Source organism: Thermus composti, from assembly GCF_014647535.1.
Lineage (GTDB): Bacteria > Deinococcota > Deinococci > Deinococcales > Thermaceae > Thermus > Thermus composti.
In genome coordinates, this window is the sequence record NZ_BMPJ01000016.1 from 1 (window position 1) to 45,008 (window position 45,008).

Sequence of the window (45,008 nt, forward strand, 5' to 3'; positions counted from 1 at the left end):
CGGGGGGCATGGGTCTACGGGCTTTCCCTGGTGGTGCTGGCCTGGACGGATGGGAAGCGGCGGATCCCCCCTTCCTGCCCTACTTCGGGGAGGAGGAGAGCAAGCTGGACCTGGCCCTGGCCCTGTTGGCGTGGGCCGAGGAGGAGGGGTTTAAGCCGGAGGGGGTGCTTTTTGACGCCTGGTACGCGGCGAAGGAGGTCCTGATGTGGCTCCATGACCGCGGCTGGCCTTTCGTCACGAGGCTCAGATCTAACCGTGTGCTGGACGGTGTCCAGCTCAGGAGGCATGCGGGTACCCGTTGGGTGAAGACGGGGAGGCTGAGGGGCCTGCAGCAGGAGCTGGGGTGGGTGGTGTACGGGCTGACAGGGCAACGGGAGGGGTTGGGGTTGAGCTTCTACCAATGCCGAAGGAAGCTCATCTCCGGCAGGTTGAGGTTGGATTTGAGCCCTTTGCTATCAGGAAACGCGGGGGCCGCATAAGTCCAGCACGTAGGCCTCGTCCAGGGCCCGGGGGTTCCCCGCCAAGGGGGGGATGGCCTCGGGGATCCCCTGGGCCTCGAGCCCGTGGCAGCTGGCGCAGTTCTTCCCGTAAAGGGCCTGGCCGTCCTGAGCCAGGGCCAGGCCCAGGAGGAGGGCCAGGGCTAGGGGATAGAGCCTTCGCTTCATCCTCACCTCCAGGCCCCAGTGTGGAAGAAGGGGCTTGCGCCCACTGGCCGGGGCCGGGACATCTGTCCTAGGGGAAGGGGCCTACCCTAAGGGCGATGCGGCCCCTAGCCCGGCTCCGGCTTTCCCCCCAAGGGCAGGTGGTGGGCCTCGAGGCCGACCCCTCCTTGGGCCTTCAGGGCTACCCGGGGATCGTGGCCCTAAGGCTGGAGCCCCTCTTCCAAGAAGCCGAGGCCCGGCTCCAGGCCCTCGAGGAGTGAGGCATGGACCTGGCCAAGATCCCCCTCTTCCGCGACCTCCCGCCGGAGGACCTCCAGGCCCTCCAAGGGGAAGCGAGGTCCCTAAAGCTTTCCAAGGGGGAGGTGCTCTTCTTGGAGGGGGAGCCGGTCCGGGCCCTTTTCGTGGTGCAAAAGGGCCTCCTCAAGGTCTACAAGCTGGACCCCCAGGGCCGGAAGCAGGTGGTTTTGCACGTGGAGGGCCCGGGGAAGGTCTTGGCCGAGGTGGCCCTTTTCCTGGACCACCCCACCTACCCGGCCAGCGCCGAGGCCCTGGAGGAAAGCGAGGTCCTTTGCGTCCCCAAAGAGGCCTTCTTCCGCCTGGTGGAGGAAAGGCCTCCTTTGGCGCGGGCCCTCCTCCGCTACCTGGCGCGAAGGCAGGGGCAGCTTCTGCACCTCCTGGACCGCCTGGTCTTTCACGAGGTAAGGGAACGGCTTGCCGAGTTCCTCCTGGAAAGGCTTAAGGAAGAAGGGCAGGGCTTCCGCCTGCCCACCAACCCCGAGCTGGCCGCCCTTCTCGGCACCGTGCCCGAGGCGGTCTCCCGGAACCTGGGAGAGCTTTACCGCAGGAAGCTTATCCGGCTTTCGGGCCGGAAGGTGGAGATCCCCGACCCCAAGGCCCTGGAGGAGATCGTCCAACGATAATGCGAATGGGTATCGCTTCTATATCACAAAATCTGAGCGGAAAACTTTACATTACCCCCCATCCGCCCTTAGGCTCGGACCTAGGAGGTGGCCCCATGCGTCCCCTTGCCCAGCTTTCCCCCGGAAGCCGCGCCCGGGTCCTGCGCGTTCCCCCCGAACGCCGCCGCCTTATGGCCCTGGGGCTTAGGCCAGGTACCTTAGTGGAAGTCCTCCTTCACGCTCCCCTAGGGGACCCTCTGGAGGTCCGGGTAGGCGAGGCCTTCCTGCTCCTGCGCCGGGAAGAGGCCCAGGCCATCTGGGTGGAGGCTCTGGAGGAGGCATGAGCTGCCCCCGGTGCGCCCCCTCCCTTGCCCTGCCGTTAAAGGCGGAGGAACGCTGGGCACTGGTGGGGAACCCCAACACGGGCAAGTCTTCCCTGGTGAACGCTCTGGCCGGGGCGGGCCTCGAGGTGGGCAACTGGCCCGGCACCATCCTAGAACGCCTCGCCGCCCACCTGGCGGTGGGGGCCACCCGGGTGGAGCTGGTGGACCTGCCGGGCACCTACAGCCTCCTGCCCACCTCCCCGGAGGAGGACCTGGTCCTTAAGGAGCTCCTCCAAACCCCCCTGACCGCATCCTGAACGTCCTGGACGCCGGCAACCGAAGGGGCAGAACTCCTCCTGCGCCAGCTTTCCCGGCGGGGCTACGCCAAGCCCCTCGCCTGCGGCACCGCCTGCGGAGCCTGCAGCTTCCGAGGCGTATGCTCAGGCCCGCAAGCGACCCTTTGGGTGGCCCATGACCCAGGTCATGGCCCGCCCTCCACGGAAAAGGCAGGGTAATTCCCTGGGCAGGTCTTAAGGGAAGGTGAAAAACGATGGTGGAACCCTTCACAGGAAAAGCCCTGGCGCGCCCCGGGGGAAGCGTCCAGCTCCTAGAGCTTGCCCCTGGGGAGGAGAGGCCTTTGCGGGTGGAACGGAGTGAAAGCGCCCTTCTCGCCGCCCTCCAAGGAAGCCTTCTCCTCCGCTTCTGGGGGAGGACCGCCAGCCTAGCCCCAGGCCAGGTGGTCCGGGTCCGGCCCGGGCACCTCACCCTCCTGGCCCCGGCTGGGGGGCGGGCCCTCCTCGTGGTCCTCGGGGTCTCCCCTGGGCGGCTTAGCCAGGAGCACGAGGAGATCCTAGGCCTTTTGGAAAACCCCCCTACCCCCCAGGCCGCCGAGGCCCTAGCCCAGAAGCTCGAGGCCCACATCTCCCTGGAGGAGGCCCTCTACTACCCCACCCTAAGCCCGGGAAAACGTAGGGAGCGCAAGCTGGAACACCGGCTCCTCCAGGAGCTTGCGAGGGAACTTCTCACCGCCACCCGGGAGGGGCGGCCCACGGAAGGGGTGGTGGACCGGCTAAGGACCGCCTTCCTGGCCCACGCGGAGGCCGAGCTTCGGGGCTAGGGCCTCCCCCAAAGCACCCGCACCCCGGGCTCGCGGAAAAAGTAGGCCAAGGCCCAGCTCAAAAGCACGAGGAGGCGGTTGCGGAAGCCGATGAGCTCCCGCACGTGGACCAAGGCCCAAAGGAGCCAGGCGGGAAACCCGGCGAAGGCGAGCCGGCCCAGCTCAGCCACCGCCTTGTTCCGGCCGATCACCGCAAGCTGGCCCCGGTCGCGGTAGCGGAAGGGAAGGGGGGCTTCCCCCTTTAGGGTCCTAAGGAGGTTGTGGGCGGCCCAGGCCCCCTGCTGCAGGGCCACCGGGGCCACCCCGGGAAGGCCCAAGCCGTTCACATCCCCCACCACGTACACCTCCGGATGGTCGGGAAGCCGGAGGTAGGGGTCCGTGGGCACCCGGCCCCGGGGGTCCTGAGGGAGGCCGGGAAGGGGGTTCCCCCTCACCCCCACGGCCCAAAGGACGAGGTCGGCGGGGAAAAAGGTCCCGTCCTTCAGAACCACGCCCCCTTTCTCCACCCGGTCCACCTGGGCCTGGAGGGCCACCCGCACCCCCAAGCCCGAAAGGGCCTTTAAGGCGTAGGCGGAAAGCCCCGGGCGGAAAGCGGGAAGAAGCCTAGGCCCCGCCTCCAGAAGGTGCACCTCGGTGCCAGGAATCTCGGGGAAGTCCCGGGGAAGGACATAGCGCAGAAACTCGGCCAAGGCCCCGGAAAGCTCCACCCCCGTGGGCCCCCCGCCCACCACCACAAAGCGAAGGGACTTTTGTCCCCAAGCCGCCTCCTCCAGAACCTTAAGAAGCCGGTTCCGGATCTTCAGGGCGTCCTCCAGGGTCTTCAGGAAGAGGGCGTGTTCCCCCACGCCCAAAACCCCAAGGTCGTGGGGGCGGCTTCCCGTGGCCACGATGAGGTGGCGGTAAGGGAGCGCCTCCCCGCCTTCCAAAAGGAGCCGCCGCCCCTTAAGGTCCACCCCCTCCACCCGGGCGAGGAGGAAACGCCCCTTCCGAAGGAGGGGCCGCAAGGGGTAGGCGATGGCCGGGGCCTCGAGGAACCCCGTGGCCACCTGGTAGAGGAGGGGCTGGAAGAGGTGGTGGTTGCGGGCGTCCAGAAGGAGGTAGGGCACCCCCGCCCGGTCCAAGGCCTTGGCCGCCGCCAGGCCGCCGAAACCGCCGCCCACGATGACGATCCCCTCTTCCACCTTTCCACCTCCGCGGGACCTCGAGGGTCCTTGTGATGATTTTCCCTTAATGAGCTCGTGAAGAAAGGAACAAAAAGCACATTCTAAAAGGCCGCCTCCATGATCCAGCGCTTTACCTCAGTGATAAGTCGGTTCACGTCAATCCCCCGAGGGCAAGCCTCGGTGCAGTTGTGGGCATTGCGGCACCGCCAAACCCCGCTGCGCCCCCCAAGCCACCCGGCAAGCCGCTCCTCCGCCCCCAGGTCCCGGGAATCAAAGAGGAAGCGGTGCGCCTGGACGATGGCCGCCGGGCCGATGTAGCGCCCGTTCACCCAGTAGACGGGGCAGCTCGAGGTGCAGGCGCCGCAGAGGATGCACCGGGTGGCTTCCTCGTAGCGCGCCCGCTCCTCGGGACTTTGCAGCCTCTCCCGCCCGGGCGGAGGCTCAGGGTTGATGAGGTAAGGCTTCACCGCCCGATAAGCGGCGAAGAAGGGCTCCATGTCCACAATGAGGTCCTTAAGCGGCCGGAAGGCCTTCAGGGGCTCCACGCGGATCCGGGGGCCCACGTCCTTCACCAGCGTCTTGCAAGCCAGCCGGTTGCGGCCGTTGATGGTGAGGGCGTCGGAACCGCACACCCCTTGACCGCAGGAGTAGCGGAAGGCCAGGCTTCCGTCCACCTCGGCCTTCACCTGCAAGAGAAGGTCCAAGACCCGCTCCCTAGGGGAGGCCTCCAGAACGTAGCGCGCCCAGCGGAAAGGCGCACCAGGCGCCTCCTGCCGCCGAATCTCCAAAACCACTTTCATGGCTTCTCCACCAGGAACCGGTGGTACCGGAAGGGAAAGACCCCCCTCCGCTCGTGTTTGAGGATCCGGTAGCCGTACTTGCCCGCCCAGGTGGGAACCTCGTAGGGGGCGTAGACATCCTTGGAAAAAATCTCTAAAACTGCCCCGCGAGGCAAGGCCTCCATTGCCTCGGAAGCCCGGATAAGGCCAAGGGCGCAAGGCGTACCACGGTTATCCAAGCGGTGAAGAGGCCTCACCCGGAGGTCCTCCAGGTTACACACCCCTTTGACCGGGGAGCACTACCGGTAGAGGGGGCAGGTGATGAAGATGACCACGAGGCCGAAAAGCAGGAAGAGCTTCAAGGGAATGAGGGCAAAGGGAAAGGCAAGGAAGGCGGGGAGGGGAAGCCGGTAGGCCAGGGCCATCCCCAGACCGGTGAGGAGCACCGTGGGCAGGGCGAAACCCACCACCCAGCGGAAGCGCTCCAGCTGCCTGGCCCCCACCACCGCAGGCACCTGGGGATGACGCATACTCACGGGCACGTTGACCCCGAGGTTGAAAAGCGCCCCACCAAGCCAGAGGCCGAAGGCGAGAAAATGAAGCGCCCGTAGGAGGAACCCTCCCGGGGTGAGGGTGTCGGCCCAGGCCCAGAGGAGGAAGAGCCCCAGGGCCGAGGCAAAGGCCGCCCGGGGCCATCCCGCCCCCAGAGCCGCCGCAAGAAGCAGGATGCCAAGGAAGAGGGGGCCTTTCAGCCCGCCCAGGTAGGACAGGAAGAGGGAAAAGGGCGCCGTGAGGGCCAAGGGCCAAGCAAGCCCCCGAGCCAAGCGGGCCCAAACCCGCTCTTCCTCCTTCAAAAACTCCGAGGCCTCCGGTAGATCCGGCTCCTTGCGGAGGTAGAAGGCCCGCCAAGCGGCAAACCCAAGGGCCAAGGCGCAAAGCCAAAGGAGAAGCCAGCGCAAAAGAAGCCACGCCGGGGAAAGACCCAGGTGCAGGCCGGTAAAGATCGCCCCCAGCAAGGAGGCCAGGCTGATGAGGGTAAAGGCCACCTTGGGCAGAAAGGGCACCTCTTGGCGAACCTCCACCACCAGGCCCGAGGGCAAGGCCATCCTACTCCTCCAACACGTGGACGTTGGGCAGGGTCTGGGCCCAGGTGCGGTTCTTCTCTATGTAGATCCGCCACTGCTCGGGCACGTCCTCCTCAGGGTAGATGGCGTTCACCGGGCAAGCGGGCACGCAGGCCCCGCAGTCAATGCACTCGTCGGGGTGGATGTAGAGCTGCTCCCCGGCGTCGTAGATGCACTCCACGGGGCAGACCTCCTGGCACGACCGGTCCTTCACGCCAATGCAGGGCTCGCAGATCACGTGGGGCATGGCTCACCTCCAAGGCCCAGAGTGCCGCCAAAGGCCGACGCGCTTCCATGACCCGGGTCAAGGGCCTTAGCCCGAACGCCTTGCGCCGAAGGGGGAAGGCAGCCTACCCTAGGGTATGGTCCAGCTGCGTAAGCCCCTTCCCCCCTACCTCCTCCGCACCCCAGGGGGAGGCAAGGTCTATCTCCCTGACCTCAAAGGCAGGATTCCGATCCTCCTCCGGGACCCCTCCCTGGCCCGGGGCGTGGCAGAGGGGCTAAAAGGGCTGGAGGCCCAGGCCTTCCTCCTGACCGAAGCCCCTCAGGAAAGCCCCCTCCCCCTCCTCCTGGACCCCCAAGGCCTTTTGCTCCACGCCATCCCCCCGGGGGGCGCCCTGGTGGCCGACCCCTACCTGGAGGTCTACCACCTAGGGCCGGTGCAGGAGCCGGAAGAGGTCCTGGAGTGGGTGCGCTTCGTGGAGGCCCAGTGCCCGGAGTGCGTCCTGCCGGAGGCGGACTGGCTTTGAAGAGGTGGGCATGCCCTTCCGCACCAAGCGGGTCTACGACCCCCCTTCCCCCGAGGACGGTCTCAGGGTCCTGGTGGACCGGATCTGGCCCCGCGGGCTCTCCAAGGAGAAGGCCCGGGTGGACTGGTGGGCCAAGGAACTCCCCCCCTCGAACGCCCTAAGGCGCTGGTTCGCCCACGACCCCGGGAAGTACCTGGAGTTCCTCCGCCGCTACCGGGAAGAGCTCAAGGGAAACCCGGCCCTAGCGCGGCTCCAGGCCCTAGGGAAAGAGGGCACGGTGACCCTCCTCTTCGGCGCCAAGGAAACGCGCTACAACAACGCCCAGGCCCTCCTGGCCATCCTGAAGGAAGAAAGCCTCACGGGCGGAGGAGAGGCTTGAACGCCTTCGTCGCCTTCTCCAGCTTAGGAACGATAACCAGGCGGCAGTAGGAGGCCTCAGGGTGGCGGGCGAAGTAGTCCCGATGGTACTCCTCGGCGGGGTAAAAGGTGGTGAAGGGGAGGAGTTTGGTGGCGATGGGCTTCGGGTAAAGGGGGGCGAGCTCCCGCATCACCGCCTCCGCCACCTGCTTTTGCGCTTCCGAGTAGTAGAAGATGGCGGGGCTGTACTGGGGTCCCACATCGGGCCCCTGCCGGTCCTCGCTCGCGGGGTCGTGTACGGCGAAAAAGTAGCGGAGTAGATCGGCATAGGGGAAGACCTCGGGGTCAAAGCGCACCTGCACCGTCTCGCGGTGCCCCGTGGCCCCCGTGCAGACCTCCTCGTAGGTGGGGTAGGGCACGTGCCCCCCGGCGTAGCCCGGCACCACCTCCAAGACGCCCCGAAGGAGCTTGAAGGTCGCCTCCGTGCACCAGAAGCACCCGCCCGCCAAGGTGGCGATCTCCTCAGCCATGGCCTCAGGTTACCTGACGGAGAGCGCCAGGAGGCCAGCCTCTGCCTCACCTGCCGCTACCTCAGGCAGGAAGAGGACTTTTTCTGCGCCCTCCTCCAGATCCCCCTGGCCCCCCCAGACCTCCGCCTCGCTTGCCCGGACCGCGCCCCGGCCTAAGGCCGGCTCTTGGCCACGTCCTGGGGCTTTAGGGGCTTGGCCCGGACCTTCTTGACCTCCTCGGGCGTGATCGGCTTCGGGTTCTTGTTGCCGAAGGAGGAGAGAACGTGGTTGAGAAGGGCGGCCACCTGGGCGTCGGAAAGCTGCTGGCCAAACCCCGGCATGAAGCCGGTGTACGTGGCGTTCCCCACCTTCAAAGGCCCCTGCAGGCCGAAAAGCACCGCCCGGATCAGGTAAACCCGCCCCTCGTCCTTCTGGGCCAGCTGGTCCAGGCCCTTGAGGCTGGGGAAAGCGCCCGGGACCCCCAACCCCGTGGCCTGATGGCAGCTCTGGCAGTACTGCCCGTAGAGCTTGGCCCCGTCTTGGGCCAAAGCCCCCCCTAAAAAGCCCAAAGCCATAAGCGCACCCACCGCAAGCTTCCTCACCATACCCTTCACCTCCCAACGGCGTGTTTTCCCACCTTCTCCAGCCAGGCCGGGGGAACGTAGGCGCACCGGGGCTCGCTGACGAGGTAATCCCCGGTCTCCGCCCAGGCCCTGGCCCGGCTTCCCCCGCACACATACCGGTACTCGCAGACCCCGCACTTCCCCTTGAGGAGGTCCTTATTGCGAAGCTCCCGGAAGAGGGAGCTATTCCGGTAGATCTCCAAAAGGGGCTTTTCCCGGACGTTTCCCGCGTAGATGGGCAAAAACCCCGAGGGAGCCACCTCCCCCCGGGCCGAGACGAAGACGAAGCCGTTCCCATCCGTCACCCCAAGCCGGGAGTGCTCCATGCCGTCTTGGAAGTACTCCCGGTGGAGGCTCTCCCCTGCGGCCAGGGCCCTGTCCTTTCCGCCCTCGGCCCGGCGCCTTTGCAGGACCACCCGGCGGAAGTGGTGGGCTTCCGTAGTCTTCACGTGGAAGGGATACGCCTTGGAAACCTCGTAAAGCCAGTAGAGGACCTCCTCAAACTCCTTAGAGGAAAGCTGCTTAAGAAGCGCCCCCCGCCCCACGGGAACCAGGAAGAAGAGGCTCCAAAGCACCACGCCCTTTTCCGCCAAAAGGTCGGGGAGGGCCTGGATCTCCGGCCAGTTGTCCCGGGTCACCGTGGTGTTCACCTGGGTGGGAAGCCCGGCCTCCCGGGCCCAGTCCAAGGCGGCCAGGGTGCGGGCGAAGGTGCCCGCTTCTCCCCGGAAGGCATCGTGGCTTTCCGGGCTCGCCCCGTCCAGGGAGAGGGCGAGCCGGGTCACCCCGGCCTCCTTCAGGCGGAAGATCCGCTCCCGGGTGAGGAGGGGGGTGGCGGCGGGCGTCAAGCCCACCTTCAGGCCCAGGTCCCGGGCGCGCTCAATGAGGAGGGAAAGGTCCTGCCGGGCCAGGGGGTCCCCGCCCGTGAGGAGGAGGAGGGGCTTAGGGGAGTAGGTGGCCACCTCCTCTATGAGGCGCAAGCCCTCCTCCGTGGAAAGCTCCTCCGGCAAGGGGTGAGGCATAGCCGAGGCCCGGCAGTGGCGGCAGGCCAGAAAGCAGGCGTTGGTCACCTCCCAGGCGACCAGGTAGGGGTATTGGGCGAAATCGGGGCGCTCCATGTTCTTAACCTTTCCGAAGGGCTTCCTAAGGTCCATGACCGGGGTCATGGGGGGCAAACAGTAGATCCGCAAGGCCCGTTCCCGCCCTTCCGGGCCCGGGGCCTTGCCCAGGTCCCCACCCGCACCATCCCCAACAAGCTGAACCACCGGTTCATGGCCACCACCGCCAAAACCAAGATAAAAAAGTCCTGCTAGGACAGATGTCCTAAGCCAGACGTCCCTGGCCAGTTTCAAAGGCCCAAGGGGTTTTCCTCCCCAGCAAAACTCGGGGCGGGGATCGCCTCCCCGCCCCTTAGCCTCGCCTAAGTTAGTGGTGGTGCTTGACCGCCTCCTGCGGGGCTGGCTCGTAAACCCGGATGATCCCCCTCATGTAGGGGTGGATGCTGCAAATGTAGACGTACTCCCCGGGCTGGGTGAAGGTGATGCGGTACCGCTCGCCGTGGCCCAGCTTGGAGGTCACGAAGGGCTCGGGGCCATTCACCTGGATCACCACGGCGTCGTGCCGCCCGGTGCGCTCCCCGTCCAGGAGGTCAAAGACGTCCTCGTTGACGAACTCCACCGTGGTGCCCACGGGGACCTCCAAGATCTTGGGGTAGAAGGAGTTCCCCACCATCTGGACCCGGACGGGAAGGGGCTCCAAGGCCTTGGAGCCTACGGCCACAGGCTGGGCCAAAGCCGGGTCCAGGGGAACACGCACGGTGTGCTCGTGGTCCGGCGTTCCCAGGCCGTAGGGGTCCAGGACCCGCTTGGCGTCGGCAGGGATAGCGGCCAGGGCCTTAGGCCCCTCGGCCCGGACCTCCCCGATCCTGGGGGCATCCTTCTTGGCCCGGAGAATCCCCACCGCTCCCTTGATGGCCGTGTTGAAGACGTGGGTCACCAGGGTGTAATCCCCTTCCACAGGGGGCACCCGCCACTCAATCACCCAGGAGTCGGAGGGCCCGGCCAGAACGGTCTGGCTCCCCTTCATGACGTTGTCGGGGTTCCCCTGGTAGTAGATGTACTCCCACACGCCTCCCACTACGTGGAAGGTGCTGGTGAGGCTCGGACCCGCGTTCAGGAAGTAGATGCGCACGTAGTCCCCGGGCCGCACGGGGATGGGCTCGTTGACGTAGCGGAAGTTGTACCCGTTGAAGACCACGTAGGTGGCCTTGCCGTCAAAGAAGTCCCGGCCCGAGGCGTACCACTCGCTTTGGACGATGTAGAGCCTGAGGTCGGGCGGGCGTTTTAGCTCGGCCTCGAGGCGGTACTTCTTCTTGGGCTCCACCACGATCATCCCGTGCTGGCCGCCCATGGTGTGGGCCATGATCCCGTGGCCGCCGGGGGCGCAGTGGTACATGAAGACCCCGGGGAAGTCGGCGGTGAAGCGGAAAACCCGCTCCTCCCCGGGCTGGACGTTCCCCAGGAACTTGGAGGTCTGGGTGTTGGCCGCGTGGATGGAGAGGCCGTGGGCCACGGTGTCCACGTTCTTGAGGACGATCTCCACCGTGTCCCCCTCCTCCACCACAAGCATCGGCCCCGGGCTCATGCCGTTAAAGGAGAACCCCTTGACGTAGACCCCCTCGTCCACGGGGAAGACGCTGCTTTGGGCCACCAGCTCAAACCGCTTCACCGCGGCCAGGGCGGGGACCCCCAGGGCCACCGCCGCCATCAGTAGGAACCTTGCTCCTTTCATTCCCTTCACCTCCTCGGGCCCTAACTCGGACCCTCGCATCCTCGTTTTAGCACCCACCCCCAAGGACAAGTGTCCTTGTGACAAAAGTCCCTAGCGGAAAAACCGCCTCACGGAAGCCTTCCCTCGCCCTATCCTGGGGAAGATGAAGCCTCTCTTCCTGGTCCTTGGCTTCTTCTTCACCGGCCTGGGGTTCCTGGGGAGCGTGCTTCCTATCCTCCCTGCCACCCCCTTCTTCCTGGTGGCCGCCTACCTTTTCGCCCAAAGCCACCCGCGCCTGGAAGGGTGGCTTCTCTCCTTGCCCCAGGTGGGCCCCCTCCTTCGGAGCTACCGGTCGGGGCGGGGCATCCCCCTGCGCACCAAGGTCTTGGCCACCCTCCTCGCCACGGTGGCCGCCCTTCTTAGCGCCTATAGCCTCCCCCACCCCTTGGCCAAGGGGCTTACGCTCCTCCTCGTGGCTTACGGGATCCACTTTCTCTGGCGGCGGGTGCCCACGCTAACGCCGGGAGAAAGCCCAGTAAACGAGGATCTCCCATAAGGCCAGGAACACCCCAAGGGCGTCCCAGTCCGCCCGGCCACCCCAAAGAAACCCGTAGGGGCTCGGCAGGGGAAGGCCGGTGAGCCTCGAGGCCAGGTAGAAGAGGGCAAGCCCCAGGGCAAGGAGCCTCGAGGCCCCGGTAAGAAGGCCCCCAAGCCACCCCTCTAGGACCTCTGGGGCCACCCAAAGGAGGAAAACCAGGGTGTAGCCCAGCCCCCCTTGGAGGATGAGGCCGCCCAGGAGCACCCCTTCGTAGAACCAGGCCTCCGCCTCCCCCCCGTAGGCCCTTCGGCCCAGGCTTGCCAAAAGGGTCCCGCAAAAACCCTGGTAGCCAAGCCCCGCCGCCAGGCCCTGGAGGTGGGCGGGAAGGAGGGCGAGGAGGGGAGGGAGCCAGGAGGGCATGGGGTGAGTTTAAGGCCCCCTCCCAGGGACATTCGTACTTGACAGGGCCTCGAGGGGCACAAAACTAAGACGTGTATATCCTAGTTTTGGAGGTGGACCATGCCCGAGAAGGAACACCGGCTCTTGGACAACCCCTGGCTTCTCCTCATCCTGCACACGGTCCTCTTCGTGGGGCTCTACCTGATCTGGGGATGGCTGGACATCGCCCGCATCCCTAGGCCCTAAAGGAGGTGACCATGGCCCTTTACCCTCCTAAGGATTGGCGCAAGGAACGGATCGCCCCCGAGGAGCGGGTCTGGTTGGTCCTCGCCACCCTCTTCGCCATCGTTTTCCTCTCCGCCTTCATGGGGCTTTGGCACCTCACGGGCCGCCAGACCACCCACGGCGAGGCCTACCGGGTGGACCCCGGAGCCTACCGGGAAAAGGTCATGGCCTTCGCCGAGCGGTACCAGGTGGGCGAGCTAAACGGCATTCCCATCGTGGCCCCGCCCCCAGGGGACGTGTACCTGATGGCCCAGGCTTTTAGCTGGTACCCCGTCTTAAAGCTCAAGAAGGGGGAAACCTACAGGCTCCACGTGGCCTCCGTGGACTTTCCCCACGGCTTCAGCCTTTATCCCCACGAGTGGAGCCTTCAGCTCCACCCCGGGTACGAGTGGGTGTACACCTTCACGCCCACCCAGGCGGGGGAATACGCCCTGGTCTGCAACGATTACTGCGGCCTAGGGCACCACACCATGGTGGGCCGGATCCTGGTGGAGGAGTAAGGAGGTGAAGCATGGCCCTTCCCTTGGAACGCACCTGCCCAGCAACCGGCCTCAAGCTCTTTAGCGCCGCGGAAACCCTGGTCCGGTGGAACGCCGTGGCGGCGGTGGTCTTTCTCCTTCTGGGGTTCCTTTGGGTCATCCCCACCACGCTCAACCGGGTCCTGGGGCCCGAGGTGGTCTCCCCTACCCTCTACTACCAGGCCACCTTCCTCCACGGCTGGAACATGCTCATCTTCTGGATCCTCTTCTTTGAGGTGGCCCTCCTCTACTTCGCCGCCTCCGCCATCCTTAAGACGCCCCTCGCCTTCCCCGGCCTGGCCTGGGGGGGATTCTGGCTCATGCTCCTAGGGGCCGCCCTCGTCAACTACCTGGGCATGACCAACCCCCTTTCCTTCCTGCCCTTCACCCCCTACGTGCCCCTGAAAGCCCCGCCCCTTTTCTACCTGGCGATCATTCTCTTCGCAGTAGGGGCGATCCTAGCGGTCTTCGTCTTCTTCGCCACCCTCTACCGGGCCTGGAAGGAAAGGACCTACGGCCGCTCCCTGCCCCTCGCCGCCTTCGGCGCCCTCACCGCCGCCATCCTGGCCACCACCACCCTGCTTTCCGGGGCCATCGCCTTCATCCCCGCCTTCCTCTGGTCCCTGGGCCTCCTTCCCCACTTGGACCCCTTGTGGTGGCGGCACACCTACTGGGGCTTCGGCCACGGGGCCCAGCAGGTGAACCTGGCGGCCATGGTCACCGCCTGGTACCTCCTCGCCCTCTTCACCGTGGGGGGAACGACCCCCAGCGAGCGCCTTTCCCGCATCGCCTTCTTCCTCTATCTCCTGGGCATTAACCTGGGCTCGGCCCACCACCTCCTCACCGAGCCCACGGGAGCCCTCTCCAGCGCCTGGACCTGGGTCAACACCGGGTACCTGATCCACGTGGCAGTGCTGGGGAGCCTCATCCACGCCTTCTCCGTGCCTGCGGCTATAGAACGGGGTCTCCGCGCCAAAGGCTACACCCAGGGACTTTTCGGCTGGCTCCTTCGGGCCCCTTGGGGCAACCCCGGGTTCTCCTCCCTGGTCCTTTCGGTGGTCCTCTTTGGCCTCCTGGGCGGGATTAGCGGCGTAACCATGGGTTCCTACGACATGAACCTCAAGTGGCACAACACCCTGGCGGTGGTGGGCCACTTCAAGGGCACGGTGGTGGTAGGGACCAGCCTGGCCTTCATGGGGCTTACCTACTACCTGCTACCCCTCCTCTTCCGCAGGAAGGTGATCTGGCCCCGCCTCGCCGCCTGGCAACCCTGGCTCTTCGGGATCGGCATGGCCATGCTCTCCCTAGCCATGATGCGGCTTGGCGTGGTCTACGGTCTCCCTCGGCGCTTCGGGGACACCTTCCAGTTCGGCGGTAGCCCCTTCAGCTTCTCTTACCCAGAGGAAGTGTCCTCCCTCCTCGCCGTCATGGGTATCGGAGGAACCCTCTCCTTGGTGGGCGGCCTCCTTTTTGTCCTCCTCACCGTAGGCACGCTGCTTGGGGGGAAGCGCCTGGAGGAAGAGGAGATCCGTCAAGCCTACGGCGTGAAGCCCGAGGAGAAAGAAATCTCCCCCAAGGGGGTGTACCTCCTCGCCCTCCTCTTTCTGGCCTTCTTCTTCTTTTATTACCTCTACAACCACTGGTTCCTTTCCCAGGCCTGGCCCATCGGTATCCGGTAAGGCCCTCCTCCAGGTCCCCGGGGCATAGCCCCCGGAGGTTTACCATAAAGGCATGCCGGTGCGAAGCCTCCTCAGGCGAGAAGAGTCCTACGCCCTCCACGCCCTTCTCCTTTTGGCGGAAGAACCCGGGCTTTCCGCCCAGGAGATCGCCGAGAAGCTCAAAGCCCCGCCCGCCTTCATGGCCAAGGTGCTCCAGAAGCTGGCCAAGGCGGGCCTCGTGGAAAGCCGCGTGGGGCGGAACGGGGGGGTGTGGCTGAAGCTTCCTCCGGAGGAGACCACCCTCCTCAAGGTCATGGAAGCCCTCTCCGGCCCCGTGGCCCTGGACCTCTGCGCCACCCTCAAGCGCTGCCCCACGGAGGAAAGGCGGGGGTTTTGCTACCTTAAGCCCGGCCTGGTGCAGATGAACCTGGAGATCCGCAAGACCCTGGCGGGCCTCACCCTCAAGGACCTGCTCCCGGAAAGCCCCAAGGCCCCTTGACCCAGGTCATGGCGCCCCACCCCCTGAAGGCCGAGGCTAATGGGGGTATGGAAGGCATCTCCTTAAAGACCACGGTCAACGAGGTCCTAAGGCGCTACCCGGAAGCGGTGGAATGCCTCACCGGGCTTGGCCTGGACACCTGCTGCGGCGGGGCCGAGCCCTTGGAGGCGGCGGCCCGGCAGGCGGGGCGGGACCCGGAGGAGGTCCTAAAGGCTCTCCAGGCCTTTTTAGCGAGGGAGGCACCCCGGTGAACCTTCTAGAAAGGGCCCGCTACGGGGAGGTGCGGGGCCTAGAGATCCTGGCCGACCACCCCGAGGTGCGCCTCGTCCTCTTCAGCCTCCAGGAAGGCCAGGAGGTGCGGGGTAAAGGGGAGCCGAGGGTGCACCTCCTTTGCCTCGAGGGGGAAGGCCTCCTTTGGGCAGGGAACAAGGAGGTGGCCGCCACCCCTGGCACCCTTCTCGCCTGCGAGCCCGGGGAGCCTCACGGGGCCAAGGCCGGGGAAGGGCGGTTTTTGGTCCTCGGCATCGTCACTCCCAGGCCATGATTCCCGCAAGCCGCCTCGCCCTCACCACCGGGCTTCTTTGGTTCGTGGCGGCCAACCTTTTGGGCTTAGCCATGGGCCTAGGCCTCCTCCCCTACACCTGGCGCCCTGCCCACGCCCACATGGAGCTTCTGGGCTTCGTGGGCCTCATGATCTACGGGGTGGCCTACCACGCCCTGCCCCGCTTCCGGGGCGTGGTTTTCCGGAGGCCCGGGCTTGCCCTCTTCCAGGTGATCCTCGCCAACCTGGGGCTTTTGGGCATGGCCCTGGCCTGGGGTCTGGGTTGGGACAAGCCCATCTTCGGCCTCTTCGCCGGGGTTTCCGCCCTGGCGGGCTTCCTCTTCGCCCTCCTCATGCTGGAGGTGCTCTGGGCCTAAGGGACCTTTGCCCCTAGGCCTCTCCCCTACCCTTAAGGACAGGTATGCGCGCGGCAAGCGTTCCCCTAAAGGCGGTGGCCCTGCCCACGGAGCACGGGGGCTTTGGGTTCACCCTGGAACCCGTGCTTCTCGGCCTTCTCCTCTCCCCCGGGGTCCACACCCTGGGCCTCTTCCTTCTGGGGCTTTTCGGCTTCCTGGCCCGCCACCCCTTAAAGCTCGCCTACCAGGACCTCAAGCGGGGCAAGCGCTACCCCAGGACGGACCTGGCCCTGAAGGTGGCGGGGGTCTACCTGGCCCTGGCCCTCTTCGGGCTCCTCCTCGCCGCCCTCACCGCCCGGGGGCCTTTCCTCCTCCCCTTGCTCCTCGCCCTGCCCTTGGGAGCCTACATGGCCTGGGCCGATGCCCAAAACCGGGCCCGGGAGCTTTTCCCCGAGATGGGGGCCGCCCTCTTCATGGCCTCCTTGGCCCCGGCGGGGGTGCTGGCCGGGGGGCTTCCCCCGGAGGTGGCCCTGGGGAGCTTCCTGACCCTGGCCCTAAGGGACGTGGCCGCCCTCTACTACGCCCGCACCCAGGTCCTTAGGGCACGGGGCCTTAAGCCCAAGCGCCACCCCGCCCTTTTTGCCCTCTGGGGAAGCGCCCTTTTGGCCTTCCTTCTCGTCCAAAGCCGCCTCCTCCCCTACCCCGTCTTCCTCGCCCTTCTTCTCCTCGCCCTTTACGGAAGCCTCACCCTTTCCCGGCCTCCGGTGCCGGCCCGGGTCATCGGCTGGACCCAGATGGGCTTTGGCCTTCTCCTGGTCCTCCTGGCCGCCTTGGGCTACACCCTCCAGGGTCTCCCCACGGCCCTCCTCGGGGTGCCCGCCCTGCACCGGGCCCTGGGGTTCGCCCTCGTGGCCCTCGCCTTCCTGGCGGGCGCCTACCTCCTCGGGAAGCGGGAGGTGCCCCGCTTCGCCCGGGTCCTCCTCGGCCTCTACGACCTCAACGCCCTCCTCGGCCTCCTTTACCTGGCCTTCGCGGGGAAGATCCTTCCCCACCCCGTCCTCGCCCTCCTCGGCGTGGCCCTCCTCCACGCCCTGATCAAGCGGCCCCACCCCTGGCCCGGGATCGGCTTCCTGATCCTGGGCTTCCTTCTCCTCTGGCACTAAGCCACCCCTTGAGCCGAGCCCCTGCCCCAGGCCATGGGCACACCCTTTTGGGGTACTTAAAGGTGGGCGGGGCCACCCCGGGGCGCCGGGGAAGGGGAAGAATAGGGGTATGCGCAAGGCCTGGGGGGTCCTGATCTTCTTGCCCCTGGTCCTGGCCCTCGCCCTCCTCCTAAGGCCCCCTAGGACCTGGGCGGTCCCCATCCAGGCCCCGCCCGAGGCCCTGGAAAGGGTCTACCTCCAGGCCCACCCCGCCGTCCTGCGGGTGGAGGGCCCCGAGGGAAGCCGGGGCACGGGCTTTTTCTACGCCCAGGGCCTGGTCCTCACCGCCTACCACGTGGTGGCGGAAGGGGGGCCCTACACCCTGGCCCTGGCGGACGGCACCCGGGCCAGGGCCGAGCTTTTGGGCTTCGCTGAGCCCCTGGACCTGGCCCTCCTCGCTACCCCCGCCAAGGCCCCCAAGACCCTTCCCCTGGAGACCGCAAGGCCGCCCCAACCAGGGGAGGCCTTGGTCCACATCGGCAACGGGCGGAACCAGTTCCTCGCCCCCCGGTACGGGCGGGTGACCCGCCTTGGGGTGAGCCCCTCCGCCTTCCTCCCCCAGGACCTGGTGGAGACCTCCCTGCCCCTCGCCCCGGGGGACTCGGGGGGGCCGGTGTTGGACGCCCAGGGCAAGGTCCTGGGGGTGGCGGTAGCCATCGGCCAGACGGAGGAGGGCTTTAGGAGCTTCTTCGCGCCCCTTCTTGGGCGGGCGAGCGTCCTCGCCGCCCTGGAAAGGGGGGAAAGGCGCTACTGGCCCTACCTGGGCCTAAGGGGCCCCAGGGCCCTCACCCCGGAGCTCGCCCGGGAGCTCGGGCTTCCCCCAGGGGGGGTCCTGGTGGGGGAGGTGGTGCCGGGCGGGGCGGCACACCGGGTGGGGCTTAGGGGGCTGGAATCCCCAGGGGTTCCCGACGTGATCCTCGAGGTGGACGGCACCCCCGTGAACTCCTTTGAGGACCTCCTAAGGGAGGTACGCAAGCGCCAGGTGGGGGAAAGCGTGCGCCTCACCGTGCGCCGGGGGGAAAGGGTCTTCCAGGTGGAGGCGGTCCTCGCCCCCTTCCCGGGGCGCTAGTCCCCCACGTGCTCCCTATAGGCCGGCACCCCGGGAAACCCCTCCGCCAAGAGCACCCCCCGGGCGATGGCCCGGGCAAGGGCGTCGGCGGCGTAGGCCCCAAGGCGGAGGAGGCCCATGGGCTCCACCCCCCGCCCGTCCCCCAGGGCCAGGGCGAAGACCGCATCCCCGTCCAAGGGGGTGTGGGCGGGGCGGAGGGCCCGGGCGAGGCCATCGTGGGCCATGATGGCGAGCCTTTTGGCCTGGGCCTTGGTGAGGGGGGCGTCCGTGGCCACCACCGCCAGGGTGGTGTTCTGGCCCGGGAGGAAGGGGAAGCGGTAGTCCTCCGGGCTTCCCCGGTAGCGGGAAAGGTCCGGGAGAAGACGCCTTTCCTCCGGGGCGAGGAAAGCCTCGGCGTAGAGCCTGCCCGTGAGGGGGTCAAAGGGGCGGCCGAGGCTATTCACCGCGGCGAGGGCCATGACCCTGTAGCCCTCTTCCAAAAGGTAGCCCGCAAGGCCCACGCCCCCCTTCACCCCGCCCGCCACGGCCCCCGTCCCCGCCCCCACGCTCCCCTCGGCCACCTCCTCGCTTGCGGCCAGGCAGGCCCCATACCCGGCCTCGGCCCCCGGGGGGCTAAAGACCTCCCCCCGGCCCAGGTCGTAGAGCACGGCGGCGGGCACGATGGGCACCACACCTCCCGGGGTGGGGAAACCCTTTCCCCTTTCTCGGAGGTAGCGCACCACCCCGTCCGCGGCCGCAAGGCCGAAGGCGCTTCCCCCGGTGAGGAGGACCGCCTGGACCCTTTCCACGGTGTTTTCCGGCTGGAGGAGGTCCGTCTCCCGGGTGCCCGGGGCCGCCCCCCGTACGTCCGCCGCCGCCACCGCCCCCTCTTCCACCAGGACCACGGTGCACCCGGTGCGGGCCTTCCGGTCCGTGAAGTGGCCCACCCGAAGCCCCGAAGGCAGGGCCTTCCCTCCCCAAAGCGCTTCCGCCATGGCCCCAGTATGGGGTAGGCTAGGAGCCAGGACAAGGAGGGAAGCATGTGGGAATACCTCATCCACGGCGAACCCACGCCCGGGCTTAGGCCCTTTTTGGAAGGGGTTGGCAAGGCCCTGGAGGCCCAAGGCTTCCGCTATAACCCCCACTCCGAAGCCCCCAATCTGGTGCTAAACGCCATCACCCCGGAAAACCCCAGGCCCTACCGCAGGAAGGCCCAGGCCACCTTCGTGGCCTCGGTCCTGGAGCTTCCCGAGTTCCCCAAAGACCCCTTGCGGGAGCTTTACCCCTACCTGGTGCGGGCCCTTTCCAACGTCCTCCTGGCCTACGTGCCGGACCAGGGGGTCAAGTTCCTCACCCTGGAGCTCGGCCACTACGGGGAGCCCGAGGGCGAGGGGTTCTACGAGCGGGTGGCAGAGCGCCTAAGGCCCATCGCCTGCAGCCGCCTGGTCATCAACAACGTCTTTGAGCCGGACCTCGAGCCCGAGCTCTGGCAGGGGGACGAGCTCACGGAAAGCATGTACCGGGCGGGCAAAAAGCTAAAAGAGTGGGACCTCCTCCCCGCCCCCTTCCCCATTGAGGAGATCCTCCCCCCCGAGGACCTAAGGCACGTGAAAAGGCTTTATGGCATCGGGGGGCTTTCCTACGGGAACCTCTCCGTGCGCAAGGACGAAAAGCGCTTCTGGATGTCGGCAAGCGGCGTGGACAAGGCAAACCTCCGGGAGATCGGCCGGGACATCCTCATGGTGAAGGACTACGACCCCGAGAAAAACGCCATCATCCTTTCCGTCCCCCCCCACGTGGAGCCCCGGAGGGTGAGCGTGGACGCCATTGAGCACTGGATGATCTACCGGGAGCACCCCGAGGTAGGGGCCATCCTCCACGTCCACGCCTGGATGGAGGGGGTGCCCGCCACCCAGTTCAACTACCCTTGCGGCACCTACGAGCTCGCCCAGGCGGTGGCGGAGAAGGTGCGCCAAGCGCCCGACCCCGCCCGGGCGGTGGTGGGGCTCAAGAACCACGGCCTCACCATCACCGGAAGGAGCCTGGACGAGATCCTGGAGCGGATAGAGGGCAAGCTCATCCGCACCGTGCCCATGGCATGAAGGCCCTGGTCTACACCCCCTCCCTCCCCCGCTTCTTCGGGGCGAGGCTTCTCGGCAAGCGCTTCCCCAAGGGGCTTTTGCCCCTCGCCCTAAAGGAAGTGCCCCTCCCCGAGCGGGAAGGGTTCGTGCGGGTTAGGGTGCGGCAAAGCGGGGTCTGCGGCTCGGACCTCGCCCTCCTCTACGGGAAAAGCCCCCCTTCCATCGCCCCCTTCTTCTCCTTCCCCGCCGTGCTGGGCCACGAGATCCTGGGAGAATACGAGGGGAGCCTGGTGGCGGTGAACCCCCTCCTCGCTTGCGCCGACCGGGGGCTTCCCCCCTGCCCCCAGTGCCAAAGGGGGGAGGAAGGGCTTTGCCAGAACGTGGCGGAAGGGAGCCTGGCCCCGGGGATGCTGGGCTACAACCGGGACCTCCCCGGGGGGTGGGGGGAGTGGGTTCTGGCCCGGCCCGAGCGCCTCTACCCCATCCCCCAAGGGGTCCCCGAGGACCGGGCGGTCTTCGCCGAGCCTCTGGCCGTGGTCCTGAGGGGCCTGAAGAAACTCAGGCCCTGGCCCGAGGAGGTCCTGGTCCTGGGGATGGGCACCATCGGCCTCCTGGCGGTCAGGCTCCTAAGGGCCCTGGGCTACGGGGGGAGGCTTTTCGCCGTGGCCAAGTACCCTCATCAGGCGGAAAGGGCCAAGGCCTTCGGGGCGGACGAGGTCTTCCCGAGCGCCCAAGAAGCCCTTTTGGCGCGGGCCCGGCGCTACCGCTACCTTCTCTTTGAGGGCTTTCGGGGTGGGTACGAGGCGGTGGTGGAGGCCTCGGGAAGCGGCAGGGGCTTTCGCCAGGCCCTCGCCCTCGCCCGGGAAGGGGGGAAGGTCCTCCTTTTGGGGGCGCCGGGGCTTGCGCTTGTGGACCTCTCCCCCTTCTGGTTCAAGGAGGTGGGCCTCGAGGGGAGCTACACCTACACCCGCGAGGACTTCCGGGAAGCGGTGGGGCTTCTTTCGGAGCTAGGGGGCCTCGAGGCCCTCGTCGGGGGGAGGTACCCCCTTGTGGCCTGGCGGGAAGCCCTCGCCGCCAAGGGGAAGGCCCTCTTCGCCCCAAATGGGCCTTAGGCGGGGTTTTCGCCCCCAGGCCTTGCTAGCCCCCCCACGTCTGGCAAAGCCGCCCCCAGGAGCTGGCCCAGGACCTGGTGGCGGAGGTGGCCTGCGCCTTCCTCCAGGAGGCCCCGAGGGGCTTAAGGATCGGCCTCGTGGCCTTCAGCGGCTACGCCCAGACCGTCCACGGGTTTTACAGCCGGGACACCTTCCTCCTCAACCCCGAGGGCCGGGTGGAGCGGATCTGGCGCCGGGTCAACCCCTTGCGGGACGCCGACCGGGTGCTGGCCTACCTGCGGGAAAGCCTGGGGCTAAAGGGTTAAAACCTCACCCTCATGGAAAGGGCGTAAGATGTAGGGCGTGTACGTCGTCCGCGAGGGCTTAAGGCAGATCCTCCGCCACCCCACCGCAAGCCTCGCCACCTTCTTCACCGCCTTGGTCTCCTTCGCCCTCCTCTACTTCCTGGGGCTTCTCCTTTGGAACCTGGAACGGGTGGTGGACGCCCTGGGCCAAGAGCTGGAGGTGGCCGCCTTTCTGGCCCGGGAGGCGGACGTGGAAAGGGTCCTTTCCACCATCCAGGACTGGCCCGAGGTGGCCTCGGTGCGGCTCCAGACCAAGGAAGAGGCCCTAGCCCAGCTGGTCCTGGACTACCCCTACCTGGCCGAGGCCAAGGACCTGGTGGAAAACCCCCTCCCCGACACCCTGCGCTTAAAGCTCAAGGACCCGGAGGCGGTGCGCCAGGTGGCCGAGCGCCTCCGGCACCTTCCGGGGGTGGAGGGGGTGGAGTACGGGGGGGAGCTCACGGAAAGGCTCGTGCAGGTCCTGGCCGGAAGCCGCCTCGCCATGGGGGTCCTGGTGGGCCTCCTCCTCCTCAACACCTTCTTCAGCGTGATGGGGTCCATCCGCCTCTCGGTGGAAAGCCGCAAGGAGGCCCTGGGGATCATGCTCCTGGTGGGGGCCACCCGGCGCTTCATTCAGGGGCCCTTCGTGGCGGAAGGGATCCTCCTCACCCTAAGCGCCGGGGTCTTGGCGGTGGCGGCGGGGGTGGGCCTCTACCGCACCCTGGCCCGGGCGGCCCAAAGCCTTTTGCCCTTCCTTCCCGTTCTGAACGCCCAGGACCTGGCCCGGACCGGCCTTCTGGTCCTCCTCCTGGCCCTCCTCCTTGGGGCTGGGGGAGCGTATATGGCCAGCCGGGCCCACCTCCGGGAGGAATAGATGCGCCTCCTTTGGCTTTGCCTTCTCCTTAGCCTAAGCCCCGCCCTGGCCCAGAGCGTGGCCGCCCAGGAACGGGTGGTGCGGGACCTCGAGGCCCAGCTCACCCAGGCCCGGCGCCTAGACCAGGAGGCCCAGGCCCGGCTCCAGGCCTTAAACCAGGAACTCCGCCGCCTCTCCCAGCGGGTGGCCAACCTCCTCCGGGAGAAAAACCGTCTGGAGGGCGAGATCACCCGCCTCGAGGGGGAAAGGGCGGCCCTTCGGCAGGCCATCGCCCGCCTAAGGGAGGAGATCCAGGCCCGGGAAGCCCGGATCGCCAAGCTGGAAGAGGACCTGGAGGAACTCCGGGAGCGCCTCAAGGCCCTCCTGCAAAGCCTCCACCGGGAGCGAGCCGCCCGCTACCTGCCCCTCCTCAGGGCCCAGTCCTTCACCGACCTGGCGGTGCGGGCCCAGTGGGTGGGGTACATCTCCCAAAGGGACGCCGAGCTGGTGCGGGCCCTCCAGGCCACGCTAAAGGCCCTAAGGGAGGAGCGGGAAAGGCTCGCCTTAAGCCTCAAGGACCTCTCGGACAAGGAAGCCGCCCTGGCCGAGACCCAAAGGAAGCTGGAGGCGGAGAAAAGGTCCTTGGAGGCCACCCTGGCCGAGCTCCGCCAGGAAGAGGAGGGCAAGCGGGCCCTGCTGCGGGAGGCCCTCCAAGAAAGGCAGGCCCTTCAGGCCAGGCTCGCCGAGCTCCAAAGCCGGATCCTCGCCGAACGGCGCCGCCTCGAGGCCCTCAGGGAGGAGGCCCGCAGGCGCGAGGAGGAAAGGCGCCGCCAGGAAGCGGCCCGGCGCCAGGCCGCCCTGGTGGTCCCCACCCCCCCTCCCCTCCCCGCCACCCTGGGCCGCCTGGCCTTCCCCGTCCCCGGGGGCAGGGTGGCCGTGCCCTACGGGCAGGAGGGGCCCTTCCAGCTCATCCAGGGCCCTGCCCCGGGAAGCCCAGTCCAGGCCGCCGCCGACGGGTATGTGGCGGGGGTCCTCTACCTCCCCAACCTGGGCTACACGGTGATGCTGGTCCACACGGAAACCCTGGCCACCGTCTACACCAACCTCCAGGCCCCCCTGGTCCAAGAGGGGCAGCGGGTGCGCCAGGGGCAGCTTCTTGGCTACACGGGCGGGGGCCTCCTCATCCCGCCCGAGGCCCTGGAGTTCCGGGTGGCCGTGCGGGTGGGGGAGGAGACCCGGTTCGTGGACCCCGCCGCCTACTACTAAGCGGGCTCAATGAGGCCGTAGTTGCCGTCCTTGCGCCGGTAAAGGACGTTGATCTCGTCGGTCTTGGCGTTGCGGAAGACGAAGAAGGTGTGGCCCAAGGCCTCCATCTGGAAGGCGGCCTCCTCGGGGTCCATGGGCTTCATCTCAAAGCGCTTGACCCGGACGATCCTGGGGCCTTCCTCCTCCTCGGGCTTGCGCAGGGCCTCGAGGTCCCGCACCTCCGGGGGCGGAGGGCCCTGATAGGAGTGGCGCCTCCCCTGGAAACGGCGCTCCCGGTAGCGCTTGATCTGGGTCTGCAAGCGGTCCACCGCCCGGTCAATAGCGGCGTAGAGGTCCTCGTCCTCCTCCTCCACCCGGACGAGCCCCCCGGGCACCTCCACCTGGATCTCCGCCCTGGCCCGCCTCTCCACGTGAGGGCTTCCCGCAAGGGAGAGGACCACCTTGGCCATGGCCTCGCCCTCCTGCAGGCGGTCCAGGCGGGCGAGCTTCTTTCCCACGTAGTCGCGAATGGCGTCGGTGATCTCCAGGTTGCGGCCGATGAGCTTGTAGACGTTCATAGATCCCCCTTTCCGCCCTTAAGGGCGCTCCTTCACCCTTATGCTACCACCCCCCTCGGGACCCTCGTCCCGCACCACCTGCCCCGCCTTGAGGACCACCGTCCGGGCGGGGTAGGCCTCTAGAAGCTCCCGGCTGTGGGTGGCCACCACCACCGTGGCCCCCCGGCTGTGGGCCCCCTTGAGGATCTCCAGGACGGCCATGGCGTTAGCGGGATCCAGGTTCCCCGTGGGCTCGTCCGCCAGGATCACCGGGGGGTCTAGAAGGAGGGCCCGGGCGATGGCCACCCGCTGGGCCTCCCCCACGGAAAGCTCCTCGGGGAAGGCCCGCTTCTTGTGGGTAAGCCCCACCCGGCGCAAGGCTAAGGCGATGCGCTCGGGCCACTCCTTGCGGGGCACCCCCTGGACCTGAAGGACGAAGGCCAGGTTTTCCTCCACGGTCATGTCGGAAAGGAGGCGGTGGTCCTGGAAGACCATGCCGATCTTGCGGCGGTGGTAGGCCACTTGATCGCCCCGGAGGTTTTTCAGGTTCTGCCCGGCGAAGTACACCGCCCCCTGGGTGGGCACAAGCCGCCTGAGGATGAGGGAAAGGAGGGTGGACTTCCCCGCCCCCGAGTGGCCCACCACGTAGACGAACTCCCCCTTCTTGATCTCCAGGCTCACGTTGTAAAGGGCCTTGGTGCGGGTGCGGGGGTACTCCAAGCTCACCCGGTGGAAGGCGATCATGCCCCCACTCTACGGCAAGGCGGGCCACGGTTGCTTCTCACGGAAAGCCGCTATAGTGAAGCTTAGTGAGGGCGAAGATGAAAAAGCGCGCGTGGTTCATGGTGGGACTCGGGGTGCTCTTGGCCCTGGTCTACGCCCAGCTCCCCAGGCCCCAGGCGGAAACCTTCCTGCAAAACCCCAACGGCCAGGCCCTTTTGGAGGTTTACCAGAGGATCCAGCAGGACTACCTGGAACCCCTGCCCAAGGAGAAGCTGGACAAGCTCCTGGAAGGGGCCATCGGGGGGATGGTCCAGGCCCTCGAGGACCCCTTCACCAGTTACTCGCCCCCGCAGCGGGCAACCCTCCGCCAGGAGGACCTAAGGGGCGAGTTCTTCGGCATCGGGGCCACCCTCTCCCCCGCCAACCCCGACGGCACCGGGGCCAAGATAGAGGGGGTGATGAAGGGGCTTCCCGCCCAGCGGGCGGGCCTCAGGGCCGGGGACGTGGTCCTCGAGGTGGACGGGGAGGACGTGACCAAACTCCCCCTCCAGGAGGTGGTGGCCCGGATCCGCGGCCGGGAAGGGACCAAGGTCACCCTCAAGGTGCGCCGGGAGGGGGTGCCCGCCCCCCTGGTCTTTGAGCTCGTGCGGGAGCGGGTGGAGATCGTCTCCGTCTCCTCCGCCCGGATCGGGGACGTGGGCTACGTGGCCCTGGAGACCTTCGCCAACTTCAAGGTGGAGGACCAGCTCAAGAAGGCCATTGAGGAGCTCAAGGCCCAAGGGGTGAAGAAGCTCATCTTTGACCTGAGGGACAACGGGGGCGGCCTCCTGGACCAGGGGTGCGCCGTGGCCAGCGCCTTCCTCAAGGAGGGCCCCATCGTCTACACCCGCACCAAGAACCTCACCCGGGTCTGGTGCGAGGCCACGGGAAGGCCCCTTTGGGATGGGCCCATGGTGGTCCTGGTGAACGGGAACTCCGCCTCGGCGAGCGAGATCGTGGCCGGGGCCTTGCAGGACTACGGCCGGGCCAAGGTCATCGGGGAGAAGACCTTCGGCAAGGGGGTGGGCCAGACCCCCTACACCCTGGCCAACGGCGGCGAGCTCACCCTGGTCACCTTTGAGTGGCTCACCCCCAAGCGCCGGGCCATCAACAAGGAAGGCATCACCCCCGACATCGTGGTGAAGGACACCCGCTTCCCCACCCCCTTCTCCTTCCAGGGGGCGGGGGCCCCGCCGGGGGCGGAGCTCACCGTGAGCCTGAACGGCAAGACCGTGAAGGTGAAGGCGGACGGGGAAGGCAAGTTCTCCTACGCCGAGCCCCAGCAGCAAAGGCCTCTCCCCGAGGAGCGGGGCCAGGCCGCCCTTGACCTGGAAAACGACGCCATCCTCAAGCGGGCCCTGGAAGAACTCAACCGCTAATCGCCCAAAAGACAAGGCCGGGGGCTTGCCCCGGCCTTTTGCCCCACCGCGGCTAAAGCCGCGGTGGGAGCCCTAAGCGGCCTCTTAGCGCACCGCTGCCCCCGGCGGGATTTCCCCTTCCACCGTGACCAGGGCCAGCCTGTCCCCCTCCTGGGCCGCCAGGATCATGCCCTGGCTTTCTATACCCCGGAGCTTGGTGGGCTTCAGGTTGGCCACCAGGACCACCTTCTTGCCCACCAGCTCCTCCGGGCGGTACCACTGGGCGATGCCCGAGACCACGGTGCGCTCCTCGTCCCCCAGGGAAAGCCTAAGGACGAGAAGCCGATCGGCGTTCGGGTGCTTCTCCGCCGCCAATACCTCCGCCACCCGGAGCTCCACCTTGGCGAAGTCCTCAATGCCGATCCAGGTTTCCTCCTTGGGCTTGGCCTCCACCTTGGCCTCCTTTTCCTTGGGGAAGAGAACGGGGGCCTCCTCGGGAATGGGCTTGGGCTCGGCCAGGCCCCAGCGCTCGGCCTCTTCCAGGCTCACCTCCTCCTTGAGCCCCAAAGCCCGCCTGAGCTCCACCATCTTGTCGGGCATGGCGGGGGTAAGGAGGATGGAGGCGATCCTCAGGCCCTCCACCACCCGGTAGAGGACGGCCCGGGCCTCCTGGGGATCCTTTTTGAAAAGCTCCCAGGGCTTCTTCTCGTTGATGTAGCGGTTTAGGGCCTTGACGTAGGCCATGGCCTCCTCGAGGGCCACGTGGGACTTAAGCTCCCGCACCAAAGGCCTTAGCCTGGCGGCGAGCTTCGTCCCCTCGGCAAGCTCCTCCCCCGCCACGGGCTCGGGGATGCGGCCCTCGGCGAAGCGGAAGAGCATGGCCCTCGTCCTCTGCACCAGGTTCCCCAGGTCGTCGGCCAGGTCGGCCTCGTACCGGACCCGCAAGGCCTCCTCGCTCACGGAGGTGTCCTGGCCGTAGGGGATCTCCCTAAGGAGGTAGTAGCGCACGGCGTCCCGGCCGTACTTTTCCAAAAGGGCGAAGGGGTCCACCACGTTCCCCAGGGTCTTGGACATCTTCCGCCCGTCCGGCCCCAGCAAGAACCCCCCCACGTTCAGGTGGCGGTACATGGGAAGCCCCGCCGCCTTCAGCATGGTGGGCCAGAAGACGGCGTGGGGCTTGAGGATGTCCTTGCCGATGAGGTGCCAGGCGTGGGGCCAGAAGACCCGGTAGGCCTCCCCCTCGGGGTAGCCCAGGGCGGAGACGTAGTTTAAAAGGGCGTCAAACCAGACGTAGGTCACGTGGTCCTCGTCCCAGGGGAGGGGGATGCCCCAGGGCACCCGGGCGCGGGGCCGGGAGATGGAGAGGTCCCCGATGGGCTCGGCGAGCATGGCCAGGACCTCGTTCCGGTACCCCTCGGGGCGGATCAGGTCGGGATGTTCCTGGAGATAATCCAGAAGCCAGGGGCGGTACTTCTCCATGCGGAAGAAGTAGTTCCCCTCCTTCCGCCTCTCCACGGGCCGCCCGTGGATGGGGCAAAGGCCCTCGGTGAGCTCCTTTTCCGTGTAAAAGCGCTCGCAAGAGACGCAGTAGAGCCCCTCGTACTCCCCGTAGTAGATGTCCCCCGCCTCGTAGACCCGCCTTAGGACCTCCTGGACCACCCGCTTGTGCCTTTCCTCCGTGGTGCGGATGAAGTCGTCGTAGGCGATGCCCAAAAGCTCCCAGGCCCGCTTGAAGCGCCCGGAGACCCGGTCCACGAAGGCCTGGGGGTCCTCCCCCGCCGCCAAGGCCGCCCGGTAGACGGTCTCCCCGTGCTCGTCGGTGCCGGTGAGGAAAAAGGTCCGGTAGCCGTCCAGGCGGTGCCAGCGGGCCAGGAAGTCGGCCACCACCGTGGTGTAGGCGTGGCCCAGGTGGGGCTCGGCGTTCACGTAGTAGATGGGGGTCGTCACGTAAAAGACCTTCTCCATGCGCCCTCCTCTCAAAAAAAAGCGGGGCATGCGCCCCGGGCGGGAAGGTCTTCCCGCCCTAGCGCCGGGGCATACCCTTCATAGGGAAAAGTTTACGGCAAAAGCTCCTCCACGCCCAAGGGCCCCGCCACCAAGGCCCGGGTGGCGAGGCCCACGAAGAGGCCGGTCTCCACCACCCCGGGGATCTCCAGAAGGGCCCGGTGGAGGCCCAAGGGGTCCCCGATGGGGCCGAAGCGGCAGTCGGCGATGAGGTGCCCCCCGTCGGTGAAGTAGAACTCGTCCCCGTCCGTGCGGAGCACGGGCTCCCCCCCGAGGTGGGCGATGGCCCTGAGGGTGGCCCGGTAGCCGAAGGGAACGATCTCCACCGGCACCGGCCCCCGGCCCAAGACGGGCACCTTCTTGGTGTGGTCGGCGATGACGATGAACTCCTTGGCCACCCGCTCCACGATCTTTTCCCGAAGAAGCGCCCCGCCCATCCCCTTGATGAGGGCAAGCCCGGGGGCGATCTCGTCGGCCCCGTCAATGGCCAGGTCCACCCCCTCCGGGGGAAGGTCTATGAGGGGGATCCCCTCCTTGCGGGCCAGCTCCTCGGTGGCCCTCGAGGTGGGCACCCCCTTCACGTCCCGAAGCTCCCCCTCCCTAAGGCGCCGGGCGAGCTCCAGGATGGCGTAGCGGGCCGTGGAGCCCGTGCCCAGGCCCACCACCATCCCGTCCTGCACGTAGGCGATGGCGGCGTGGGCCGCTTCCTTCTTGTAGCTCTCTAAAGGGCGCTCCATCAGGCCCCCCTAAGCGCCTTTAGGGCCTCGGCCACCTCGAGGGCGTGCCCCTCGGGGGAGACCTTGCGCCACACCTTGGCGATGCGCCCCTCGGGGTCAATGAGGAAGGTCTGGCGCAAGACCCCCTCCACCTCCTTGCCGTAGAGGTTCTTCTTGCCCCAGGCCCCGTAGGCGGCGATGGCCTCCTTGTTGGGGTCGGCGAGGAGGGGAAAGTTCAGGCCGTACTTCTCGGCGAAGCGCCTGTGGCTTTCCACGTCGTCAGCGGAAACCCCGAGGACCACCGCCCCCAGGGCCACAAGGCTTCCCATATGGTCGCGGAAGCCGCAGGCCTCCTTGGTGCAGCCCGGGGTGTCGTCCTTGGGGTAGAAGTAGAGGACCACCCACCGCCCCCGGTAGTCCGAGAGGCGGTGGACCTTCCCTTCCTGGTCGGGAAGGGCGAAATCGGGTGCCGGTTCGCCCACGGCCAACATGCCTAGAGTTTATACCCAAAGCGCCGGAGGAGGTCCTTGCGCCAAGCCACCTCGGCCTCGTCCTCCACGCCCAAGGGGGTGAAGCCGTCCATGACCCCCAGGATGGCCCGCTGCTCCCCCTCCTCGGCCACCACCACCTTGAGGGGGTTGGCGGTGGCAGCGTAGATCCTGACCACCTCGGGGCAGGCCTTCACCGCGTGGAGGACGTTGATGGGGTAAAACCCCTCTCCCAAGACGATGAGGAAGGCGTGGCCCGAGGCCAGGTTCAGGAGGTTCCTCACCGCAAGCTCGGTAAGCTCCGGGTCCGTCCCCGAGCGGCGGATGAGGCGCTTGCCGCTGGCCTCGGAGAAGGCGAGGCCGAACTTGATCCCGGGCACGGCGGTGACCAAAGCCTCGTGCAGGTCCTCCACCGTCTTGATGAAGTGGGCCTGGCCCAGGATGACGTTGAGGTTCTCGGGCTTCTCTATGGGGATGAGCTTGAGCTCCATGCCCCATGTATACTCCTCCCCGTGGGTCCTTGGGAAGTCTTCCAGGCCTTCTTGGCCCTGGGGCTTTCCTCTTTTGGCGGTCCTTTGGCCCACCTGGGCTATTTCCGCAAGGCCTTCGTGGAAAGGCGGCGGTGGCTCAGCGAGGAGGCCTACGCCGCCCTGGTGGCCCTGGCCCAGGCCCTCCCCGGCCCCACCAGCTCCCAGGTGGGGATGGCCATCGGCTATCTGCGGGGCGGGCCTTGGGGGGCCTTGTTGGCCTGGCTCGCCTTCACCTTCCCCTCGGCCCTCCTCCTCTTCCTGGCCGCCTTGGCCCTCGAGGCCCTCCCCCCTCCCCCAGGCCTCCTTCAGGGGCTTAGGCTTCTCGCTCTGGTGGTGGTGGCCCAGGCGGTGGGGGAGATGATGGGGCGGCTCGCCCCCAAGGGGGCCCCTCTGGCCATCGCCCTTGGCGTGGCCATCCTCGTCACCCTAAACCCCGCCTGGCAGATCCCCGCCCTTTTGGGGGCGGCCCTTCTTGGCCTCCTCCTCCCTGGGCCCGAGGGCGCACCCTCCCTGGCGGGGCTCAAAGCCCCCCCTAAGGCCTTGGGGCTTGGCGCCTTGGGGCTTTTCCTGGGGCTTTTCCTCGTCCTCCACCTCCTTGCCCCCCACCACCCCCTCTTCGCCTTCCTCTACGCCCTCTACCGGGCGGGAAGCCTCATCCTGGGCGGGGGGCACGTGGTCCTTCCCCTCCTTGAAAGGGCCCTCGTCCCCCGGTTCTTGGACCCGGGAAGCTTCCTTGCGGGCTACGGCCTCGCCCAGGCCGTCCCCGGGCCCCTCTTTAGCCTGGCCGCCTACCTGGGGGCCAAGGCCCCTTTGGGCCTTCCCGCCTGGGCCGGGGCCTTCCTCGGGCTTTTGGCCCTCTTCCTCCCCGGGGCCCTCCTCCTCTTCGCCGCCCTCCCCTTCGCCCTCCTCACCCAAAGCCCCCCCTTCCGCCGGGCCCTGGCGGGGGCGGGGGCCGGGGTGGTGGGGCTCCTCCTGGCCGCCCTCTACGACCCCCTCTTCCGCCACGGGGTGGATGGCCACCAGGCCTTCGCCCTGGCCCTCGGCCTCTACGGCCTTTTGCGCCTAGGGCTTCCCCCGTGGGCCCTGGCGGTTCTCGGGGCCACCCTGGGCGGAGCCTTCCTCTGATAGCATGGGGGGCATGGACGTCCTGGAAAAGGCCGTGGCCGGGGAGAGGCTTTCCGAGACCGAGGTCCTAAGCCTCTTTGACCTTCCCCTTCCCGAGCTTGCCGCCGCCGCCCACGAGGTGCGCCTCAGGAAGACCGACCCAGAGGTGGTCACCTTCCTCATAGACCGCAACATCAACTACACCAACGTCTGCACCGTGGCCTGCGCCTTCTGCGCCTTCTACCGCACCAAGAGACAGAAGGACGCCTACACCCTAAGCTTTGAGGAGATCGCCCACAAGGTGGAGGAGCTTTACCAGGTGGGGGGCAGACGCATCCTCATGCAAGGGGGCGTGAACCCCGACCTTCCCCTGGACTGGTACCTGGACCTCCTCCGCTACCTGAAGGGGCGCTTCCCCGACCTCCGCATAGACGCCTTCAGCCCCGAGGAGATTTTGGGCCTAGAGCGCCTCACGGGGCTTAGGGCGGAGGCCATCCTGGAGAAGCTAAAGGAAGCGGGCCTGGACGGCCTCCCGGGGGCGGGAGCGGAGATCCTGGTGGACGAGGTGCGCCAAAAAGCGGCCCCCGCCCGCATCAAGACGGCGGACTGGTACCGCATTATGGACGCCGCCCAGGCCCTCGGGCTTTACACCCTGGCCACCATGGTGATCGGTTTCGGGGAAGGCCCGAAGGAGCGCGCCGCCCACCTCCTGGGCCTCCGCGCCCAGCAGGATAGGGCCTTAGAGCGCTACGGAAACGGCTTCGCCGCCTTCGCCCTCTGGACCCTTCAGGTGGAGCACACCCGCCTAAAGGGCAAGGCCCCGGGGGCCACGGCCCACGAGTACCTGAAGACCCTCGCCATCGCCCGGCTTACCCTGGACAACCTCGCCCACTTCCAGGCCTCCTGGCCCACCCTGGGCTTCAAGGTGGCCCAGGCCGCCCTCTACTACGGGGCCGACGACTTCGGGAGCACCATGCTGGAGGAGAACGTGGTCTCGGCGGCCGGGGGGCATGGCCGCACCCACGCCACGGTGCGCCAGATCGTCCGCCACATCGTGGACGCCGGGTTTAGGCCGGCGGAGCGGGACCCCCTCTACCGCATCCTCCGCTACCCCGACCCCGAGGCCATCCTGAAGGAGCCCGAGCCCTTGGAGCTCCCCCTGGCCTAAGTGGCCCCACGGTGGTTTCGCAACATGGGGTGCCCGAAATGGGCCTTGGGGAGCCCCTTTGGGGTACTTAGGGGCACTGGCCGGAGCGGTAAAGGTCGTAGTCGCTGTAGACCGAGGCCTGGTAGGGGTCGCCCCCTTCCCGGGCATCGTACCCGTTCCAGCCGTGCTTCACCTTGAGCTGCTTCAGGCTTCCCACCCAGTAGAACTTGGCACCGGAGCCGTTGGCGTAGAGGAGGTACTTGCTGCAGGTGTGGCCCAAGACCGTGTCCCCGGAGCTATAGCGGCCGTTGTTGTCCTCGTCCCGGTAGGCCACCACCCGGTAGCTCCCTTCCGTGGCCTCCGGGGGGAGCTCCATCAGGTACCCCTTGGCGAGGCTTGGGTCTTTGATCTCCAGCTGGTTGCTGTAGTCCACCTGCCCCTCTGTGGTAAGGCCCACCAGGGCCAGGCGCAGGCCCTGGGCCACGTCGGACCAGTTGCCCTGAAACTGCCCGGAAACCTTAGGCCCCCCAAAACCTGGAATAAGCCCACAGGCTCCGAGGAGAAGGCCGCCTGCCAAAACTAAAGGCCACTGCCGCATGGGTTTGCCCTCCAGGGCTCAGGGTAGCGGCTTTTTATTAAAACGAAGTTAACCTTCTCTCAAGCCGGGGTTGGCCTCGAGGCGCTGGAGGCCCTGGCGGATCTCCTGGAGAAGGGGCGCAAGGGGCCTCTCCTCTTCCAGGGCCCGGATCAGGGCGCTTCCCACCACCACCCCGTCCGCCACCGCCGCCTGGGCGGCGGTCTCCCTGCTGGAGACCCCAAACCCCACGGCCACGGGCAAGGTGGTCTTGGCCTTGATGCGGCGCACCAGGTCCTTCACCTCTTCAGGAAGCCTTTCCCGCATCCCCGTGACCCCGGTGACGGAGACGGCGTAGACGAAGCCCGTGGCGTGGCGAACCACGGTGGCGATGCGGGCGTCGGTGGAGGTGGGGGCGAGGAGGAAGACCGTCTCCAGGCCGATCTCCTGGGCGAGGCGCACCAGGCTCGGGTCCTCATCGGGGGGGAGATCGGGAAGGATCACCCCCGTGGCCCCCGCTTCCCTGAAGAGGCCGAAGAAGCGCTCGGGGCCCCAGGCCAGGACGGGGTTCAGGTAGGTCATGAGGAAGAGGGGCTTAGGGGTGAGGGCACGCACCTCGCGGACGAGCTCCAAAACGCCCTGCACGCTCATCCCTTTCCTCAGGGCCACCTCGCTCGCCCGCTGGATCACGGGGCCGTCCCCCAAGGGGTCGGAGTAGGGAAGGCCGATCTCCAGAAGGTCGGCGAAGGGCAGGACCTCCTCCACCGCCTGCAAAAAGCCCTCCCGGCTGGGGAAGCCCGCGGTGAGGTAGGGGATGAGGGCGGCCCGGCCCTCGGAGCGGGCCTTGGCGAAGGCCTCGAGGGTGGTCATAGCTCCCCTCCCAGAAGGCGCATGGCCTCGGTCACGTCCTTGTCCCCCCGGCCCGAGAGGTTGATCACCACCACCTGGTCCTTGTCCATCTCCGGCACCACCTTGGCGGCGTAGGCGATGGCGTGGGCGGACTCCAGGGCGGGGAGGATGCCCTCAAGCCGCGCCAAGAGCTTAAACCCTTCCAGGGCCTCCTCGTCGGTGACGCTGGCGTACTCGGCGATGCCCATGTCGGCGTAGTAGCTGTGTTCCGGCCCCACCCCGGGGTAGTCCAGCCCGGCGGAGACGGAGTGGGCCGGGGTGATCTGGCCGTCGTGGTCGTAGAGGAGGTACATGTAGCTCCCGTGCAAAACCCCCCGCTTCCCCGCCCCGATGCTAGCGGCGTGCCTGCCCGTGGAAAGCCCTTCCCCGGCGGCCTCCACCCCGATGAGCTTGGGCCGCTCCTTCTCGGGCAGGTAGGCGAAGGGGGCGAAGAGGCCGATGGCGTTGGACCCCCCGCCCACGCAGGCGATGAGGGCGTCGGGGTAGCGGCCGAAAAGCTCCTGGCTTTGCCGCTTCACCTCCTCCCCGATGACGCTCTGAAAGTCTCGGACCATCATGGGGTAGGGGTGGGGGCCCACCACCGAGCCCAGGATGTAGAAGGTGGTGCGCACGTTCGTGATCCAGTCCCGGATGGCCTCGTTGGTGGCGTCCTTTAAGGTGCGGCTCCCCACGGCCACGGGCCGCACCTCGGCCCCCAAGAGCTTCATGCGAAAGACGTTCAGGGCCTGACGCCTCACGTCCTCCTCCCCCATGTAGACCACGCACTCCATGCCGAAGAGGGCGGCCACCGTGGCCACGGAAACCCCGTGCTGCCCCGCCCCCGTCTCGGCGATGACCCGGCGCTTGCCCATGCGCTTGGCGAGAAGGGCCTGGCCCAGGGTGTTGTTGATCTTGTGGGCCCCGGTGTGAAGGAGGTCCTCCCGCTTGAGGTAGACCTGGGCCCCGCCCCAGTACTGGGAAAGCCGCTTGGCGTGGTAGAGGGGGGTGGGCCGCCCGGCGAAGTTCCTTAGGTAGTAATCCAGCTCCTCCAAGAAGACGGGGTCCTTCTTGGCCTCCCGGTAGGCGGCCTCCAGCTCCTCCAGGGCGGGGATCAAGGTCTCGGGCACGTACCGCCCTCCGTAGGGGCCGAACCGCCCCCGGGCATCGGGTAGGGGAAACTCCGGTAGCGTTAGCATCTCCACTCCCAAAGGCGCCTCAAGCGCCAAAGACTTCCCCCATCCTAACCCCAGGGGCTCGGACCGGTAAACTTGGGGGGATGGAAGCCGCCCCCGCCATTCCCGTCCTGGATAAGGGCTTCGTGCGCCTGGTGGACCAGATGGGGGACGACCGGGCCATCGTCCAGGCCGCCCGGGTCTCCTACGGAGAGGGGACGAAGACGGTGCGGGAGGACGCCGCCCTCATTGACTACCTCATGCGCCACCGCCACACCAGCCCCTTTGAGATGGTGGTCTTCAAGTTCCACGTCAAGGCCCCCCTCTTCGTGGCGAGGCAGTGGTTCCGCCACCGCACGGCCAGCGTCAACGAGGTCTCGGGGCGCTACTCCGTCCTAAAGGAGGAGTTCTACGAGCCCGAGACTTTCCGCAGGCAGGCCAAGGGGAACAAGCAGGCCTCCGAAGGGGCCTTTCACGACGAGGAGGCCCTAGCCCTCCTCAAGGGGGTGGAGGAAGAGGCCTACCGGGCCTACCAGGCCCTTCTGGAAAGGGGGGTGGCCCGGGAGATGGCCCGGATGGTCCTCCCCCTGAACCTCTACACGGAGTTCTACTGGAAGCAGGACCTCCACAACCTCTTCCATTTCCTCAAGCTCCGCCTGGCCCCCGAGGCCCAGTGGGAGATAAGGGCGTACGCCAAGGCGATCGCCGAAATCCTCAAGGAGAGGGTCCCCCTCGCCTGGCAGGCCTTTGAGGAGCACGTGCTCCACGGGGCCACCCTCTCCCGCACCGAGCTAAGGGCCCTGAAGGGCCTCCTCACCCCCGAGGTCTACGAAGAGGCCTTAAAGGCCTTGGGTCTATCGGGCTCGAGGCTAAGGGAGGCCCTGGAGAAGGTCTTCGGCCCCTAAGCGAAAAGGGCTTCCGGGGCCTGGCCCGTCCGCTCGGCGATGAGCCGGTAAAGCTCCTCTTCCGTCAGGGTGGGGACCCCAAGGGACCGGGCCTTCTCCAGCTTGCTCCCCGGGTTTTCCCCCACCACCAGGTAACTTGTCTTGCGGCTCACCGAGTCCGTCACCTTGGCCCCAAGGCGCCTCAGGAGGGCCTTCACCTCCTCCCGGGGGCGGGAAAGCTCCCCGGTGATCACGAAGGTGAGCCCTTTGAGGGCCTCGCCCCCTTTCTCCTTGGCCTCCATCTCCACCCCCGCCTCCTTGAGCCTCCGCACCAGGTCGCGGAAGGCGGGGTCCTTTAGGGTCTCCAGGATGGCCTTGGCGGTGAGCTCCCCCACCTCCTCCACCTCCAAAAGCTCCTCCAAGGAGGCCTCCAGGAGGCGGTCCATGCTTTGGAAACGGGCCGCCAGGTTCCGGGCCAAGACCTCCCCCACCCCGGGAAGCCCCAAGGCGTAGAGGAGACGCTCTAAGCCCCGGTGCTTGCTCGCCTCTATCTGGCGGAGGAGGTTTTGGGCGCTCTTCTCCCCCATGCGCTCCAGGCCCAAGAGGTCTTCCTTCCGCAAGCGGTAGAGGTCGGCCACGTCCTTGACCAGGCCCTTTTCCAAAAGCTTCTCAATGAGCTTCTCCCCCAGGCCCTGGATGTCCATGGCCTTGCGGGAGGCGTAGTGGCGGATGGCCTCAAAGCGCTTGGCGGGGCAAAGGGGGTTGGGGCAGCGGTGGACCTTGCCCTCCTTGAGGAGGCGGTGGCCGCACTCAGGGCAGGTCTCGGGCCAGCGGATGGGGCGCTCTTCCCCGGTGCGCCGCTCCTTGAGGACCCGGATGACCTCGGGTATGACCCCGCCCGCCTTGTGGACCAAAACCCAGTCCCCGATGCGGATGTCCAGCTCCTCTATGTAGCTTTCGTTGTGCAGGGTGACCCGGGAAACCTCGCTTCCCTCTAGGAAGACGGGCTCGAGGACCCCCACCGGCGTCACCCGCCCGGTGCGCCCCACCTGGAAGACCACGTCCAAAAGCCTCGTCTCCTTCTCCTCGGCGGGGAACTTGTAGGCGATGGCGAAACGGGGGGCGCGGGCGGTGTAGCCCAGCTCCCGCCAAAGGGCAAGCTCGTCCAGCTTCACCACCACCCCGTCCGCCTCAAAGGGAAGGGCCCGCCGCTTCTTCAGCCAGTCCTGGTAGACCCTTTCCACCCCTTCCACCCCCACGGCCCGGGTAAAGCCGTGCTCCACGGGGAAGCCCTTCTCCTTAAGCCAAAGGAGAAGCTCGTACTGGGTTTGAAGCCCGCTTTCCTCCAGGCCAAGCCCCAGGGCGTAGAAGGTGGCCCTTAGGCCCCTTTTAGCGGTGATCCTGGGGTCCTTCTGCCGTAGGGAGCCCGCCGCCGCGTTCCTGGGGTTTTTGAAGACCTTCTCCCCCTTTTCCTCTAGCTCCTCGTTTAAGCGGAGGAAGGCCTCTATGGGCATGTAGACCTCGCCCCGGACCTCGAGGCGCTCTGGCACCCCTTTGAGCCTCCTCGGGAGGGTGGGGATGGTGAGAAGGTTTTGCGTCACCTCCTCCCCCACCTCCCCGTCCCCCCGGGTGGCCCCGTAGACCAGGACCCCGTCCTCGTAGTAGAGGTTCACCGAGAGGCCGTCCACCTTGTGCTCCACGGTGTAGGCGAAGGGGCCTTCCCGCCCCAAAGCCCGCCCGATCCGCTCCTCAAAGGCCTTGAGTTCGTCAAAGCTAAAGGCGTTGTCCAGGGAGTACATGCGGGTGGGGTGGCGGATGGGGCGGAAGGTGGCCTCGAGGGGCCTTGCCCCCACCTGCTCCGTGGGGGAGTCCGGGCTTTTAAGCTCGGGGAAGCGCTCCTCAAGCTCCTTAAGCTCCCTAAGGAGCCGGTCGTACTCGGCATCGGAGATCTCGGGGTCCGCCAGGACGTAGTAGCGGTAGTTGTGGTAGCGGATCAGGTCCCTGAGCTCGTTTACCCGCTTCCTCGCCTCTTCCAGGGTCATGGCCCTAGTCTACCTTGGGCTATACTTTCCTTTGGACAGGGGCGCATCCCCTATCCCGAAAGGAGGCGTTATGAGGAGGCTTTTGTGGTTGCTCACCCTAGGCGCGCTCGCCGTGGCCCTTACGGCCTGCCCCAGGAAAGCAGAGGAGCAGGCCGGCGCGGGGACGGCTCCGGCCGAGGAAACGAGCCTTCCCGGGGCCAACGTCCGGGTGGGGCTTGCCTTTGACGCCGGCGGCAAGTTTGACCGCTCCTTCAACCAGTCCGCCTGGGAAGGGGCGCAACGGGCGGCCCAGGAGCTTGGCGTCCAGATCTTTGACTTTGAGCCCGCCGATCCCTCCCAGGTGGGCCAGGGCATCCGCACCTTCGCCGAGGAGGGGTTTGACTTGGTGATCGGCGTGGGCTTCGCCAACGAGCCCGCCATCACCGCCACCGCCAAGGAGTTCCCCAACGTGAAGTTCGCCGTGATTGACGCCGTTCCCGGGGAGGGCCAGCTTCCCAACGCCTTGGGCGTGGTCTTCCGGGAGCACGAGGGGAGCTTCCTCGTGGGCTACGTGGCGGGCAAGCTCTCCCGCACCGGCGTGGTGGGGTTCATCGGCGGCATGGACATCCCCCTCATCCACAAGTTTGAGGCGGGCTTCCGCGCCGGGGCGGAGTACGCCTTCCAGGAGGACGGGATCCAGGGCCGGGTCCTGGTGGGGTACGTGGGCAACACCCCCGCCGCCTGGAACGACCCCGCCAAGGCCAAGGAGATCGCCTCCAGCCAGGCCCGTCAAGGGGCGGACATCATCTACGCCGCCGCCGGCGGCTCCGGCCTCGGCCTCATTGACTTCGTGAAGGAAGAGATGTGCCTGAGGGAAGGCGGGGCCGTGCGCTTCGTGCGCGAGGACCGCTTCGCCGACGTGCCCAAGTACCCCGCCTACGAGGCGAAGTGCGGCGAGGGCACCACGCCCCTCTTCTTCATCGGCGTGGACGCCAACCAGAACTACCTGGGCGACACCGACAACGACCCCACCACCCTCAACCACGGCCTGACCTCCATGGTCAAGCGGGCAGACGTGGCCGTGTACGACACCATCAAGAGCGTGGTGGACGGCACCTTCCAGGGCGGGGTCAAGGACCTGGGCCTCGCCGAGGACGGCGTGGGCTACGCCCTGGACGAGTACAACCAGGCCCTGATCCCCGAGGAGGTGAAGGCCCGCCTCGAGGAGCTGAAGCAGGCCATCATCAACGGGGAGATCCAGGTGCCCGAGACCCGCTAAGGCGAAGGCTTCCCGGGGGCCAGGGTAAGCCCCTGGCCCCTTGTATACTTCGGGCGTGGCGAAGGCCCTGGTCCTCAAGGACATCACCAAGCGCTTCCCCCTGGTCCTGGCCAACGACCGCATCAGCCTGGACCTGGAGTGGGGCGAAGTCCTGGCCCTGGTGGGGGAAAACGGCGCCGGCAAGTCCACCCTCATGAAGATCGTCTACGGCCTCCAGCCCCCGGACGCCGGGGAGATGTGGGTGGACGGGAAGCCCTATAGGCCCAAAAGCCCCGTGGACGCCATCAGGGCGGGGATCGGCATGGTTCACCAGCACTTCATGCTGGTGGAGCCTTTCACCGTCTTGGAGAACCTGGTTTTGGGCCTGGAACCGGGAAGCCCCCTCTTCCTGGACCTGGAGGCCGCCCGGAAACGGGCCGAGAGGCTCATGGAGGAGCTGAGCTTTGAGATCCCCCTGGACGAGAAGGTGGAAAACCTCCCCGTGGGGTTGCAGCAACGGGTGGAGATCCTCAAGGCCCTCTACCGGGAGGCCCGGATCCTCATCCTGGACGAGCCCACCGCCGTCCTCACCCCTCAGGAGGCGGAGGAGCTTTTCCGCTTCCTCAGGGCCTACGTGGCCAAAGGCAACGCCGCCATCTTCATCAGCCACAAGCTCAAGGAGGTGCTGGAGGTCTCCGACCGCATCACCGTGATTCGGGACGGCAAGGTGGTGGGCACGGTGCGGACGCAGGAGACCTCCCTCGAGGCCCTGGCCCGGATGATGGTGGGCCGGGAGGTGGTGCTACGGGTGGAGAAGACCCCGGCAAGGCCCGGGGAGGTGGTCCTGGAGGTGGAGGGCCTCGAGGCCCCGCCCCGCCTCAAGGGGGTGAGCTTCCAGGTGAGGGCCGGGGAGATCGTGGGCATCGCCGGGGTGGAAGGCAACGGCCAGACCGAGCTGGTGGAGGCCCTTACCGGCCTCAGGCCCTTTAAGGGCAAGGCCCTCCTCCTGGGCCGGCCCCTTCCCCCCTCGGCCCGGGGGGTCCGGGACCTGGGGGCAAGCCACGTGCCCGAAGACCGGCTCGCCCGCGGCCTGGTCCTGGACTTCTCCGTGAAGGAAAACGCCGTCCTCGGGGACCAGCACCGCCCCCCCTTCCGGGGCTTTTTGGGCTTCCTGGACGACCGGGCGGCCGAGGCCCACGCCAGGAAGCTGGTGGAGGCCTACGACGTCCGCCCCCGCTCCACCACCCTTTCCGCCCGGCGCTTCTCCGGGGGGAACCAGCAGAAGATCGTGGTGGGGCGCGAGCTCCTCCGGGGTCCTAAGCTCCTCGTGGCCGCCCAGCCCACAAGGGGCGTGGACGTGGGCGCCATTGAGTTCATCCACAAGGAGCTCGTCAGGGCCCGGGACCAGGGGCTTGCCGTCCTTCTCGTCTCCGCCGACCTCTCCGAGATCCTCGCCCTCTCCGACCGGATCCTGGTGATGCACGGGGGGCGGATCGTGGGGGAACTCACCCCGGAGGAGGCCACGGAGGAAAGGCTCGGCCTCCTCATGGCCGGCATCCCCGCTTGAGGGGTTATTCCCGGAACTCCCCCGCCACCCGCCCCAGGACCACCACCGCCCCGCTTTCCAGGGCGTAGCGCACCCGCTCCCCCCGGACGAAGCCCTTCTCGTCCCGGCTTTCCACGCCGCCGAAGAGGTAGGCGTAGCCCTCCTTTTCCCGCAGAAGGGCCCGCTCCGCCCGGGTGGTGCGGCCTCCCTGGACGAACTCCACATCCCCAAGAAGCCAGAGGGCGTCCTCGTCCAGGAGGTAGCGGAGGGCCTGGGCCTTGCCCTTTAGGGGCTTCTCCCCTTCCCGGCTCAAGGCCAAGGGCCCTTCCAGGAAGGCCTCGCCGGTGTCGTTTTGGTAGCGGAGGCGGACCCCTTCCACCCGGGTCGCCCCCTGGGTGAGGACCACCCGCCCGGGGAGGGGTTGGACCTCGAGGCGCCCCTCCTCCTCCAGGTAGCGGGCCTCTCCTCCTGAGAGGAAGAGCTCCTCCCTTCCCCCCCGCTCCACCAGGGCCAAAGGCCCCCGGGCCTCCACCTCCTCCCCCAGGCGCACCTCCACCCCCTTGGGGTCAAAGAGGACCAGGCGCAAATAGCGCTCCCCCTTTTCCTCCCCCGCCTTCCGCAGGCGCATCAGGTAGGGAAGGCCCTCCCGTTCCCAGTCCGGGTTGTACGCGGCCTCCACCCGGTCCCCGGGCTTTAACCCCTCCTCCAGGACCGTTCCCGCGTCCAGGAAAAAGGCCCGCTCCCCCACCACCGCCTTGGCAGGGGTAAGCTCGCGGAGTTCCCCCACGTGGAGGTCCCCGTAGTCGGCGTAGAAGAGGCTTTCCTCCTCCCCGCTCACCCAGGCCACCACCCTCTTGTCCTTGCGGAGGAGCTCCACCTCCGGGCGAAAGACCTCCTGAGCCAGGGCCAAAAGGAGGCCAAGCCCTATGCCCAGGAGGAGGGGGCGCATCACCGCTCCCCGAGTTTCCTAAACTCCTCCACGGGCAGGCGGAAGGCCCGGCCGTAGACCCGCACCTGGTGGCGGTTCACGTTGTGAAGGAGGGTGCTTCCCGAAAGCTTGAAGCCCTCCTTGGCGTTCTCGCTCACCGCCGGCCTCCCCAAGACAATGGCCTCGCCGGTGGTGTCGTCGTAGTAAAGGCTTTCCCCGGTGGTGACCAGATCCCCGTCCACCAGGCGCACCCCCCCGGTGGCGATGAGCCTTTTGGGGCCGGTGAGGCTCCGCACCTCCTTGGCCCGGATCACCAGGTCCCCCTCCTTGCGCTTCCGGGTGAGGACCACTTCCTTGGGGTCGGTGAAGACTGCAAGGCCCCGCTCCTCCTCGTAGTACACAAGCCCCGCCCGCCCCTCCTGGTGGCCGCTTCGGAGGAGGGCGCTTTCGCTGGTGGAGGTATCGGTGTCCACCTGGAAGGTCATCCGGCTCGCCTCCACCTCCACGGGGTCCTCCCCGGGCTTGGGCTCCTGGCGCATCCGGGCCGGGCCCAGGAGAACCCCTTCCCCGGTGCTCTCCCGGTAAACGAGGGCGGGCCCCCGGGCCTCCACCCGGCCCCTCCGCACCACCACGCCCCCCTCAAACCGGGCCTCCCGCTCCCCTTCCGCCTCCTGCATGGTCTTGCCCTTGGGGGCGATGAGGGTGGCCTTGGGGGCGAGGATGGTGAGGTCCTTCACCCGCCCCCGCACCTCCCCCTCAAAAACCCAAGGACCGTAGCGGAGGTCCCCGGAAAGCCGCCCTCCCTCCACCCGGATCACCCGCACCTCCGAGGCCGCGAAGACCAAGGCCATTCCCAAAAGCACCCATGCCATCCGCTTCATCCGCTTCCTCCTTCCACCTGGCAAGGTCCAAAGCTCCCCCCGGCGGGAAACTCAAACCGAGGGTTTTCCGCCTCAATCCGTTCCAGGGCGAAGTCGGAGCGGAAGCGCTCCGCCTCGCCCCGGAGGTTGGGGGCCTCAATCCGCACCCAGGGGGCCGAAAACCCCTCCTTCTGCCGGATGAGGACGTCCCCAAGGCCGGTCCGGGAAAGCTCCAGGCGGTAGCACCCCTTGAGGATCTCCACCCGGGCGTAGGGGGCCCGGAGGTTGTCCCCGGGTTCCACCACCACCTCGGGGGCGAAAAGGCGCAGGTCCAGCCGCCCCGCCACGTACCTTTCCCCCCTAAGCCCTCCCTGAAGGCGGTACACCCCCCCCACCTCCACCATCTCCGCCGCCTGGAAGCGCCACCGCACCCCCTCCTCCTCGGGGAAAAGGAAAAACTCCACCCCGTAGAGCCGGACCCCTCCCTGGGGCAAGGCCCCCTCCCTGGGCCGAAGGAAAAAGGCCCCAAGGGCAAGGGCCAGAAGGGCGAGGAGAGGTACGTAGCGCCCCACGCCTTCCACCCTAAAGAACCATCCTTTGAGAAGGATGACGCCTAGCCCAGGACATCCCGGGGGTTTCCCCGCACCTTGAGGTTCACCCAGGTCTTGCGCAGGCGGAGGAGGGCCTTCAAGGGGCGGTAGAGGGGGGAGAGGGGAAGGGCGTAGGCGGGAAACTGGACCCGCTGGCCCCCGAAGCCTTCCTTGAAGCGCCAGATCCCCTCGGCGTGGCTGCCCTCGGGGCGCCTGGGAACGCCCCACAGGTCGTAGATGCGGTAGCCCCGGGCGATCCCGTGGCGGATGGCCATGAGGTGCATCCCCATGGGGGCCTTGGCCTCGGGGTGCTTGCGGGTGCTGCCACCGTAGAGGTAGTCCACCTTGCCGGCGAAGGCCACAAAAAGCCCCGCCGCCAAGGCCTCCCCCTCCTTCCGGGCCAGGGCGAGGAAGGCCTCCCCCAAGGGCTGGTTCATCTCCTTGAGGACCGCCCGGTAGTAGGCCTCGGCGTGCTGGAGGAGCTTAGCCCTCCGGTTCGTCTCCTCAAAGAGGCGGAAAAACTCGGGGAAGGCCTCTTCCCCTTCCACGGAAAGCTCCGTGCGCTTCAGGGCCAGGCGGGCGTTGCGGCGGTGCATCTCCTTCATGCCCTTGAGGAGGGCCTCTTCGCCCTGGGTGAGGTCCAGCCACAAGGAGTAGCCTGGCTGAACGGGCTCTTCTGGAAGAAGCCCGGGAAAGCGGGGAGCCTCCACCTCGGCAGGAAGGCCCGCCTCGGGCTCCAAGACCAGGTGGGTCCCCTTGACCCCTTGGGCCAAGGCCCGGGCCACCCGGGGGAGGTCCTCGAGGCGAAAAAGGGCCGGGCCCCGGGGGGCATAGGCCAGGCGAAGCCCCCCGGGAAGGGGCCTAAGGAGAACCTGAGCCGCCCCAAGAAGCCCCTCCTTCCCATAGACGGCGAAGCGCCGGGGCACCCACCCGGAAAGCCGCTTCACCTCCCCCCAGCCCCAAGATTGCAAGGCGCTGGTGATGGGAAACCCCGCCACCAGCCGGTTCCAGGCCTCGGGGTCGTGGTATTCCAAAAGCTCCACCGCCTAAGCGTACAGGGCCTGGGCCAGGGCGTCTAGCCGCTCGTCCCCCTCCAGGGGCAGGCGGCCCTCCTTCCGGTAGGCCGAAAGCAGGTCCTCGTACCCCAGGCCCTGGGCCCGCCGGGCCCGTTCCTCCAGGGGGACGAGGGGCCAGCCGTAGGCCAGGTGCCCCAGAAGATCGTAAAGGTCGTAGGACCCCGGGAGGATCCGGCGTAGAAGGGTTTCGGTCCAGCCCTTGGCCAGGAGGTTGGCGAGAAACGCCTTGCGGCCCGCCGCCTTAAGCCAGAGGGCCCGGAACCGCTCCTCCTCGGGCAAGGCCCGGCGGAGTCGCTTTCGCACTTCCTCCAAAGAATCCACCCGCTCCCCCTCGGGGAGGAGGTAGCCCTCCTTGGCCAGAAGGGCCTCCACCGCCTGCTTGAGCCTCCGGCCCGTGATGGGCTTTTCCAGGAAGAGGTCGGCCCCCAAAGCCCGGCTCGCCCCCTCCAGCTCCCGGCCGCCCCCGGTGAGGATCACCACCGGCACCCGGCTTAGGCGCTTCACCGCCCGGATCCGCCCCAGGAGGGTGAGGCCGTCCATCTCCGGCATCATGATGTCCAAAAGGATGAGGTCGGGGGTTTCTTGTCGGAGGTAAGCGAGGGCGCTTCGGGCCGAGTCCGCCACCACCACCTCGTGGCCGCTCCCCGAAAGCACCGCCTCCAGAAGGTAGCGGACCGAAGGGTCGTCCTCCACCAAAAGAAGCCTCGCCACGGGAAAATCCAGACTTGACCATTATGTAACTTCTGGCCCCCCTTTCGGATATTCACCCGCATATCCATTGACACGCCAATAAAGAAGGGGGCTTGGGTAAATACA

At 67.4% G+C, this 45,008-nt stretch carries 55 protein-coding genes and 1 pseudogene; 29 read left to right on the forward strand and 27 right to left on the reverse strand.

All coding sequences use genetic code 11. The annotated features are described in order from the left end of the window. Nucleotides 1-479, forward strand: a pseudogene (locus IEX93_RS07370) (transposase); the annotation flags it as partial. Here the strand turns inward: IEX93_RS07370 and IEX93_RS07375 are convergent. Then, nucleotides 456-665 carry a c-type cytochrome gene (locus IEX93_RS07375; protein ID WP_188847572.1) on the reverse strand — a complete coding sequence of 70 codons (210 nt, stop codon included), beginning with the start codon at nt 663-665 and terminating at the stop codon, nt 456-458. The pseudogene IEX93_RS07370 and the gene IEX93_RS07375 sit on opposite strands and share 24 nt — an antisense overlap. A 95-nt stretch (nt 666-760) precedes the next feature. On the opposite strand from IEX93_RS07375, the gene IEX93_RS07380 reads away from it, so the two are divergent. The 5 genes from IEX93_RS07380 (at nt 761) to IEX93_RS07400 (ending at nt 3,001) form a co-directional block, all read left to right on the forward strand. Further along, nucleotides 761-922, forward strand: coding sequence for a hypothetical protein (locus tag IEX93_RS07380; RefSeq protein WP_188847573.1), 162 nt, complete (start codon nt 761-763; stop codon nt 920-922). A 3-nt stretch (nt 923-925) separates the two neighbouring features. After that, nucleotides 926-1,582: a Crp/Fnr family transcriptional regulator gene (locus IEX93_RS07385; protein ID WP_188847574.1), complete on the forward strand. Its 657-nt coding sequence runs from the start codon at nt 926-928 to the stop codon at nt 1,580-1,582. A 95-nt stretch (nt 1,583-1,677) separates the two neighbouring features. Beyond that, nucleotides 1,678-1,905, forward strand: a complete 228-nt coding sequence (locus IEX93_RS07390; protein WP_188847575.1) for a FeoA family protein — start codon at nt 1,678-1,680, stop codon at nt 1,903-1,905. Further along, nucleotides 1,902-2,201, forward strand: coding sequence for a FeoB small GTPase domain-containing protein (locus tag IEX93_RS07395; RefSeq protein WP_229906121.1), 300 nt, complete (start codon nt 1,902-1,904; stop codon nt 2,199-2,201). Before IEX93_RS07390 ends, IEX93_RS07395 begins: the two co-directional genes overlap by 4 nt. Before the next feature lie 233 nt (nt 2,202-2,434). Then, a complete protein-coding gene (locus IEX93_RS07400) occupies nt 2,435-3,001 on the forward strand; it encodes a hemerythrin domain-containing protein (RefSeq protein ID WP_188847576.1) in 567 nt (188 codons plus the stop codon). Here IEX93_RS07400 and IEX93_RS07405 read toward each other — a convergent pair. The 5 genes from IEX93_RS07405 to IEX93_RS07425 all read right to left on the reverse strand — a co-directional run bounded on the left by IEX93_RS07405 (nt 2,998) and on the right by IEX93_RS07425 (nt 6,314). After that, complete coding sequence (locus IEX93_RS07405; RefSeq protein WP_229906122.1) at nt 2,998-4,182, reverse strand: NAD(P)/FAD-dependent oxidoreductase; 1,185 nt, start codon at nt 4,180-4,182, stop codon at nt 2,998-3,000. The two genes, IEX93_RS07400 and IEX93_RS07405, sit on opposite strands and share 4 nt — an antisense overlap. 83 nt (nt 4,183-4,265) lie before the next feature. Next, on the reverse strand, nt 4,266-4,964 hold the full coding sequence (locus IEX93_RS07410; protein ID WP_188847577.1) for a succinate dehydrogenase iron-sulfur subunit: 699 nt from the start codon (nt 4,962-4,964) through the stop codon (nt 4,266-4,268). Then, nucleotides 4,961-5,224 carry a sulfurtransferase TusA family protein gene (locus tag IEX93_RS11895; RefSeq protein WP_308789424.1) on the reverse strand — a complete coding sequence of 88 codons (264 nt, stop codon included), beginning with the start codon at nt 5,222-5,224 and terminating at the stop codon, nt 4,961-4,963. Before IEX93_RS11895 ends, IEX93_RS07410 begins: the two co-directional genes overlap by 4 nt. Nucleotides 5,225-5,242: 18 nt before the next feature. Next, complete coding sequence (locus IEX93_RS07420) at nt 5,243-6,049, reverse strand: hypothetical protein (protein WP_188847579.1); 807 nt, start codon at nt 6,047-6,049, stop codon at nt 5,243-5,245. A gap of 1 nt (nt 6,050) precedes the next feature. Then, nucleotides 6,051-6,314: a ferredoxin family protein gene (locus IEX93_RS07425; RefSeq protein ID WP_014630603.1), complete on the reverse strand. Its 264-nt coding sequence runs from the start codon at nt 6,312-6,314 to the stop codon at nt 6,051-6,053. 115 nt (nt 6,315-6,429) lie between these two features. Here IEX93_RS07425 and IEX93_RS07430 point away from each other — a divergent pair, with 115 nt between their 5' ends. Further along, a complete protein-coding gene (locus IEX93_RS07430) occupies nt 6,430-6,816 on the forward strand; it encodes a hypothetical protein (protein WP_188847580.1) in 387 nt (128 codons plus the stop codon). A gap of 10 nt (nt 6,817-6,826) precedes the next feature. Further along, entirely contained in the window at nt 6,827-7,195 is a 369-nt protein-coding gene (locus IEX93_RS07435) for a DUF488 domain-containing protein (protein WP_188847581.1), read from the forward strand. Here IEX93_RS07435 and msrA read toward each other — a convergent pair. The 4 genes from msrA to IEX93_RS07455 form a co-directional block, all read right to left on the reverse strand. Then, nucleotides 7,173-7,703, reverse strand: coding sequence for a peptide-methionine (S)-S-oxide reductase MsrA (gene msrA / locus IEX93_RS07440; protein WP_188847582.1), 531 nt, complete (start codon nt 7,701-7,703; stop codon nt 7,173-7,175). The genes IEX93_RS07435 and msrA overlap by 23 nt on opposite strands. 152 nt (nt 7,704-7,855) lie before the next feature. Next, nucleotides 7,856-8,287 carry a c-type cytochrome gene (locus IEX93_RS07445; protein ID WP_188847583.1) on the reverse strand — a complete coding sequence of 144 codons (432 nt, stop codon included), beginning with the start codon at nt 8,285-8,287 and terminating at the stop codon, nt 7,856-7,858. Nucleotides 8,288-8,292: 5 nt separating this feature from the next. Beyond that, on the reverse strand, nt 8,293-9,420 hold the full coding sequence (locus IEX93_RS07450) for a TIGR04053 family radical SAM/SPASM domain-containing protein (protein ID WP_188847620.1): 1,128 nt from the start codon (nt 9,418-9,420) through the stop codon (nt 8,293-8,295). Between the two features lie 307 nt (nt 9,421-9,727). Further along, nucleotides 9,728-11,068 (reverse strand): multicopper oxidase domain-containing protein, encoded by a 1,341-nt coding sequence (locus IEX93_RS07455; protein ID WP_229906124.1) that lies wholly within the window; start codon nt 11,066-11,068, stop codon nt 9,728-9,730. 166 nt (nt 11,069-11,234) lie between these two features. On the opposite strand from IEX93_RS07455, the gene IEX93_RS07460 reads away from it, so the two are divergent. Further along, nucleotides 11,235-11,627 carry a YbaN family protein gene (locus IEX93_RS07460; protein WP_188847585.1) on the forward strand — a complete coding sequence of 131 codons (393 nt, stop codon included), beginning with the start codon at nt 11,235-11,237 and terminating at the stop codon, nt 11,625-11,627. Here the strand turns inward: IEX93_RS07460 and IEX93_RS07465 are convergent. After that, nucleotides 11,586-12,029: a hypothetical protein gene (locus IEX93_RS07465; protein WP_188847586.1), complete on the reverse strand. Its 444-nt coding sequence runs from the start codon at nt 12,027-12,029 to the stop codon at nt 11,586-11,588. The genes IEX93_RS07460 and IEX93_RS07465 overlap by 42 nt on opposite strands. 99 nt (nt 12,030-12,128) lie before the next feature. Here IEX93_RS07465 and IEX93_RS11760 point away from each other — a divergent pair, with 99 nt between their 5' ends. From IEX93_RS11760 to IEX93_RS07505, 9 genes are all read left to right on the forward strand, one after another. Beyond that, nucleotides 12,129-12,254: a hypothetical protein gene (locus IEX93_RS11760; RefSeq protein ID WP_268239057.1), complete on the forward strand. Its 126-nt coding sequence runs from the start codon at nt 12,129-12,131 to the stop codon at nt 12,252-12,254. A gap of 11 nt (nt 12,255-12,265) precedes the next feature. After that, nucleotides 12,266-12,793, forward strand: coding sequence for a cupredoxin domain-containing protein (locus IEX93_RS07470; RefSeq protein WP_188847587.1), 528 nt, complete (start codon nt 12,266-12,268; stop codon nt 12,791-12,793). 11 nt (nt 12,794-12,804) lie between these two features. Further along, nucleotides 12,805-14,490: a cbb3-type cytochrome c oxidase subunit I gene (locus IEX93_RS07475; protein WP_188847588.1), complete on the forward strand. Its 1,686-nt coding sequence runs from the start codon at nt 12,805-12,807 to the stop codon at nt 14,488-14,490. A 52-nt stretch (nt 14,491-14,542) separates the two neighbouring features. Continuing rightward, nucleotides 14,543-14,968, forward strand: a complete 426-nt coding sequence (locus tag IEX93_RS07480) for an RrF2 family transcriptional regulator (RefSeq protein ID WP_188847589.1) — start codon at nt 14,543-14,545, stop codon at nt 14,966-14,968. 47 nt (nt 14,969-15,015) lie between these two features. Further along, the gene (locus tag IEX93_RS07485; RefSeq protein ID WP_188847590.1) at nt 15,016-15,219 is read left to right on the forward strand and encodes a DUF542 domain-containing protein; all 204 of its coding nucleotides are present in this window, start codon (nt 15,016-15,018) and stop codon (nt 15,217-15,219) included. After that, nucleotides 15,216-15,512: an AraC family ligand binding domain-containing protein gene (locus IEX93_RS07490; RefSeq protein WP_188847591.1), complete on the forward strand. Its 297-nt coding sequence runs from the start codon at nt 15,216-15,218 to the stop codon at nt 15,510-15,512. Before IEX93_RS07485 ends, IEX93_RS07490 begins: the two co-directional genes overlap by 4 nt. Continuing rightward, complete coding sequence (locus tag IEX93_RS07495; RefSeq protein ID WP_188847592.1) at nt 15,509-15,886, forward strand: hypothetical protein; 378 nt, start codon at nt 15,509-15,511, stop codon at nt 15,884-15,886. The genes IEX93_RS07490 and IEX93_RS07495 overlap by 4 nt, the downstream gene beginning before the upstream one ends. Nucleotides 15,887-15,930: 44 nt before the next feature. Further along, nucleotides 15,931-17,028, forward strand: coding sequence for a YwiC-like family protein (locus IEX93_RS07500; protein ID WP_188847593.1), 1,098 nt, complete (start codon nt 15,931-15,933; stop codon nt 17,026-17,028). 109 nt (nt 17,029-17,137) lie between these two features. Then, nucleotides 17,138-18,136: a S1C family serine protease gene (locus IEX93_RS07505; RefSeq protein ID WP_188847594.1), complete on the forward strand. Its 999-nt coding sequence runs from the start codon at nt 17,138-17,140 to the stop codon at nt 18,134-18,136. Here IEX93_RS07505 and IEX93_RS07510 read toward each other — a convergent pair. Then, nucleotides 18,133-19,110: a P1 family peptidase gene (locus tag IEX93_RS07510; protein ID WP_188847595.1), complete on the reverse strand. Its 978-nt coding sequence runs from the start codon at nt 19,108-19,110 to the stop codon at nt 18,133-18,135. The two genes, IEX93_RS07505 and IEX93_RS07510, sit on opposite strands and share 4 nt — an antisense overlap. Nucleotides 19,111-19,155: 45 nt before the next feature. Between IEX93_RS07510 and IEX93_RS07515 the strand changes: the two genes are divergently transcribed. The 5 genes from IEX93_RS07515 to IEX93_RS07535 all read left to right on the forward strand — a co-directional run bounded on the left by IEX93_RS07515 (nt 19,156) and on the right by IEX93_RS07535 (nt 23,750). Beyond that, complete coding sequence (locus IEX93_RS07515; RefSeq protein WP_188847596.1) at nt 19,156-20,217, forward strand: class II aldolase/adducin family protein; 1,062 nt, start codon at nt 19,156-19,158, stop codon at nt 20,215-20,217. Then, entirely contained in the window at nt 20,214-21,308 is a 1,095-nt protein-coding gene (locus IEX93_RS07520; RefSeq protein ID WP_188847597.1) for a zinc-dependent alcohol dehydrogenase, read from the forward strand. The genes IEX93_RS07515 and IEX93_RS07520 overlap by 4 nt, the downstream gene beginning before the upstream one ends. A 77-nt stretch (nt 21,309-21,385) precedes the next feature. After that, entirely contained in the window at nt 21,386-21,613 is a 228-nt protein-coding gene (locus IEX93_RS11535) for a thioredoxin domain-containing protein (protein ID WP_229906125.1), read from the forward strand. A 37-nt stretch (nt 21,614-21,650) separates the two neighbouring features. Further along, on the forward strand, nt 21,651-22,505 hold the full coding sequence (locus IEX93_RS07530) for a cell division protein FtsX (protein ID WP_188847598.1): 855 nt from the start codon (nt 21,651-21,653) through the stop codon (nt 22,503-22,505). Next, on the forward strand, nt 22,506-23,750 hold the full coding sequence (locus tag IEX93_RS07535; protein ID WP_188847599.1) for a murein hydrolase activator EnvC family protein: 1,245 nt from the start codon (nt 22,506-22,508) through the stop codon (nt 23,748-23,750). It abuts the gene before it with no gap. Here IEX93_RS07535 and hpf read toward each other — a convergent pair. Further along, on the reverse strand, nt 23,747-24,307 hold the full coding sequence (gene hpf, locus IEX93_RS07540; RefSeq protein WP_188847600.1) for a ribosome hibernation-promoting factor, HPF/YfiA family: 561 nt from the start codon (nt 24,305-24,307) through the stop codon (nt 23,747-23,749). The genes IEX93_RS07535 and hpf overlap by 4 nt on opposite strands. Before the next feature lie 18 nt (nt 24,308-24,325). After that, nucleotides 24,326-25,030, reverse strand: coding sequence for a cell division ATP-binding protein FtsE (gene ftsE / locus IEX93_RS07545; RefSeq protein WP_188847601.1), 705 nt, complete (start codon nt 25,028-25,030; stop codon nt 24,326-24,328). Nucleotides 25,031-25,107: 77 nt separating this feature from the next. On the opposite strand from ftsE, the gene IEX93_RS07550 reads away from it, so the two are divergent. Beyond that, nucleotides 25,108-26,427 carry a S41 family peptidase gene (locus tag IEX93_RS07550; RefSeq protein ID WP_188847602.1) on the forward strand — a complete coding sequence of 440 codons (1,320 nt, stop codon included), beginning with the start codon at nt 25,108-25,110 and terminating at the stop codon, nt 26,425-26,427. Nucleotides 26,428-26,511: 84 nt separating this feature from the next. Here IEX93_RS07550 and metG read toward each other — a convergent pair whose 3' ends face one another. From metG to IEX93_RS07570, 4 genes are all read right to left on the reverse strand, one after another. Then, on the reverse strand, nt 26,512-28,371 hold the full coding sequence (gene metG, locus IEX93_RS07555) for a methionine--tRNA ligase (RefSeq protein WP_188847603.1): 1,860 nt from the start codon (nt 28,369-28,371) through the stop codon (nt 26,512-26,514). Nucleotides 28,372-28,463: 92 nt separating this feature from the next. Then, nucleotides 28,464-29,147 carry a ribose-5-phosphate isomerase RpiA gene (gene rpiA / locus IEX93_RS07560; RefSeq protein ID WP_188847604.1) on the reverse strand — a complete coding sequence of 228 codons (684 nt, stop codon included), beginning with the start codon at nt 29,145-29,147 and terminating at the stop codon, nt 28,464-28,466. Continuing rightward, complete coding sequence (gene bcp / locus IEX93_RS07565) at nt 29,147-29,617, reverse strand: thioredoxin-dependent thiol peroxidase (RefSeq protein ID WP_188847605.1); 471 nt, start codon at nt 29,615-29,617, stop codon at nt 29,147-29,149. Before bcp ends, rpiA begins: the two co-directional genes overlap by 1 nt. Before the next feature lie 2 nt (nt 29,618-29,619). Then, entirely contained in the window at nt 29,620-30,105 is a 486-nt protein-coding gene (locus IEX93_RS07570) for an adenosine diphosphatase (protein WP_188847606.1), read from the reverse strand. A gap of 21 nt (nt 30,106-30,126) precedes the next feature. On the opposite strand from IEX93_RS07570, the gene chrA reads away from it, so the two are divergent. Continuing rightward, nucleotides 30,127-31,269, forward strand: a complete 1,143-nt coding sequence (gene chrA / locus IEX93_RS07575) for a chromate efflux transporter (RefSeq protein ID WP_229906126.1) — start codon at nt 30,127-30,129, stop codon at nt 31,267-31,269. A gap of 4 nt (nt 31,270-31,273) precedes the next feature. Continuing rightward, nucleotides 31,274-32,416, forward strand: a complete 1,143-nt coding sequence (gene mqnC / locus IEX93_RS07580; RefSeq protein ID WP_188847607.1) for a cyclic dehypoxanthinyl futalosine synthase — start codon at nt 31,274-31,276, stop codon at nt 32,414-32,416. A gap of 67 nt (nt 32,417-32,483) precedes the next feature. On the opposite strand, the gene IEX93_RS07585 is transcribed toward mqnC, so the two are convergent. From IEX93_RS07585 to trpB, 3 genes are read right to left on the reverse strand one after another with little or no spacing between them, the layout of a single operon-like run. Next, nucleotides 32,484-32,993 (reverse strand): hypothetical protein, encoded by a 510-nt coding sequence (locus IEX93_RS07585; protein WP_188847608.1) that lies wholly within the window; start codon nt 32,991-32,993, stop codon nt 32,484-32,486. Between the two features lie 48 nt (nt 32,994-33,041). Next, nucleotides 33,042-33,839 carry a tryptophan synthase subunit alpha gene (gene trpA / locus IEX93_RS07590; protein WP_188847609.1) on the reverse strand — a complete coding sequence of 266 codons (798 nt, stop codon included), beginning with the start codon at nt 33,837-33,839 and terminating at the stop codon, nt 33,042-33,044. Continuing rightward, complete coding sequence (gene trpB, locus IEX93_RS07595) at nt 33,836-35,053, reverse strand: tryptophan synthase subunit beta (protein ID WP_188847610.1); 1,218 nt, start codon at nt 35,051-35,053, stop codon at nt 33,836-33,838. The genes trpA and trpB overlap by 4 nt, the downstream gene beginning before the upstream one ends. An 80-nt stretch (nt 35,054-35,133) precedes the next feature. Here trpB and thyX point away from each other — a divergent pair, with 80 nt between their 5' ends. After that, nucleotides 35,134-35,934, forward strand: coding sequence for an FAD-dependent thymidylate synthase (gene thyX, locus IEX93_RS07600; RefSeq protein ID WP_188847611.1), 801 nt, complete (start codon nt 35,134-35,136; stop codon nt 35,932-35,934). Here the strand turns inward: thyX and ligA are convergent. Further along, entirely contained in the window at nt 35,931-37,955 is a 2,025-nt protein-coding gene (gene ligA, locus IEX93_RS07605) for an NAD-dependent DNA ligase LigA (RefSeq protein WP_188847612.1), read from the reverse strand. The two genes, thyX and ligA, sit on opposite strands and share 4 nt — an antisense overlap. A 70-nt stretch (nt 37,956-38,025) precedes the next feature. Here ligA and IEX93_RS07610 point away from each other — a divergent pair, with 70 nt between their 5' ends. Both IEX93_RS07610 and IEX93_RS07615 read left to right on the forward strand, forming a co-directional pair. Beyond that, on the forward strand, nt 38,026-39,213 hold the full coding sequence (locus tag IEX93_RS07610; protein WP_188847613.1) for a BMP family lipoprotein: 1,188 nt from the start codon (nt 38,026-38,028) through the stop codon (nt 39,211-39,213). 55 nt (nt 39,214-39,268) lie between these two features. After that, a complete protein-coding gene (locus IEX93_RS07615) occupies nt 39,269-40,759 on the forward strand; it encodes an ABC transporter ATP-binding protein (RefSeq protein ID WP_188847614.1) in 1,491 nt (496 codons plus the stop codon). A gap of 4 nt (nt 40,760-40,763) precedes the next feature. Here the strand turns inward: IEX93_RS07615 and IEX93_RS07620 are convergent, their stop codons facing one another. The 5 genes from IEX93_RS07620 to IEX93_RS07640 are packed head-to-tail and all read right to left on the reverse strand — an operon-like array spanning nt 40,764 to nt 44,903. Continuing rightward, nucleotides 40,764-41,687, reverse strand: coding sequence for a hypothetical protein (locus IEX93_RS07620; protein WP_188847615.1), 924 nt, complete (start codon nt 41,685-41,687; stop codon nt 40,764-40,766). Then, nucleotides 41,687-42,547 carry an LptA/OstA family protein gene (locus tag IEX93_RS07625; RefSeq protein ID WP_188847616.1) on the reverse strand — a complete coding sequence of 287 codons (861 nt, stop codon included), beginning with the start codon at nt 42,545-42,547 and terminating at the stop codon, nt 41,687-41,689. The genes IEX93_RS07620 and IEX93_RS07625 overlap by 1 nt, the downstream gene beginning before the upstream one ends. Continuing rightward, the gene (locus IEX93_RS07630) at nt 42,544-43,098 is read right to left on the reverse strand and encodes a hypothetical protein (protein ID WP_188847617.1); all 555 of its coding nucleotides are present in this window, start codon (nt 43,096-43,098) and stop codon (nt 42,544-42,546) included. The genes IEX93_RS07625 and IEX93_RS07630 overlap by 4 nt, the downstream gene beginning before the upstream one ends. A gap of 41 nt (nt 43,099-43,139) precedes the next feature. Beyond that, nucleotides 43,140-44,159 carry a lipid II:glycine glycyltransferase FemX gene (locus IEX93_RS07635; protein WP_188847618.1) on the reverse strand — a complete coding sequence of 340 codons (1,020 nt, stop codon included), beginning with the start codon at nt 44,157-44,159 and terminating at the stop codon, nt 43,140-43,142. Between the two features lie 3 nt (nt 44,160-44,162). Then, complete coding sequence (locus IEX93_RS07640) at nt 44,163-44,903, reverse strand: response regulator (protein ID WP_229906127.1); 741 nt, start codon at nt 44,901-44,903, stop codon at nt 44,163-44,165. Between the last annotated feature and the right edge of the window lie 105 nt (nt 44,904-45,008).

Coding starts and splice junctions, on each gene's coding strand:
- IEX93_RS07375 (WP_188847572.1), bottom strand. CDS start 665: ATGAAGCGAAGGCTCTATCCCCTAGCCCTGGCCCTCCTCCTGGGCCTG.
- IEX93_RS07380 (WP_188847573.1), top strand. CDS start 761: ATGCGGCCCCTAGCCCGGCTCCGGCTTTCCCCCCAAGGGCAGGTGGTG.
- IEX93_RS07385 (WP_188847574.1), top strand. CDS start 926: ATGGACCTGGCCAAGATCCCCCTCTTCCGCGACCTCCCGCCGGAGGAC.
- IEX93_RS07390 (WP_188847575.1), top strand. CDS start 1,678: ATGCGTCCCCTTGCCCAGCTTTCCCCCGGAAGCCGCGCCCGGGTCCTG.
- IEX93_RS07395 (WP_229906121.1), top strand. CDS start 1,902: ATGAGCTGCCCCCGGTGCGCCCCCTCCCTTGCCCTGCCGTTAAAGGCG.
- IEX93_RS07400 (WP_188847576.1), top strand. CDS start 2,435: ATGGTGGAACCCTTCACAGGAAAAGCCCTGGCGCGCCCCGGGGGAAGC.
- IEX93_RS07410 (WP_188847577.1), bottom strand. CDS start 4,964: ATGAAAGTGGTTTTGGAGATTCGGCGGCAGGAGGCGCCTGGTGCGCCT.
- IEX93_RS07420 (WP_188847579.1), bottom strand. CDS start 6,049: ATGGCCTTGCCCTCGGGCCTGGTGGTGGAGGTTCGCCAAGAGGTGCCC.
- IEX93_RS07425 (WP_014630603.1), bottom strand. CDS start 6,314: ATGCCCCACGTGATCTGCGAGCCCTGCATTGGCGTGAAGGACCGGTCG.
- IEX93_RS07430 (WP_188847580.1), top strand. CDS start 6,430: ATGGTCCAGCTGCGTAAGCCCCTTCCCCCCTACCTCCTCCGCACCCCA.
- IEX93_RS07435 (WP_188847581.1), top strand. CDS start 6,827: ATGCCCTTCCGCACCAAGCGGGTCTACGACCCCCCTTCCCCCGAGGAC.
- msrA (WP_188847582.1), bottom strand. CDS start 7,703: ATGGCTGAGGAGATCGCCACCTTGGCGGGCGGGTGCTTCTGGTGCACG.
- IEX93_RS07445 (WP_188847583.1), bottom strand. CDS start 8,287: ATGGTGAGGAAGCTTGCGGTGGGTGCGCTTATGGCTTTGGGCTTTTTA.
- IEX93_RS07450 (WP_188847620.1), bottom strand. CDS start 9,420: ATGGAGCGCCCCGATTTCGCCCAATACCCCTACCTGGTCGCCTGGGAG.
- IEX93_RS07455 (WP_229906124.1), bottom strand. CDS start 11,068: ATGGCGGCGGTGGCCCTGGGGGTCCCCGCCCTGGCCGCGGTGAAGCGG.
- IEX93_RS07460 (WP_188847585.1), top strand. CDS start 11,235: ATGAAGCCTCTCTTCCTGGTCCTTGGCTTCTTCTTCACCGGCCTGGGG.
- IEX93_RS07465 (WP_188847586.1), bottom strand. CDS start 12,029: ATGCCCTCCTGGCTCCCTCCCCTCCTCGCCCTCCTTCCCGCCCACCTC.
- IEX93_RS11760 (WP_268239057.1), top strand. CDS start 12,129: ATGCCCGAGAAGGAACACCGGCTCTTGGACAACCCCTGGCTTCTCCTC.
- IEX93_RS07470 (WP_188847587.1), top strand. CDS start 12,266: ATGGCCCTTTACCCTCCTAAGGATTGGCGCAAGGAACGGATCGCCCCC.
- IEX93_RS07475 (WP_188847588.1), top strand. CDS start 12,805: ATGGCCCTTCCCTTGGAACGCACCTGCCCAGCAACCGGCCTCAAGCTC.
- IEX93_RS07480 (WP_188847589.1), top strand. CDS start 14,543: ATGCCGGTGCGAAGCCTCCTCAGGCGAGAAGAGTCCTACGCCCTCCAC.
- IEX93_RS07485 (WP_188847590.1), top strand. CDS start 15,016: ATGGAAGGCATCTCCTTAAAGACCACGGTCAACGAGGTCCTAAGGCGC.
- IEX93_RS07495 (WP_188847592.1), top strand. CDS start 15,509: ATGATTCCCGCAAGCCGCCTCGCCCTCACCACCGGGCTTCTTTGGTTC.
- IEX93_RS07500 (WP_188847593.1), top strand. CDS start 15,931: ATGCGCGCGGCAAGCGTTCCCCTAAAGGCGGTGGCCCTGCCCACGGAG.
- IEX93_RS07505 (WP_188847594.1), top strand. CDS start 17,138: ATGCGCAAGGCCTGGGGGGTCCTGATCTTCTTGCCCCTGGTCCTGGCC.
- IEX93_RS07510 (WP_188847595.1), bottom strand. CDS start 19,110: ATGGCGGAAGCGCTTTGGGGAGGGAAGGCCCTGCCTTCGGGGCTTCGG.
- IEX93_RS07515 (WP_188847596.1), top strand. CDS start 19,156: ATGTGGGAATACCTCATCCACGGCGAACCCACGCCCGGGCTTAGGCCC.
- IEX93_RS07520 (WP_188847597.1), top strand. CDS start 20,214: ATGAAGGCCCTGGTCTACACCCCCTCCCTCCCCCGCTTCTTCGGGGCG.
- IEX93_RS07535 (WP_188847599.1), top strand. CDS start 22,506: ATGCGCCTCCTTTGGCTTTGCCTTCTCCTTAGCCTAAGCCCCGCCCTG.
- hpf (WP_188847600.1), bottom strand. CDS start 24,307: ATGAACGTCTACAAGCTCATCGGCCGCAACCTGGAGATCACCGACGCC.
- ftsE (WP_188847601.1), bottom strand. CDS start 25,030: ATGATCGCCTTCCACCGGGTGAGCTTGGAGTACCCCCGCACCCGCACC.
- IEX93_RS07550 (WP_188847602.1), top strand. CDS start 25,108: ATGAAAAAGCGCGCGTGGTTCATGGTGGGACTCGGGGTGCTCTTGGCC.
- metG (WP_188847603.1), bottom strand. CDS start 28,371: ATGGAGAAGGTCTTTTACGTGACGACCCCCATCTACTACGTGAACGCC.
- rpiA (WP_188847604.1), bottom strand. CDS start 29,147: ATGGAGCGCCCTTTAGAGAGCTACAAGAAGGAAGCGGCCCACGCCGCC.
- bcp (WP_188847605.1), bottom strand. CDS start 29,617: ATGTTGGCCGTGGGCGAACCGGCACCCGATTTCGCCCTTCCCGACCAG.
- IEX93_RS07570 (WP_188847606.1), bottom strand. CDS start 30,105: ATGGAGCTCAAGCTCATCCCCATAGAGAAGCCCGAGAACCTCAACGTC.
- mqnC (WP_188847607.1), top strand. CDS start 31,274: ATGGGGGGCATGGACGTCCTGGAAAAGGCCGTGGCCGGGGAGAGGCTT.
- IEX93_RS07585 (WP_188847608.1), bottom strand. CDS start 32,993: ATGCGGCAGTGGCCTTTAGTTTTGGCAGGCGGCCTTCTCCTCGGAGCC.
- trpA (WP_188847609.1), bottom strand. CDS start 33,839: ATGACCACCCTCGAGGCCTTCGCCAAGGCCCGCTCCGAGGGCCGGGCC.
- trpB (WP_188847610.1), bottom strand. CDS start 35,053: ATGCTAACGCTACCGGAGTTTCCCCTACCCGATGCCCGGGGGCGGTTC.
- thyX (WP_188847611.1), top strand. CDS start 35,134: ATGGAAGCCGCCCCCGCCATTCCCGTCCTGGATAAGGGCTTCGTGCGC.
- ligA (WP_188847612.1), bottom strand. CDS start 37,955: ATGACCCTGGAAGAGGCGAGGAAGCGGGTAAACGAGCTCAGGGACCTG.
- IEX93_RS07610 (WP_188847613.1), top strand. CDS start 38,026: ATGAGGAGGCTTTTGTGGTTGCTCACCCTAGGCGCGCTCGCCGTGGCC.
- IEX93_RS07620 (WP_188847615.1), bottom strand. CDS start 41,687: ATGCGCCCCCTCCTCCTGGGCATAGGGCTTGGCCTCCTTTTGGCCCTG.
- IEX93_RS07625 (WP_188847616.1), bottom strand. CDS start 42,547: ATGAAGCGGATGGCATGGGTGCTTTTGGGAATGGCCTTGGTCTTCGCG.